The 46,433-nt window shown below is 66.7% G+C and carries 47 protein-coding genes and 2 pseudogenes (1 of these 49 only partly in view); 24 read left to right on the plus strand and 25 right to left on the minus strand.

What is annotated here, in order from left to right; genetic code table 11:
• The 4 genes in view from ACGFIF_RS17010 to ACGFIF_RS17025 are tightly spaced (at most 33 nt apart) and all read left to right on the plus strand, a layout consistent with a single transcriptional unit that may run on beyond the window.
• Positions 1-886: the 3' portion of a carbohydrate ABC transporter permease gene (locus tag ACGFIF_RS17010; protein WP_393155398.1), read on the plus strand. The gene continues 32 nt to the left of window position 1, outside the view; 886 of the gene's 918 nt are visible here — the last part of the coding sequence; its start codon lies beyond the left edge, outside the window; the stop codon is at positions 884-886.
• Positions 886-1,776, plus strand: coding sequence for a carbohydrate ABC transporter permease (locus tag ACGFIF_RS17015; protein WP_393155400.1), 891 nt, complete (start codon positions 886-888; stop codon positions 1,774-1,776). The genes ACGFIF_RS17010 and ACGFIF_RS17015 overlap by 1 nt, the downstream gene beginning before the upstream one ends.
• Before the next feature lie 33 nt (positions 1,777-1,809).
• The gene (locus tag ACGFIF_RS17020) at positions 1,810-2,862 is read left to right on the plus strand and encodes a zinc-binding dehydrogenase (RefSeq protein WP_393155401.1); all 1,053 of its coding nucleotides are present in this window, start codon (positions 1,810-1,812) and stop codon (positions 2,860-2,862) included.
• Complete coding sequence (locus tag ACGFIF_RS17025) at positions 2,859-3,653, plus strand: sugar phosphate isomerase/epimerase family protein (RefSeq protein WP_393155403.1); 795 nt, start codon at positions 2,859-2,861, stop codon at positions 3,651-3,653. Before ACGFIF_RS17020 ends, ACGFIF_RS17025 begins: the two co-directional genes overlap by 4 nt.
• A 15-nt stretch (positions 3,654-3,668) precedes the next feature.
• On the opposite strand, the gene ACGFIF_RS17030 is transcribed toward ACGFIF_RS17025, so the two are convergent.
• From ACGFIF_RS17030 to ACGFIF_RS17045, 4 genes are read right to left on the minus strand one after another with little or no spacing between them, the layout of a single operon-like run.
• On the minus strand, positions 3,669-5,015 hold the full coding sequence (locus ACGFIF_RS17030; protein WP_393155405.1) for a glycoside hydrolase family 32 protein: 1,347 nt from the start codon (positions 5,013-5,015) through the stop codon (positions 3,669-3,671).
• The gene (locus tag ACGFIF_RS17035; RefSeq protein ID WP_393155407.1) at positions 5,012-5,857 is read right to left on the minus strand and encodes a carbohydrate ABC transporter permease; all 846 of its coding nucleotides are present in this window, start codon (positions 5,855-5,857) and stop codon (positions 5,012-5,014) included. The genes ACGFIF_RS17030 and ACGFIF_RS17035 overlap by 4 nt, the downstream gene beginning before the upstream one ends.
• Positions 5,854-6,789 (minus strand): carbohydrate ABC transporter permease, encoded by a 936-nt coding sequence (locus ACGFIF_RS17040; RefSeq protein WP_393155409.1) that lies wholly within the window; start codon positions 6,787-6,789, stop codon positions 5,854-5,856. Before ACGFIF_RS17040 ends, ACGFIF_RS17035 begins: the two co-directional genes overlap by 4 nt.
• Positions 6,789-8,192 (minus strand): ABC transporter substrate-binding protein, encoded by a 1,404-nt coding sequence (locus ACGFIF_RS17045; RefSeq protein WP_393155410.1) that lies wholly within the window; start codon positions 8,190-8,192, stop codon positions 6,789-6,791. Before ACGFIF_RS17045 ends, ACGFIF_RS17040 begins: the two co-directional genes overlap by 1 nt.
• 162 nt (positions 8,193-8,354) lie before the next feature.
• Between ACGFIF_RS17045 and ACGFIF_RS17050 the strand changes: the two genes are divergently transcribed.
• Positions 8,355-9,434, plus strand: a complete 1,080-nt coding sequence (locus ACGFIF_RS17050; protein ID WP_393155411.1) for a LacI family DNA-binding transcriptional regulator — start codon at positions 8,355-8,357, stop codon at positions 9,432-9,434.
• A complete protein-coding gene (locus ACGFIF_RS17055) occupies positions 9,431-10,885 on the plus strand; it encodes a GH32 C-terminal domain-containing protein (RefSeq protein ID WP_393155413.1) in 1,455 nt (484 codons plus the stop codon). The genes ACGFIF_RS17050 and ACGFIF_RS17055 overlap by 4 nt, the downstream gene beginning before the upstream one ends.
• 243 nt (positions 10,886-11,128) lie before the next feature.
• Here the strand turns inward: ACGFIF_RS17055 and ACGFIF_RS17060 are convergent, their stop codons facing one another.
• Positions 11,129-12,586, minus strand: coding sequence for a dihydrolipoyl dehydrogenase family protein (locus ACGFIF_RS17060; protein ID WP_393155414.1), 1,458 nt, complete (start codon positions 12,584-12,586; stop codon positions 11,129-11,131).
• A 1-nt stretch (position 12,587) separates the two neighbouring features.
• Complete coding sequence (locus ACGFIF_RS17065; RefSeq protein WP_393155415.1) at positions 12,588-13,160, minus strand: hypothetical protein; 573 nt, start codon at positions 13,158-13,160, stop codon at positions 12,588-12,590.
• 249 nt (positions 13,161-13,409) lie between these two features.
• Between ACGFIF_RS17065 and ACGFIF_RS17070 the strand changes: the two genes are divergently transcribed.
• Positions 13,410-13,982, plus strand: a complete 573-nt coding sequence (locus tag ACGFIF_RS17070; RefSeq protein ID WP_393155417.1) for a TetR/AcrR family transcriptional regulator — start codon at positions 13,410-13,412, stop codon at positions 13,980-13,982.
• Positions 13,983-14,132: 150 nt separating this feature from the next.
• Complete coding sequence (locus ACGFIF_RS17075; RefSeq protein ID WP_393155418.1) at positions 14,133-15,128, plus strand: TolB family protein; 996 nt, start codon at positions 14,133-14,135, stop codon at positions 15,126-15,128.
• Between the two features lie 85 nt (positions 15,129-15,213).
• On the opposite strand, the gene ACGFIF_RS17080 is transcribed toward ACGFIF_RS17075, so the two are convergent.
• Positions 15,214-16,005: an alpha/beta fold hydrolase gene (locus tag ACGFIF_RS17080; protein ID WP_393155420.1), complete on the minus strand. Its 792-nt coding sequence runs from the start codon at positions 16,003-16,005 to the stop codon at positions 15,214-15,216.
• An 86-nt stretch (positions 16,006-16,091) separates the two neighbouring features.
• Here ACGFIF_RS17080 and ACGFIF_RS17085 point away from each other — a divergent pair, with 86 nt between their 5' ends.
• Positions 16,092-16,595 carry a hypothetical protein gene (locus ACGFIF_RS17085; protein WP_393155422.1) on the plus strand — a complete coding sequence of 168 codons (504 nt, stop codon included), beginning with the start codon at positions 16,092-16,094 and terminating at the stop codon, positions 16,593-16,595.
• 164 nt (positions 16,596-16,759) lie between these two features.
• Here ACGFIF_RS17085 and ACGFIF_RS17090 read toward each other — a convergent pair whose 3' ends face one another.
• Positions 16,760-17,911 carry a serine hydrolase domain-containing protein gene (locus tag ACGFIF_RS17090; RefSeq protein WP_393155423.1) on the minus strand — a complete coding sequence of 384 codons (1,152 nt, stop codon included), beginning with the start codon at positions 17,909-17,911 and terminating at the stop codon, positions 16,760-16,762.
• A gap of 459 nt (positions 17,912-18,370) precedes the next feature.
• Here ACGFIF_RS17090 and ppgK point away from each other — a divergent pair, with 459 nt between their 5' ends.
• Positions 18,371-19,123: a polyphosphate--glucose phosphotransferase gene (gene ppgK / locus ACGFIF_RS17095; RefSeq protein ID WP_393155425.1), complete on the plus strand. Its 753-nt coding sequence runs from the start codon at positions 18,371-18,373 to the stop codon at positions 19,121-19,123.
• A 244-nt stretch (positions 19,124-19,367) separates the two neighbouring features.
• Here the strand turns inward: ppgK and ACGFIF_RS17100 are convergent, their stop codons facing one another.
• On the minus strand, positions 19,368-20,072 hold the full coding sequence (locus ACGFIF_RS17100) for an SDR family NAD(P)-dependent oxidoreductase (protein ID WP_393155426.1): 705 nt from the start codon (positions 20,070-20,072) through the stop codon (positions 19,368-19,370).
• A gap of 79 nt (positions 20,073-20,151) precedes the next feature.
• On the opposite strand from ACGFIF_RS17100, the gene ACGFIF_RS17105 reads away from it, so the two are divergent.
• Positions 20,152-20,514, plus strand: coding sequence for a winged helix-turn-helix transcriptional regulator (locus tag ACGFIF_RS17105; protein ID WP_393155427.1), 363 nt, complete (start codon positions 20,152-20,154; stop codon positions 20,512-20,514).
• A 445-nt stretch (positions 20,515-20,959) separates the two neighbouring features.
• On the opposite strand, the gene ACGFIF_RS17110 is transcribed toward ACGFIF_RS17105, so the two are convergent.
• From ACGFIF_RS17110 to ACGFIF_RS17120, 3 genes are read right to left on the minus strand one after another with little or no spacing between them, the layout of a single operon-like run.
• The gene (locus tag ACGFIF_RS17110) at positions 20,960-24,043 is read right to left on the minus strand and encodes a CHAT domain-containing protein (protein ID WP_393155429.1); all 3,084 of its coding nucleotides are present in this window, start codon (positions 24,041-24,043) and stop codon (positions 20,960-20,962) included.
• A gap of 58 nt (positions 24,044-24,101) precedes the next feature.
• Positions 24,102-25,031 (minus strand): hypothetical protein, encoded by a 930-nt coding sequence (locus ACGFIF_RS17115; RefSeq protein ID WP_393155431.1) that lies wholly within the window; start codon positions 25,029-25,031, stop codon positions 24,102-24,104.
• A gap of 9 nt (positions 25,032-25,040) precedes the next feature.
• A complete protein-coding gene (locus tag ACGFIF_RS17120; protein ID WP_393155432.1) occupies positions 25,041-25,457 on the minus strand; it encodes a hypothetical protein in 417 nt (138 codons plus the stop codon).
• Between the two features lie 547 nt (positions 25,458-26,004).
• On the opposite strand from ACGFIF_RS17120, the pseudogene ACGFIF_RS17125 reads away from it, so the two are divergent.
• Positions 26,005-26,498 (plus strand): annotated as a pseudogene (locus tag ACGFIF_RS17125) (DUF6879 family protein).
• 180 nt (positions 26,499-26,678) lie between these two features.
• Here ACGFIF_RS17125 and ACGFIF_RS17130 read toward each other — a convergent pair.
• A complete protein-coding gene (locus tag ACGFIF_RS17130) occupies positions 26,679-27,434 on the minus strand; it encodes a GAF and ANTAR domain-containing protein (protein ID WP_393155434.1) in 756 nt (251 codons plus the stop codon).
• Positions 27,435-27,618: 184 nt separating this feature from the next.
• Between ACGFIF_RS17130 and ACGFIF_RS17135 the strand changes: the two genes are divergently transcribed.
• Together ACGFIF_RS17135 and ACGFIF_RS17140 are read left to right on the plus strand one after the other, a co-directional pair.
• Complete coding sequence (locus ACGFIF_RS17135; protein WP_393155435.1) at positions 27,619-28,200, plus strand: TetR/AcrR family transcriptional regulator; 582 nt, start codon at positions 27,619-27,621, stop codon at positions 28,198-28,200.
• 670 nt (positions 28,201-28,870) lie between these two features.
• Positions 28,871-29,067 (plus strand): annotated as a pseudogene (locus ACGFIF_RS17140) (DUF4383 domain-containing protein).
• Between the two features lie 109 nt (positions 29,068-29,176).
• On the opposite strand, the gene ACGFIF_RS17145 reads toward ACGFIF_RS17140, so the two are convergent.
• Positions 29,177-29,530, minus strand: a complete 354-nt coding sequence (locus ACGFIF_RS17145) for a hypothetical protein (protein ID WP_393155436.1) — start codon at positions 29,528-29,530, stop codon at positions 29,177-29,179.
• A 125-nt stretch (positions 29,531-29,655) separates the two neighbouring features.
• Between ACGFIF_RS17145 and ACGFIF_RS17150 the strand changes: the two genes are divergently transcribed.
• From ACGFIF_RS17150 to ACGFIF_RS17160, 3 genes are all read left to right on the plus strand, one after another.
• Positions 29,656-30,354, plus strand: coding sequence for a GAF and ANTAR domain-containing protein (locus ACGFIF_RS17150; RefSeq protein WP_393155438.1), 699 nt, complete (start codon positions 29,656-29,658; stop codon positions 30,352-30,354).
• Positions 30,355-30,936: 582 nt separating this feature from the next.
• Complete coding sequence (locus ACGFIF_RS17155) at positions 30,937-31,383, plus strand: ANTAR domain-containing protein (RefSeq protein WP_393155439.1); 447 nt, start codon at positions 30,937-30,939, stop codon at positions 31,381-31,383.
• Positions 31,384-31,598: 215 nt separating this feature from the next.
• Complete coding sequence (locus ACGFIF_RS17160) at positions 31,599-32,375, plus strand: sigma-70 family RNA polymerase sigma factor (RefSeq protein WP_393155440.1); 777 nt, start codon at positions 31,599-31,601, stop codon at positions 32,373-32,375.
• Between the two features lie 133 nt (positions 32,376-32,508).
• On the opposite strand, the gene ACGFIF_RS17165 is transcribed toward ACGFIF_RS17160, so the two are convergent.
• The 5 genes from ACGFIF_RS17165 to ACGFIF_RS17185 all read right to left on the minus strand — a co-directional run bounded on the left by ACGFIF_RS17165 (position 32,509) and on the right by ACGFIF_RS17185 (position 36,443).
• A complete protein-coding gene (locus ACGFIF_RS17165) occupies positions 32,509-33,390 on the minus strand; it encodes an SDR family oxidoreductase (RefSeq protein ID WP_393155442.1) in 882 nt (293 codons plus the stop codon).
• A 236-nt stretch (positions 33,391-33,626) separates the two neighbouring features.
• The gene (locus ACGFIF_RS17170; protein WP_393155444.1) at positions 33,627-34,535 is read right to left on the minus strand and encodes a manganese catalase family protein; all 909 of its coding nucleotides are present in this window, start codon (positions 34,533-34,535) and stop codon (positions 33,627-33,629) included.
• A gap of 107 nt (positions 34,536-34,642) precedes the next feature.
• The gene (locus ACGFIF_RS17175; protein ID WP_393155446.1) at positions 34,643-34,978 is read right to left on the minus strand and encodes a hypothetical protein; all 336 of its coding nucleotides are present in this window, start codon (positions 34,976-34,978) and stop codon (positions 34,643-34,645) included.
• A 247-nt stretch (positions 34,979-35,225) separates the two neighbouring features.
• Positions 35,226-35,936 carry an ANTAR domain-containing protein gene (locus ACGFIF_RS17180; RefSeq protein WP_393155447.1) on the minus strand — a complete coding sequence of 237 codons (711 nt, stop codon included), beginning with the start codon at positions 35,934-35,936 and terminating at the stop codon, positions 35,226-35,228.
• 192 nt (positions 35,937-36,128) lie between these two features.
• Positions 36,129-36,443: a hypothetical protein gene (locus tag ACGFIF_RS17185; protein ID WP_393155448.1), complete on the minus strand. Its 315-nt coding sequence runs from the start codon at positions 36,441-36,443 to the stop codon at positions 36,129-36,131.
• A gap of 263 nt (positions 36,444-36,706) precedes the next feature.
• On the opposite strand from ACGFIF_RS17185, the gene ACGFIF_RS17190 reads away from it, so the two are divergent.
• On the plus strand, positions 36,707-36,880 hold the full coding sequence (locus ACGFIF_RS17190) for a CsbD family protein (RefSeq protein ID WP_393155449.1): 174 nt from the start codon (positions 36,707-36,709) through the stop codon (positions 36,878-36,880).
• 619 nt (positions 36,881-37,499) lie between these two features.
• Here the strand turns inward: ACGFIF_RS17190 and ACGFIF_RS17195 are convergent.
• Complete coding sequence (locus tag ACGFIF_RS17195; RefSeq protein ID WP_393155450.1) at positions 37,500-39,290, minus strand: protein kinase; 1,791 nt, start codon at positions 39,288-39,290, stop codon at positions 37,500-37,502.
• Between the two features lie 389 nt (positions 39,291-39,679).
• Entirely contained in the window at positions 39,680-40,060 is a 381-nt protein-coding gene (locus ACGFIF_RS17200) for a DoxX family protein (protein ID WP_393155451.1), read from the minus strand.
• Positions 40,061-40,139: 79 nt separating this feature from the next.
• On the opposite strand from ACGFIF_RS17200, the gene ACGFIF_RS17205 reads away from it, so the two are divergent.
• Positions 40,140-41,021 carry a sigma-70 family RNA polymerase sigma factor gene (locus tag ACGFIF_RS17205; protein ID WP_393155452.1) on the plus strand — a complete coding sequence of 294 codons (882 nt, stop codon included), beginning with the start codon at positions 40,140-40,142 and terminating at the stop codon, positions 41,019-41,021.
• Positions 41,022-41,124: 103 nt separating this feature from the next.
• Here ACGFIF_RS17205 and ACGFIF_RS17210 read toward each other — a convergent pair whose 3' ends face one another.
• Entirely contained in the window at positions 41,125-41,727 is a 603-nt protein-coding gene (locus ACGFIF_RS17210; protein WP_380101341.1) for a TetR/AcrR family transcriptional regulator, read from the minus strand.
• Positions 41,728-41,792: 65 nt separating this feature from the next.
• Here ACGFIF_RS17210 and ACGFIF_RS17215 point away from each other — a divergent pair, with 65 nt between their 5' ends.
• The 4 genes from ACGFIF_RS17215 to ACGFIF_RS17230 all read left to right on the plus strand — a co-directional run bounded on the left by ACGFIF_RS17215 (position 41,793) and on the right by ACGFIF_RS17230 (position 44,397).
• Complete coding sequence (locus tag ACGFIF_RS17215; protein ID WP_393155454.1) at positions 41,793-42,473, plus strand: molybdopterin-dependent oxidoreductase; 681 nt, start codon at positions 41,793-41,795, stop codon at positions 42,471-42,473.
• On the plus strand, positions 42,470-43,078 hold the full coding sequence (locus ACGFIF_RS17220; RefSeq protein ID WP_393155456.1) for a DUF2867 domain-containing protein: 609 nt from the start codon (positions 42,470-42,472) through the stop codon (positions 43,076-43,078). The genes ACGFIF_RS17215 and ACGFIF_RS17220 overlap by 4 nt, the downstream gene beginning before the upstream one ends.
• A 254-nt stretch (positions 43,079-43,332) precedes the next feature.
• Positions 43,333-43,905, plus strand: coding sequence for a dihydrofolate reductase family protein (locus tag ACGFIF_RS17225; protein ID WP_393155458.1), 573 nt, complete (start codon positions 43,333-43,335; stop codon positions 43,903-43,905).
• A 342-nt stretch (positions 43,906-44,247) separates the two neighbouring features.
• The gene (locus tag ACGFIF_RS17230; protein WP_393155459.1) at positions 44,248-44,397 is read left to right on the plus strand and encodes a hypothetical protein; all 150 of its coding nucleotides are present in this window, start codon (positions 44,248-44,250) and stop codon (positions 44,395-44,397) included.
• A gap of 72 nt (positions 44,398-44,469) precedes the next feature.
• Here ACGFIF_RS17230 and ACGFIF_RS17235 read toward each other — a convergent pair whose 3' ends face one another.
• The gene (locus ACGFIF_RS17235) at positions 44,470-44,940 is read right to left on the minus strand and encodes an ANTAR domain-containing protein (RefSeq protein ID WP_393155486.1); all 471 of its coding nucleotides are present in this window, start codon (positions 44,938-44,940) and stop codon (positions 44,470-44,472) included.
• Between ACGFIF_RS17235 and ACGFIF_RS17240 the strand changes: the two genes are divergently transcribed.
• On the plus strand, positions 44,857-45,231 hold the full coding sequence (locus ACGFIF_RS17240) for a hypothetical protein (RefSeq protein ID WP_393155493.1): 375 nt from the start codon (positions 44,857-44,859) through the stop codon (positions 45,229-45,231). The two genes, ACGFIF_RS17235 and ACGFIF_RS17240, sit on opposite strands and share 84 nt — an antisense overlap.
• Here the strand turns inward: ACGFIF_RS17240 and ACGFIF_RS17245 are convergent.
• A complete protein-coding gene (locus ACGFIF_RS17245) occupies positions 45,228-45,410 on the minus strand; it encodes a hypothetical protein (protein ID WP_393155460.1) in 183 nt (60 codons plus the stop codon). The genes ACGFIF_RS17240 and ACGFIF_RS17245 overlap by 4 nt on opposite strands.
• Before the next feature lie 181 nt (positions 45,411-45,591).
• Positions 45,592-45,993 carry a hypothetical protein gene (locus tag ACGFIF_RS17250; RefSeq protein WP_393155462.1) on the minus strand — a complete coding sequence of 134 codons (402 nt, stop codon included), beginning with the start codon at positions 45,991-45,993 and terminating at the stop codon, positions 45,592-45,594.
• Between the last annotated feature and the right edge of the window lie 440 nt (positions 45,994-46,433).

The raw sequence follows: 46,433 nt of genomic DNA on the forward strand, positions 1-46,433 counted from the left end.
CCGCAGGGCCCAGGCGCGGCTCGGCATCCTGCTCGCGCTCCCGGTGGCGCTGGTCACCGCGGTGTTCTTCGTCTTCCCGATGGTCAACGCGCTGTACTACGCGGTGGTCGACTTCGACGGCCTCGATCCGACCCCACCGTTCGTCGGACTGCAGAACTTCACCGAGATGTTCACCGACTCCGCGACCTGGCACGCATTGGGCAACAACGCGATCTGGATCGCGATCGGCACGGCCTCGCCGATGATCATCGGGCTGCTCGTCGCCGTCCTGATCTGGTCCGGCCGTGGCGGGGGAGCGGTCTACCGACTGCTGTTCTTCCTGCCCTTCATGCTCCCCGGAGTGGCGATCGGCATCGTCTGGGGCTGGATCTACGATCCCGTCAACGGCTGGATCAACCGAGTGCTCGGGGCGGTCGGTCTCGACGGCGTGAGCCGCGGCTGGCTCGGGGATCCCAAGACCGCGATCTTCGCCGTACTCGCCACCGCGATCTGGGCGACCTGCGGCTTCGTCACCATGATCATCCTGTCCGCGCTCCGCAACGTGGACGTGGAACTGGTCGACGCCGCCCGGATCGACGGAGCGAACGCCGGCCAGCGGTTGTGGCACATCCTGCTGCCACAGATCATGCCGGTCTTCCTGATGGTGCTGACCCTCACCCTGGTCGGCGGGTTCAGCGTGTTCGACATCATCTTCATCATGACCGGCGGGGGACCGGCGGACGCCACCGAAGTGCTCGGGACGTACGCCTACTCGAGCGCTTTCGAGCTCAACAGGATCAGTTACGGCACCGTGCTGGCGCTGCTGATCACGGTCCTGGCGGTGCCGTTCACGATCATGCTGAACCGTCTCCAGCGACGGCTCTCCCTGCAAGGGCTGGGGGCTTGATGGTCGAGTTGCCTGTCGCCGTCTCGAGCCGCACCCGGACCGAGGTGGAAACCCGCCGCCCTGCGGTACGCCGTTCTGCTGGACTTGCCGTCCGCCACCTGGTGCTGGTGATGATGGCAGCGGTGACACTGTTCCCGGTGCTGCTGATCATCTCCACGGCGGTCAAGACACCTCAGGACGTCCGGAGTGACCCGTTCGGACTGTTCTCGTCGTTCTCACTGGAGAACCTGCGCTCGGCCTGGACAGTAGGCCGGTTCAGCAGCTACCTGCTGGACAGTGTCCTGCTGTCGGTGCCCAGCACGGTCGTGGTGATCGTGATCTCGACGATGGCCGGCTATGCGTTCGCTCGGTTGCCTTTCCCGGGACGGACGTTCGTCTTCTACCTTGTCGTACTGGGCCTGCTGGTGCCGTTCTTCACCTACATGATTCCGCTGTACTTCCAGCTCCGGTCGATGGGACTGCTGGACAGCCTGGTCGGGGCCAACCTGGTACTGATCTCGACCAACCTGTCGTTCGGGACGTTCTTCATGCGGGCGTTCTTCTCCGATCTCCCCGACGAACTGGAACAGGCCGCGCGGATCGACGGCGCCTCCGAGAGCCGCATCTTCGCGCAGGTGATGGTGCCGATGGTGAGCTCGGGCGCCGCTGCCCTGGCCGTCTTCACGTTCCTGAGCAACTGGAACAACTTCCTGGTCCCGTTGCTCTACCTGCCGAGCGGAAAGTACCGGCCACTCACCGCCGGTCTCTACAACTTCACCGGCGGCCGGTCGATGGACATCGGGCCGCTGGCCGCCGGCACCTTGATCACCATCGTCCCGGTGATCGTGATCTTCGTCGTCCTGCAACGGCAGGTCACGCAGGGCTTCATGTCCGGCGCCGTCAAGGGCTGACGCACACCACTCCGCACTCTTCCAAGGAGACCTATGCCATCCCTGGTCAGATTCAGCTCACCTCGCGTCGCGGAGGTCGTGCCCGACACCGAGCGCACCCCGCAACCGGACGAGGTCCTGATCCGCACGCGGTACTCCGGTATCTCCGCGGGCACCGAACTGACGGCGTACCGCGGTAGCAACCCCTACCTGAACAAGCGATGGGACGACGACTCCCGGCTCTTCGTCGACGGTGACACCTCGATCAGCTATCCCGTCGACGGTTGGGGATACGAGGAGGTCGGCGAGGTCGTCTCGCTCGGTGCCGAGGCTGAGGGCGTCGAGGTGGGAGATGTGGTCTGGGGTACGTGGGGACATCGCAGTCACACCGTCAAGAAGGCGAGTTGGGCCGCGCAGCGGATCCTGGACGCCACCGTCGATCCACGGATCGGCATCTTCAGCCAGATCGGTGGGATCGCGCTGAACCTCGTGCTGGACGCGGACATCCACGTCGGCGAGACGGTTGCCGTCTTCGGCCTCGGCGTACCCGGGCAGTTGGCCGCACAGCTGGCGCGGCTGAACGGCGGCCGCGTGATCGCCGTCGACAATCTTCCGGCCCGCCGTCAACTGGCGCTGGACCTCGGTGCCGACCATGCGCTCGACCCTGCTGACGGTGGGGTGGCGGAACGGATCCGCGATCTCACCGACGGCCGCGGTGCCGATGTGTGCCTCGAGGTGTCGGGCAACTATCGCGCCCTGCACGAGGCGGTTCGGTCGGTCGCGTACAGCTCGCGGGTCTGCGTCGCCGGGTTCATGCAAGGCGACGGCGCCGGCCTGCGGCTGGGAGAGGAGTTCCACCACAACCGGGTGGCGCTGATCTGCTCGCAGATCTCAGGCGTCGCGCCGGCTGTGCAGCATCGGTGGAACTACGAGCGACTGGCGAGGACAGCGATCCAGCTCGCGTCGGAGAAGCGGCTGAACGTGACCGACCTGATCACCCACACCGTGCCGATGGTTCAGGCCGCGGACGCCTTCCGGATGCTCGACGAGCGTCCCGAAGAGGCTCTGCAGGTCGTGCTCAGCTTCGACGAGGAGGTCACCGCATGAGCTTCCGACTGGCGGCCGCGGAGCTGACTCTGCCCGGCGAGACCTTGGAGGAGAAGTTCGCCTTCGTTCAGACGGTGGGCTTCGACGGGATCGAACTGTCCGCCCGCGGTGACGGGATCTTCGGATCGCGGGTCGACGAACTGCGACGGGCCCGCGACGCCGGCGTACAGATGCCGACCGCGGTCGTGCACATGGACCACTTCATCGGCGACTTCGACGCCGGTCGTCGCCGCGACGCCATCGAGCAGCTCAAGATCCACTTGAGCACGATCGCGGCAGCGGGCGGCACCGGCATCGTCTCGCCGCACGCCTTCGGCCTGTTCTCCCGACGGTTGCCACCGTTCGAACCGCCCCGTTCGGTCGCCGACTCCCGGGCGGCTTTGGTCGAGGCTCTCCGTGAGGTGGGCGAGCACGCCGAGTCCGTGGGTGCGAAGGTCTACCTGGAACCGCTGAATCGGTTCGAAGACTTCGTGATCAACCAGTTGGCTGATGCGGTCTCGGTGGTCGAGGAGGTCGGATCTCCCGGAGTCATGATCACTGCGGATACCTTTCACATGTCAATCGAGGAAGCCCGGATCGGCGAGTCGATCAGGCGGGCCGGTACCTTGATCGGCCACGTCCAGCTGGGGGACAGCAACCGGCTGGAGCCCGGTGCCGGTCACTACGACTGGGTCGAGACCTTGGAGGCACTGGACGCGATCGGCTATGACGGCTGGCTGGCAATGGAATGCGGTCTGAGCGGCCCGGTCGACCAGATCCTGCCCAAGGTGGCCAAGCTGCTGTCGCGCTGACCGGCCGCGTGGCCGTCAAGGGGCCAATGACCAGTGGCGGGCGGTTGAGGGTGCTTCAATTCTCCAGGGCGGTGGGGTGGTCGGGTAGACCCGGGTACTGAGGACGCGACCGGAGCTGGTGAAGACCTCGACGACCGAGCCGTCGAGGAAGATCCGGGCGGCTGGGCGGTCTGACGTTGGGTCGAATGCGTCCGTCACCTGCATTCGTCCCTGGTGGGCGTGGGGGGCGAGGCTGGCCGAACTGCGGTCGACCGTGAGTGTGTTCGTCGCCGCGTCGAGCTCGATCTCGAGTCGCTCCTGGTCGCCGAACTGTACGACGACTCGTCCAGATCCGCCCGGGATCTCGATCTCGCACTGCGGGCTGGTCGAGGCGCCGTCAGCGGGTGATGCGGCGCCTGTGCGGAGGGTTTGGATAGTTGGGACTGGTGCACTCCGTAGTGAAGAGTCCGCACCAACCCAGACGACCCGGGGGAGTGAGATTGCCCCGGCCCATCCGTCGGTCCAGCCTGGCCTGTCGCGTCCTTCGGTCAGCCAGCCGAAGAGCAGAGGCCCGAATCGGCTGTCGCGCAGTGCCGAGGCCGCGTAGAAGTTGGTGCCGTGGTCGACACGGTGCGGGTTCGCCGGGGCGCTCACGTCGAACGACAGAACCTGGCCAGGACCTCCCTCTGGCGACCATGACGACACAACGGCCATTCGGCGTCCGTCGATGGTGAGCACCTGAGGGCATTCCCAGGCCGCCCCGGTGTCTTCGCCGGCTGCCTGGCTTCGAGGCAGCTCTGCGAATGCCCCTTCAGCGGTCCAGTCCTGCAGGTCGGTCGATCGGTACAGTGCGATGCCCGCGCCCCGACCGGCGTACCCGACACCGACAGCCATCCACCACGCGTTGTCCTCATGCCAGACGAACGGGTCCCGGAACATGATCGCCTGTTCGGACGGCAGCGGGTCGGGAATCGCCTGGTGGGGGCGTCCGAAGGTGTTGCCGCCATCGTCGGAGACAGCCGTGAGCACCGATTGGTAGGGAAGGCCTTCGACCCTTCCTGAGTAGAAGGCGCGGATTCGGTCGCCGTCTCGCACCGTGTTGCCGGACCAGCAGCCGTCACGATCCGGCCCGTCGGGCAGCGGAGCGATCGCCGGCCTGTGCAGGGCCCACCGCACGTAGTCGGAGGAGGTGGCGTGCCCCCATTCGACCGGTACGTCGAGGTCGAGCGTCGGGCGAGACTGAAAGTACAGGTGTACGTCGCTGCCCGACTCGATCGGGCCGTTCGGGTCGTTGATGAATCCGCGGGGTAGCCGGACGTGGAAGCGGGGGCGGAGGTGCGCCACAGCCGCGGCTGACCGGGGGGCGGACTGCGTTCGGGTCACCGTGATGCTCCTGTCGTGATGCCTGCGATGAAGTACCGCTGGGCGAAGATGAACAGCACTACGCTCGGCAGGATGGCGAGTACGACGCCGGCCAGCACCACCGAGATCGATCCGGTGCCGAGGTTTCCTTGCAGGCCGACCAGGCCGAGCGGCAGGGTGAAGTTGTCCTGGGTCTGCAGAAAGATCAGCGGCCGGTAGAACTCGGCCCAGAAGGCGGAGAAGTTCAGGATCGCGAGGGTGGCGATCGCCGGACCGGCCATCTTGGCGTACACCAGCAGGAACGTGTGGAAGTGGCCGGCGCCGTCGATCCGGGCCGCCTCCCCGAGCTCCTTGGGCATCTGCATGAAGTACTGCCGCATCAGGAACGTGCCGAACGCGCTGCCCAGCGCCGACACCACCAAGGACATCGGGCTGTCCGACAGGCCGAGGTACCGGATGATCACGAACACCGGGATGATGATCGTCTGCAGCGGCACCATCAGCGTCGCCAGGAAGATGCCGAAGATCACCGAGCGGCCGGGGAAGCTGACCATGGCGAACGCATAGCCGGACAGCGTGCACGTGATCGTCTGGCCGACCACGATCAGCCCGGTCACGATCACGCTGTTGAGGAAGAACCGGCCGATCGGGATCTGGTCGAAGACCGCGCTGTAGTTGGAGAAGTCCGGGTTCAACGGGATCCACTGCGGAGGGTTGCTGAACGCCTCGGCCGGCGTCCGGAGCGACGTGGTCACCGTCCAGAGCAACGGGCCGAGCGCGATCATCGCCGCGAGGATCAGCACCACGATGCCGGCGATCCGCCCGATCCGGCCGATCGTCGAAGTACTGTGCGTCGTGCTCATTGGTAGAACACCAACTTCCGTGCCGCGAGGAACTGCAACCCGGTGATGATCAGGATCGCCGCGAGCAGGACGATGGCGATCGCCGAGCCGTACCCGAACTGCAGGTCCTGGAACCCCTTCTGGTACATCGAGATCGTCACCGTCGTGGTCGACGACCCTGGCCCGCCCTTGGTCATGATGTACGGCTGGTCGAACAGCTGCATCGCGTTGATCAGGGCAACGACCGCGGCGAACAGAATCGTCGGGCTGATCAGCGGGATCTTGATCCGGAACAGGGTGCGCAAGGCTCCGGCGCCATCGATCTGTGCGGCTTCGAGGACGTCCGTGGGTACCGACATCAAGGCGGCGACGAAGAGGACGAAGGTAAACCCCGCCTGCTGCCACACCGTGATGAGCACGATGGTGGTGGCCGCGCCGAATCCACTGGTCAGCCAGGGGATGTTCGAGATCCCGATCAGCCCGAGATAGTAGTTGACGACACCGAACTTGTAGTCGAACAGGTAGCCCATGAAGATCGACACCGCGGCGGTCGACGCCAGCAACGGCAGGTAGAACGCGGTCCGGAAGAGGGTCCGGACCCCGACGAGCTTGCGCTGGTTCACCAGGACCGCCAGGCCGAGGCCGATGGTCAACTGGAGTACGACGATGGCGAGCGACATCCCGAGTGTCACGCCGAAGGACTTGAGCACCGGGCCGTCGTCGAACAACCGCTGGTAGTTCTTCAGTCCGACGAACTCCGGTGCCGAGATGACATCCCAGGAGAAGAACGACAAGGCCAGCGAAGCGACGATCGGGATGGCGGTGAACACCGCGACGAACAGGACGGACAGTCCGATCATCGCGAAGCCGAAGGGAGCTTCCCGGTGGGACAACGGATGTCCTCGAGGTTTCGTGATGGTGGCCTGCTGCACTTCTGCGGTGGCGGCGGACATCAGCTGGCTCCCGCGGCCTTCTCGAGGTCGGCCTGCAGGCCGTCGAGGGCCGCCCTGGCGTTGCCGGAGGAGATCGCCTGGGTGGTGCGTTGGTTGAGCGCGGTCGCGAGGGCGTTGTAGTACGGCGGAGCCGGGATCGGCGCGGTCTCGGGGTGCTTGGTCAGCGTGTCGTAGAACACCGACCAGTGCTGTGGGCCGGTCTTCGCGTACCGCTCGGCCGTCACCAGGGACTTGCGGCCGGGGGTCGTCACGTTTCCGGGGAAGACCAGGTCGAACGACTCGGGCTTCACCAGCAACTTCAGGACCTCCCAGGCGAGGTCCTTCTTCTTCGAGGACTTGAAGATCGCGTACCCGCCCGCACCGAACAGGTGCCGCTGGCTCTTCCACTTCGGGAACATCGTGACGTCGAAGCTGCCGTTCTTCATCCCCGCATTGGTCAGGCCGCCGGCCCAGAACCCGCCGCCGATCGACATGCCGATCCGGTTCGAGGCGAACAAGCCCTGCAGCGTGCCGCCGCCACCGACGTCGGGCGACGGCGAGAGGCTCTTCTTGGTCAGCTCGATCATGTACTCGAGAGCCTCGACGGTGCCCGCGGAGTTGGCGGTCGGGGCGCCCCACTTCCAGCCGCCCTGACGACCTGCCGCGGCCGGGTTACCGGCGTACGCCTTGCTCCACAGCCAGTCGCCGCCGTCGTACTTGCCCTCCTCGAGGAGGTTGGCGTCGTTGGCGTACATGAACGACGTCCAACTGCCCCAGAGGCGCACGACCCAGCCGAAGGCGTTGATGCCCTTGAACTTGGCGATCTTGGTCGCCGCCGCCTCGAAGTCGTCGAGCGTCCAGTCTTCGCTGGGCGGAGCGACGCCGGCACGCTGGAACAGCCCGGTGCTGTAGAACATGTTTCCGGCGTTGAAGCTGTCGGGCAGCTCCCACAGGTGGCCTTGGTACATCATCGACTCGACCAGCGCCGGGTGGATGTCGCTGAAGTAGCCCTTCAGAGCGTCCAGGTCCTTGGTGACGTAGTCGTCGAGCGGGACCGCGAGCTCCTTGGACGCCATCAGCTGAAGACCCTCGGTGGCGACGCTGATGATGTCCGGCGGGGTGCCGGCCGCGATCTGGGTCAGCACCTTGGCGAGGAAGTCGTTCCAGTCGGTGCCGTTGATGGCCGCGATCTCGAACGAGATGCCCGGGTCCAGCTTGCTGATCTGCGGTTGCAACCGTTTCTGCAGCTCGGTGGCCTGTGCCTGGTCGCCGAAGAACAGCATCTTCAGCTTCTTCGACGACGAGCCGTCGCTGCTGCTGCAGGCGGCCAGATCGGCCAGCCCCGCCAGCCCGAGGCCACCGGCCCCAGCCTTCAGCAAGGTACGGCGAGCGATCGAGCGACCGGGGGAATTGCTGCCTGTCATGGGTCTGCCTCCTTGACCGCTGAGTGGGCCGACGCTCCACCCAATACGTATTGACTGGGGAACGTAGCAGCGGTGTAGCGTGGGGTCAATACGTATTGGCCCGTCTTGTGATATTCAGTGGTGCGACCGCGGCGACGACGCCGCTCTCCGTGAAGGGGGATCATGGCGAAGCAGCCGGCCGGTCGGCCGAGGCGCATCACGATGACCGACGTCGCGCGCCGCGCGGGCGTGTCCCAGCCCACCGTCTCGTTCGTCCTGAACGACCGCCGCGACGTCTCGGTCGCCGAGGAGACCAGGCGCCGGGTGCTCGAGGCCGCTGCCGAACTGGACTTCGTGCCCAACCGGGCCGCCCAGTTGCTGCGGTCGAACCGGTCGTTCACCGTCGGCGTGGTGACGAACGGGATCGTCTCGCAGCCGTACGCCGGTCTGATCGTGCTCGGCCTCCAGCAGGTCGTTCAGCCCGCCGGTTATGTGTGCATGGTCGTCGACACGACGGGAGACCCGGACCAGGGTGACGGGGCAGTCGCGAGTCTGGTGGCGCAGGGCGTCGCGGCGATCATGTACGCCTCGCTGTCGCCCGAGCCGCTGCACCGGAGCCCGCGCCTCGACGGGACCCGGACGATCTTCGTCAACTGCTGGCCGGAGGAGGGCTCGGCCGACACTGTCCTGCTCGCCGACGAGTACGGCGGCGGTCGAGCGGCGGCGGCATCGGTGTTCACCCGGGGACATCGCGAGGTGGCCTTCCTGGGCGGTCCGCGGAACGACTACGCCTGCAAGGAACGCCGACGTGGTTTCGCCGACGCTGCCCGGGAGGCCGGTCTGCGTCCGGCCGACCTGGTGCATCGGTTCGGCGACTACTCGATCGGGTCGGGCTACGATCTCGCGTCCGAGGTGGTGATCGAGCACGGCCCGACCGCCCTGGTCTGCGGAAACGACCGGATGGCGATCGGAGCGCTGATGGCGCTGCACTCCTTGGGGCTGGACTGCCCGCGGGACGTCAGCGTCGTCGGCTTCGACGATCAGCCCGATGTCGCGGACCAGGTCCGCCCGCGGCTGACCACCGCCGCGTTGCCCCACCTGATGCTCGGCCGCCGGGCAGGGGAACTGCTGCTCGCAGATCCCGATGGCGCGCCCGACCGGGTCGTCGTCGACTGTGAACTGATCGAACGGGAGTCGGTGGGCGACCCGCCACGGCGTCGCCGCCGGCCGCGCCCAGGTCCGGAGGCAGGGCGCCGCCCATGAGTGACAACGCCCTCCATTGGCGTCCTGCGAGTGGTTATGTCGGTGACGTCATCCCCTTCAGCCATGCCGGTCGAATCTGGCTGTTCTACCTGTTGGACGAGCGTCCGGACGACCCGACAGCGGGCCCGAGCGGGATGCCGTGGGCCCTGGTGTCGACTACCGACTTCGTGCACTACACCGACCATGGCGTCGTACTGCCGGGCGGAGACAGGGACGCCGTCGACTTCGACTGCTACACCGGGAGCGTGATCGCCGACGGCGACCAGTTGCACCTGTTCTACACGGGCCACAACCCACGCCGCGGTACGCCGGATGGCGCCTTCCAGGTTGTGTGCCACGCGACCAGTGACGGTGATCCGACGCAGTGGAAGAAGCAGCCCGAACACACCTTTGGTGCGCCGCCGGGATACCTGCCTCAGGACTGGCGAGATCCCTTCGTGTTCCGGTCGGCCCCCAATGAGCCGTGGCAGATGGTGCTGGCGGCGCGGCACGCCAATGGTCTGGATCGGCGTTCCGGTGTCGTCGCCCGGCTGACCTCGCGGGACCTGGAGCGCTGGACGCTCGCGGAGCCGCTGTGGGAGCCACACCGCTTCATCACCCAGGAATGTCCTGACGTCTTCGAGTGGGGAGGCTGGTGGTACCTGGTGTACTCCGAGTTCAGCGATGCGTTCCAGACGCGCTACCGCGTAGCCCGCCGGCCGGACGGCCCGTGGCAGGCTCGGAGTCGCGACACCGTCGACGGGCGTGCGTTCTATGCGACCAAGTCGGTCGCCCATCAGGGGCGGCGCTTCTTCGTCGGCTGGATCCCCACGAAACAAGGGGAATCCGACGCGGGCGCGTGGCAATGGGCCGGAGGGCTCGCGGTCCTGGAGGCGCGTCAGGAGGACGACGGCAGCCTCGCCTTCGCGCTGCCGGCGGAGATCGTCGAGGCACACCCCGACAAGCGTCCGGTGTCTCTGAAACCGCTCGACGGCGCGGCTTCCGAACCCGGCCAGGGGGCGGCCGATCGGTATGCTGCGTGGATCGGCGACAGGTTGCCCGATCGATGCCTGGTCGAGCTCACTGTCGACGTCGCCGCGGACACGCAGGCGTTCGGACTCCTCCTGCATTCCAGCGCAGACGGAGAGGAGGCCGCCGTGATCAGGATCGAACCTCAACGAGAGCGGATCGTGTTCGACCGCTGGCCACGCGGGCGCACCGGCCCGGCGCAGTGGCAGGCCGACGGCGATGTCCCCCACGCGGTCGAACTGGAGCGCCCCTGCCCACTCCCACCCGGCCGCCACACCGTCCAAGTCCTCCTCGACGGAACGACCGGCCAAGTCGTCGTCGACCACCGAGTCGCCATGAGCTTCCGCCTGTACGACCACAGACACGGCCACCTGGCCCTGTTCGTCACCGACGGCGCCATCGCCCCCCTCAACCTAACCGCAGCCCCGCGCCACCCGAGCTGACCCCAGAAGCCTGCCCAGTCCAAGGACTCCTGGCCGTACGTCGACGACCAGGCCCTCATCGACGACCGACGAAACCTGAAGCTGCTCGAGGCCACCGCCTTCGACGACGGCGTGGTCCTACTGCGGCTACGAGTTCTGACGAGGCGAGAAGTCCACACCTACAAGGGGTCGGTGGACGTCGAGGCTGCTGGGTCGGCCAACCTCCGCTCCTCTGACTGCTGTCCGCCGGCTACCACTGTGCGGCTAGCGGTCGCGGCCGTCGGCCTCGAGGAGACGGAGCCAGATTTCGCTGATGGTCGGATAGGCGGGGACCGCATGCCAGAGGCGGTTCAGCGGGACCTCGCCGGTGATGGCGATCGTGGCAGCGTGCAGCAGTTCGGCGACATCGGGCCCGACCGCGGTGAAGCCGATCAGGATGTTGCGGTCCTCGTCGATGATCATGCGGGCCTGGCCGCGGTAGCCGTCCGCATGCAGCGCTGCGCCGGCGACCGCCCCGAGGTCGTGGTCAACGACCCGGATGCCAATGCCGGCCGCCGATGCGGCCTCTGCGGACAGACCGACGGCGGCGACTTCGGGATCGGTGAAGATCACCTGCGTGATGGCGCGTTCGTCGGCGGTGACCGCATGGCGTCCCCACGCACTCAGGTCGAGCGTCTCGCCGTGGGCTCGCGCGGCGATCGCGTCGCCCAGGGCGCGGGCTTGGTACTTGCCGTGATGGGTGAGCAGGGCTCGCTTGTTCACATCCCCCGCGGCGTACAGCCAGCCTCCGTCGACCGGCTTGCCGTCGTCGTCGACGACAGCGAGGGCGTCGTCGACGTCCAGCCAGTCTCCGGGGGTGAGACCGAGATGGTCCAGGCCGAGGTCCTTGGTGTTCGGTGTGCGTCCGGTGGCGACGAGGACTTCGTCGGCGGCCACGGTCGTGCCGTCGGAGATGGTGAGGTGCACGGTGCCGGAGTTGTCCCGTCGGGCCTCGGTGGCGTCGACGTCCAGGTGGACTACGACACCGGCCGTCCGGAGAGCAGCGGCTACATGGTCACTGGCGAAGCGCTCCACCCCGGGAAGGAGCCTGGTCTGGGAGATGAGTGTCACCTGCGAGCCGAGAGCGTTGAACGCGGTGGCCATTTCGGATCCGACGACCCCGCCGCCGATGATCGCCAATCGATCGGGAATGGTCCGAGCGGACGAGGCTTCCCGGCTGGTCCACGGTGCCACGTCATCCAGTCCTCGAATGGGCGGCATCCGGGCGCTGCTGCCAGTGGCGATCACGACCGCATGGCGCGCCTGCAGCACCGTGGTCGTGCCATCAGGGTCGGTGATCGTGACGGTCCGGGTGCCGGTGATGCGTCCGTGCCCGCGGACCAGGGTGATCCCTGCGTGGTTCAGCCACTCGACCTGGCCGGTGTCGCTCCAGTCCGACGCGAATCGGTCACGCCGGCCCAGCACCGCGGCCACATCCAGGTCGCCGCTCACTGCCTGGCCGGCGGCCGGCAGCGCGCGAGCAGCGCGTACCGCGGCTGCGTCGCGGAGCAGTGCTTTGGTCGGCATGCAGGCCCAGTAGGAGCATTCCCCGCCGACGAGTTCGCGCTCCACGATCGCCGCACTCAGGCCGCCCTGCACCGCCCGATCGGCAACATTCTCACCGACCGGGCCGGCGCCGATGATCACCACATCGACGGTGACCTCTTGGCTCGTGTTCGTCATGTCAATTCGCCTTGGCTGCGCGGCGCTGCAGACGGATCGCCGAGATCAGGAAGAAGACGCCGCCCAGCGTCGCGTACCCGGCGATGGCGGTGACCGACGCGTTCTCCCCGCCGGCCTGCAGGATGAAGCTGGTCCCGGCGAGGGTGGAGATTCCGCCGCTGAGGATCATCGCCCACTGGCCACCGAGCCGGTAGCGCAAGATCGCGACGATCAATTGGACGACGCCCGCGGTGATCGCCCAAACGCCCCACACCCGCAGGACATCGGGAATGCCGGAGGTGACGGCGACGGCCAACCCAATGGCGGCGACCAGACTCAGCGCCATGTTGATGTACAGCGGCACTCTCGGACGTGCGGCACCCGAGGAGCGGAGGTCGATCACGGCCGCGGCGACGTCGAACAGCGGGTAGATCACCAACAGGACGATGCTCGCCGGATTGAGCGTTGAAGCGGTCAGGGCAAGCAGACCCGCCCAGATGACGGCGAATCCGAAGCGGACGTAGTACAGCTTCCGCAGCCCTTCGGTGGTGCTGGTGGCATCAGGCACAGTGCCGGTGTCGATGGAGCTGGACATCAGGTCCCTTTCTCGATGAATGAAGCGGTGGATGATCCCGCCCGGTGTCACCTGGCTGCCGGCCCTCCCAGCACGCACGGGACGATGCCTGGCGCGGCTTCGGAGGAGTCGAACTCGACGGGACGGCGAGACCGAATTGGTAGACAGAACGATCGGTACACCTGATCGTGCAGGAGGCCGATGGCGATGTCAAGACCGACCGTTCTGTCTGCTAGTCTCGACGCAGTACTTCGAGAGATGGGGAGGCGGATGTCGGAAGCACGATCCCGGCTGCTCAACACGGCTAGTGAACTCTTCTACGCCGAAGGCCTGCACGCCGTCGGCATCGACCGCGTCATCGCTGCCGCACCGGTGACGCGCGCCACGCTGTACCGGCATTTCCCGAGCAAGGACGACCTCGTCGTCGCCTACCTGACCCAAGCCGACGAGGCAATCCGCGCACGCGTGGATGCCGCGCGGACTCAGGACGCATCCCCCGACGACATCGTTCGAACTGTCGGTCGGTCCATCGCCAACGACATTCAGAGCCCAGGCTTCCGGGGCTGCGCGTTCCTCAACGCCGCCGCCGAGTACCCCGACCCGACCCATCCGGTCCACCAGGCGGTCCTCAGGCACCGACAGTGGTTTCTGGCCACGATCACCGAGCTCTTCTCAGACACCGGAAAACCCGACCCAGAACCCGCCGCGCGGCACTTCATCATGCTGCGAGACGGCGCCATGGCCGCCGGCTGCCTGACCGATCCGAAACCCGTCAGCGAGACATTCCTCCGCGGGATCGAAGGACTCCTCAAGTACCGCAGCCGTCTGCAACCAGACTTCTAGAATCCCGCCGGACTCGGCGTTACCTGATCCTGTCTCGGACGCGCTGGCAGTATCGCCCGCGAACCTTGCAGCCGGTCCGACCGCAACGGTTCGGACACGGAAGCGCGCCGCTTCTTGGCGGGCCGTAGCGTCGACCGCGACGCTCAGGTCGTGCGGACAGTCCACGGGCAGCGGCTGCTCAGCGGCGCGCTGTTGGTTGGGACCCTCGGGTGCACGGCGCTCGGGTGCACGACGTCGACGCCCGAACCCCAGGCGTCGCAGCCGGGGCCACCGCAGCAAGCGTCGCCGCAGCCGGGTTCACCGCAGTCGCCGACCACGCACGCAGGCGGGGTCATTGCCTTCGTCTCCGATCGTGAGGGCACCGACGCGCTCTACCTGATGCAGGCAGACGGCTCGAATGTGCGGCGGCTGACCAAGGAACTGCCGCCGGTCTCGCACCCGGCCTGGTCGGCGGACGGGCGACGCCTGGCGTTCAACGCGGGGTCGCCCAGCGCGAGCGACATCTACCTGATCTCCCCAGACGGTACGGGATTGACCCAGATCACCCGCGACGCGGCCGCGAACTTCTACCCGAGTTGGTCGCCGGACGGACGACGACTGGCCTTCAGCTCCAACAGGGACGGCGACTGGGACATCTTCGTACTGGACGTCGACGGCTCGAACGTCCGGCAGTTGGTGAACTCGCCCGGGCTGGACGACAAGCCGCAATGGTCGCCGGACGGATCGCGGATCGGCTTCGCAACCACGCGCAGCGGCGCGCCCGAGCTCCGCGCGGTCGACCCGGACACCGGCGTCGAACAGCCGCTCCTCCCGCAGCCGGTCCGCGGCATCAACCCGGCCTGGACCGTCGACGGCTCGCAGTTGGCGTACAACGTCGTGACGCCGGCCGGCTTCGACATCGCGGTCATGGCCGCGGACGGGACCGGACAGCGCTCTGTCGTCGCCGAGTCGGCGTCAGAGGAACGGCCAAGATGGTCGCCGAACGGCCGATCGCTCGCGTACTACTCCGACGCAGCGGGCTCGTGGGACGTCTACGTCGTTGATGTCGAGACCGGTGCAAGCCGGGCTCTGACCCGAGCACCCGGCTTCGACGGCCAGCCAGCCTGGCAACCAACCGGCAACCCGGCGACCCCCAGTTCGTCATAGCCGGCATGCAACCGTGAACTCGTCGAGACACCCAGCGACTCCGCCGGCAACCTCTCTCACGCGCTCGGCGCCGGTGCGCCGATGCTCAGCGGTACCGGTCGAGGAACGTGGTGAGTTCCGCGAGGTACTGCGGGCGGTTGTCGCGGCGCACCGAATGGCCGGCACCGGCGATGTGTACCGCCCGGAACTCGCCGGCCGCCGCTCGGGCGCAGCGCTCGGCGTACTCGGTGGAGATCAGAGAGCCGCGTTCAGTGTCCCCGTGGATCAGCACGACCGGGCACGTTATCGCGGCCAGCAGGTCGGTCAGCGGGTCCGCTTCGTGGAACGGCAGATCGAACAGATGCGGGTTGAGTTGCGCCTTCGACACGGCCCAGGGCTCGAGCTCGTCATCGGGCCAGTCGGGGTCCTCGGATCGGCCCCGCGCGATCCGTGCCGGCAGATCGAGTACTCGGAGGTCCGCGAGCCAACTCGGCACGGACCACGAATGGTCCTGTTGGCCGGCAGGCGGCTGTCCGGTCGGCGGGTCCTCCAGCACAACCGCGCGGACCAGGTCCGGCCTCGACGCGGCCAGGTAGGCGGCCGACATCGCGCCCATCGAGTGGCCGACCACGACCACCCCGCCGTCACGGGGCTGGCTCGACTGCACGAGGGCGGCATCGTCGCGGTGTGCGGCATAGCGGAGAGGTTCCTCTGGCAGCCCGGACTCGCCGTGCCCGCGCGCATCGATCGCGAGAGCCCGAATCCCAGGCATCGCGCCGATCAGTGGCTCCCAGCACTGCGCAGAGTCTGAGAAGCCGTGCAGGAAGGCGACCTCGGCCGCCGCCTCATCGGTCCGGTACCACGCCAGATGGGCCGTCCTGCCTCGCACGCCGAACATGGTTGCGGACAATAGCGCAAACACGCGCGCACCCAGGCTGTGGGTCACTACTGGTTCCTGCTGTAGATCCTGCCTAGCATCCAGTTGTGGCGGCTGTTGATGACCCCAAGGGGACCGGCGCGCAGGAGTGGCTGCCGTTGGACGTGACGGGCGACGCCAGGTACTCGGAGGAGCGGGATCGGGTTCGCGCCACGCTGAAGCATTTGCAGGCATACGACGGGGGCATGCTGTGGGATGCGTCGACGTCGACGCTGACGATCCAGATGACGACGGAGGACGCCCTTCAGCAAGCGCGGCTCCTGCTGCTGGTCACGAGCCCAACGTGGTTGCGCGTGATGTTCGTGCAGGTTCAGTACTCCGCTCTGGAGTTGGGGGAACTCGCCGCCCGAATCCTCGAGCATCAGACCGCCTGGGCCGGCGCCTCGGGCATCGGCGGCGGCGTCGACTACCGCGCGAACCGGCTGCAGTTGCTGGTCGACCGCAACCACGAACACGCCAACACTCTGATCCAAGCCATCAACCACTTGAACGATCCGAGAATCACCCTCGACCTCTACACGTCCACCGGACCCGAGCCCCGATCCCGCTGAATGAGTGGTCCGAGGTCCCCATTCCCTGTCCGAGGTCATCGCGCGTCGTACGAACTGGTGCGGGTTGAACTCCGGCCGCGGCGTTGGGCCGGGGTCACCCGGGGCGCGCGACCCAGCTCACCTCGGCCGCGGCGAACCCAGTGCCCGGGTACGCCGCTGCCGAGTCACTTGAGCATGGGCTCAAGGGCGATCGTCAGGCCGATCATGGGCTTGCCGATATCTCTGCCGCCATCGGCAAAGATCATCGCGGCCGCGAGCTTCTTCGCCGGGACCACGACCAGCAGGCTGGTGTGGTCGGGATTGTCACCGAAATGACCGTACGCCGCGCCGATCGCGAGCTCATCCGGGTACAACTCCGTGCCCAGCCCGTAGGGCGCGTCACCCTTGGTCGTCATCTGGCTGACCAGGTCAGGCGGGAGCACGCGGCCGCCGTACAGTTGGTACCCCCAGCGCGCGATCGTTGGCGCGTCGGCTGCGAGCCCACCCGCCGCCGCCATCGCGCTCGCCAACGCGCGGCACGGTAGGTAGCCGTCCGGCGCGCCGCAGGAGTCGTTGTCGTCCACAGCCACCGGCGGCTGCGGCTTCTCCCCGTCCTGGAACGCGGCGTGTTCGAGCCCAGCCGGTGTGGCCAGATCGCGACGGAGTACGCCGGCGAGCGGCTGACTGGTCACCTTCTCTATCAGCAGGCCCAGCAGCTCATAGCTGGCGTTGCTGTAACCGGAGTCTTTGCCTGGCGCTCCGATCTTCGCGGTGTGGTACGACAGCGCCTGTTCGCGCGTCCAATGCTTGCCCGGCGCCGCTGCGACCGCCTTGTCCAGCTCGCGGTAGTCGTCGTCCCCGAAGTCGGGAACACCCGACGTCATCGACAGATGCTGACGGACGGTCGCGTTGTTCGCGGTCAGCTTGTGCTGCACGTACGTCGAGATCGGCTTGTCCAGGGCGACCTTGCCGGCCTTGCCGAGCAGCATCGCCTCGGCCGCGACGAACGTTTTCATGATGCTCGCGGCAGCCATACTCGTGTCCGGACGCAACGCCGTACCCTTGACGTCCGTTCCGGCCGCTCCTGACCACGTCCAGCGATCGGTGACCACCGCAGCTGTCACACCCCGCGAACCTGTTGGGACGTCGGGGGACGCGGCCGCCACGTCGACAACTGCCTGCAAAACCTTGGCTTTTTCCGGGTCGAGTGTCGCCGTCCCCGGCTCCGGGAATGCCTGCATCGTGGCAGGCGTGCTCGGTGCGGCTGCCGGTTTCTCTCCCCCACCAGAACATCCCACCAGCGCAATCACCAGGAGGGCGGCTGCGCTCCACCTCATCCTTCGATGATGCCACCAAAACCCATCCGGCCGCAGTGCCAGATCGGGCAGGTCAGGGTCAACCGACCCCTTCACACGGCACGCCATCAGCCGAGCACAGCTCGGCGGCGGTACCTGGGCGGGTGTCGGTTGCAGCAGGGTCGCGGTCGCAGTGGCAGCTGGAACAGGGCCCGGATCACTGTTGGACCGCGTTCGGCCAACGGTCGTTTCCGGAACGGCTGACCCCGTACGACAGCAGAGGGATGACGTGCGAATCGCTGCTTGTTGTGCCAGGGCGCGGAGGCGCCGGACGGGAGTGATTCCGCCGGCATCGCTGACGGCGTCCGGGGCGCGTGGCAGGCTGGCGAGTATGTGTGGACGATACGCGTCGGTGGCCGGCCGTGCTGATCTGCTCGACGCCGGCGAGGACGCTGACTCGGTGCGGCAACTGCGGGCGAGGGGAGAGATCAGGTGCCCAGGATGAGGACGTCGACCGCTTTCGGGGTCGATATCGGCGGCAGCGGGATCAAGGGCGCCATCGTCGACCTGGAGACGGGCGACCTGGCCGCGGAGCGGGTGAAGTACCTGACGCCCAACCCGTCCACGCCGGAGCCCGTCGCCGCGGTCGTGGCCCGGCTGGTCGAGCAGGCCGGGTGGATCGGTGAGCTGGGTGCGACGTTCCCGGCCGTGATCAAGAACGGGGTGGCCAGGAGCGCCGCGAACGTCGACAAGAGCTGGATCGGGACCGATGTCGAGAAGGTCTTCACCGACATCACCCACTGCGACGTGACCGTGCTCAACGATGCCGACGCGGCCGGCATCGCCGAGGCCCGGTTCGGCGCGGCCAAAGGCGTCGACGGCGTGGTCATCCTGCTCACCTTCGGCACCGGTATCGGCAGCGCGCTGCTGCTCGACGGCCAGCTTGTGCCCAACACCGAGCTCGGTCACCTCGAGCTGGACGGGTACGACGCGGAGATGAAGGCCTCCTCGGCGGCGAAGGACAACGAGGGCCTGTCGTACAAGCAGTGGGCCAAGCGGGTGCAGCGATACCTTCGGCACGTGGAGAACCTGTTCACCCCCGACCTGTTCGTGGTCGGCGGCGGGGTCAGCAAGCACGCCGACAAGTGGGTGCCGCTGCTCGAGATCTCCACCCCGGTGAAGCCGGCTCAGCTGCTCAACAACGCCGGCATCGTCGGCGCGGCGATGGCCGCGCACGAGAAGTTCGCCGAGTAGGCCGACTACAACCCGGCGCCTGGCATCGGTGGCGGCTCGCCCGCCGTACCGTCGTCGGAAGGTCGCACCGTGATCCGCCCAAGCATGACGTCAGATTCACGATAGTCGACGTACGTATGTTCCCTTGAACCTTCGTAACAATGCCTTCCATGTAGCCGACTATCGGGTGGGGGTGACGTCGTCATGCAGTGCTTTGCGTGCCTGCGGAAGCGGCGACAGGCGTTCTCCACACCGCGACTGGACATCAGGCGGATTTGTGGCGGGCGCCGCCCTCGATGTGGATCGTCTCGCCGGAGATAAAGCCCGCACGGAGGAGCCACATCACTGTGTCGACGACGTCCTCGGTCTCGCCGTAGCGTCCGACGAAGGTGCCGGCCGCGCTCTTGCTCAGCAACCCGGCCTTGTTGTCACCAAGGCGATCCCATGCGCCCGAGTCCACAACACCCGGCGAGATGGCATTGACCCGCACCGGAGCGAGATCCGCCGCCAGGTGGCGCGCGGCGTACTCGACCGCGCCGTTCGTGATCCCCTTGACCAGTGAGCCCGGCCCAGGCCGCCAGCCGACGACGCCGGAGAACATCACCATCGATCCAGTCGGCCGCAATACCGAGGCGAAGTGCTTCGCGACCAGCATGGGCCCGACCACCTTCGCCGTGAACGCAGCCAGCAGTTTGTCGCGATCCAGCTCGGTCGCACGAACGTCGTGCGGCGCCGAACCGCTCGTCACGAGGTGATCGATTCCATGCTTCAGCCGATCCGCCGCGGCCGCGATCGTCGACTCGTCCTGCAGATCAATCCGTACCGCGGTGGCGCCGATCTCGCGGGCCAGCACGTCGGCCGCGGCCAGATCACGCGCACCGACAACTACCTCGTACCCGTCCTTCACCGCACGCCTTGCCACGGCCGCGCCGAGCGCCCGTGCACCGCCGATGACCAGGATCCGCTCCATGTGTCTCACTCCCTCTCGTAGGATCGGGTGCAACGGTATGGATTTGATACCGGTATCTTCAACGGAACTGGGAGCACCCGTGGGCAAGGCGTACAACGTGATGGCAGCGACCTGCCCGAGCCGCACCGTGCTGCATCGCATCGGAGCCCGCTGGACCGTGTTCGTCGTCAACGCCCTGGACGACGGACCTCGCCGCTTCACCGACCTGAAGGCGCACGTCCAGGGCATCACCCCGAAGGTCCTGACCGAAACCCTGCGTTCCCTGGAAGCCGACGGCCTGATCAGCCGGCACGAGTACGACGAGAACCCGCCTCGGGTCGAATACGCCCTGACCCCGCTGGGCCGCTCCCTGCTCGTCCCGCTCCGCGCCGTGCGGCTCTGGGCCGAACAGCACGTCCCCGACATCGAGGCAGCCCGAGCCCGTCGGCATGGTCACCAGTAGCGCAACTCAAGGAGGCCGCGCATGAATTCGGACCGTCTCGTCCCACGGTGGCGGATTGAGCCGATGACGTCCTCCCGGAACCAGGCGCCCGAAGGCCGCGCTCCACGAGGCTCAGGGCTCAAGGGTCCCGGTGCGGCCGAGCCTGCCATCGTTTGTCGCCGCCGACGATTCGCCGACCGAGGTACGCATCGATCTCGATCGGTGGGTTGCGGATCATCTGGTCGTCATCTCCAGTGTCAATCCGGCGATCGCGGACGCCTTCTGCCGCGGCTCGTGACCATGGCCGGAAGGATCGACCAGCCATGGCCCGTCCAATCCACCGGATCGTTGGCGCTGGGACAACGCCTCGGCTGGGACTTCCCGTGACAACGGGACATTCCGCCCTGCTGCGGAATGGATTCAGAAGCGCAGAACCGACAAGTCCAGCTGACGATTGCACATCGTCTCACGCGCCTGTGTGTATGTGAGCGGCCCACGTGGAGGGGAGGTCAGGATTCAGGTTGCGGCGGCGACGGATGCTTCGGTGAAGGGCCATGGGCGCCGCGTCAACGCCACCGTCGGCGATTGCGGAGTAGACGTCCTTGGCGACACGGACCGCGGTCCGGTCGGCGATGGGCCAGAGGGTGGCGATGACATGGCGATACCCAGCCAACTGCAGGGCGGCCGCCAACTGGATTGATTCGTCGGCGAGATGGGGTCCGGTGCTCGCAGTCGCACAGGCGGACAGGTAGGCCAGGTCCGCATTATCAAGGTGCAGCCCAGTCAGGTCGAGCACGGTCAGGGGATGGGTTTGGTAGTCGGCAAGCAGCAGGTGACTAGCTGATGGGTTCCTGATGTCAGAGACGGCGTGGCAAGCGAAGTGAGCCCAGGCGCTTCCCGACAACGCGGCAAGAACCCGTTCGTGTGTTGCGTCCGGCTGCAGGCCACTGGTGGGCTCCAGCCCGAGATGCGCAGCCTCCTCCGGACGCAGCACGCCGTGTAGAACTGAGAACGCGTCTGGGAACCAACCGCGCAGCAGGTTGGCCTCGTCCACTGTCCCAGGCAGGTCCGGTTTGCCCGGCGTGTGCGGCATTGCCACTAACACGTAGCGCATCGGAGTCTCTGCAGTGCGGTCGGATCGGTTCCGGGTCGATCGCCTGCTTTGCGACAGTGCTCGCAGGGTCGGCGTATAGGAAGACACGACGCGATCCAAGACTGTCGCCGGAGCATCGTCGAAACGCGTGGTGTGGTGGCCTGCAGCATGCAACGGAAGAAGTGTCAGCAACCCTGATGGGCACCACCACAACCTCCACAAAGCCTCTGCCTCCGCGACAGCTGCCGAGGCTGCGACAGTTGGCGAGGCTGTGCCACCTGGCGAGGCAGCGATCCCTAATCGCTCAAGCACTGGGCTTGCGATGGTGTCCCATAGCCATCCGAGGATGCGAGAGAACTCTGCCTCGGCCCAGTTCCTCAGTTCGGGACCACTAAGGGCGTCCTGCGCGACTTCCAGCATCGAGAGAGCTTGTACAGCATGATGCTCGACCGCCCCGGGCGTCACCTCTGCAAGTGGCACCACCTGCACCCCATCCGAGGTCAGGAGCAGCGCATCGGAGCGGATATCCGTCACATTCAGGAGCGCGAAGGTCTCATGCCTCGCAACAGGCAAGAGTTCCCTAATAGGTACAGGCAACAGAAACGCTGCGAAGCCAGGCTTGGATCGGATCTCAGCCACCACCTGGTCAAACTGCTCGGCCGCCCGTCGTCGCAGGTCAATCATGGCACTCTCGACGGTCTGCGATGCCAAGTCTGAGTCGCCCTCGCTGATCGTATCCAAAGTGTGCGACTTTCGCACATCTGGCACATTCAAGCGGTTGAGCTCGTCACGCAGACGAACGAACTCAGTGGCGAGTTGTGGATGATGCTCAGTCAATTGGGTCAGCTCGGTGCGCGTGTCCAGCGCCTGCCCCAGGAGTACCCCGCGCCCCTGCTCCAACAACTCGACCGCCCTTTCGACCCGGCCGGCTTGCAGGCAGCAAGCTGCCGCCTCTGCACCAAGCCCCGCGAAGCCCGTTAACCAGTACTCCTGATCCGATCGTTGCATGCTGCGTGGCGCCACCCGAGCCAAAAGTCCAATTGCTGCCTCGAAGCCTTCAATTGCTGAGGGCCAATCCTGTACAACGGCCGCGAATCGACCCCATTCGCGAGCGGCTTGCGCTCGTATTGTCGCCGGTGCCGTTGACTGACCTGCCGACTCTTTCCACGCCGCAATCGCGATTTGCACATCCGACGCAGTTTTTGTGAGTTTGGCCCGGGAAGTTAGGGCCAAACCTAGGTTGGACACGACCCCAGCGCGATGAGGAGAGTCCGACGGGGTAGCGGCCACCGCTGCCTCGTCGATCTCGATTGCTAGATTCAGATCGGCCAGCCCGTGCAGGCGCGTATAGCGGCGCCAAATTGCCATGCCGAGGTTGGTCATAAACTGGGCCCTGCTAGCGGAATCAGGTGGAGTAGCGGCGACGGCTTGCTGCAGCAGGTCGACAGACCGGTTCAAGTCGGCCAGAGCACCCAACCGGTCATACCTCACCCGAAGCCTTGTCCCGAGGTTGGCAAGGACGCCCGCGCGGCCGGCGGAGTCCGATGGGGCGGCGTCGAGCGCAGCCTCGCTCATTTCAACTGCACGATTCAGGTCGTCCAGTCCACCGACGCGGTCATAGCGGTGCGACAGTGCGGTCGCAAGGTTGTCCAGGACGCCCATGCGCTCGGAAGAGCCGGACGGAAGAGCTGCCAGCGCGGCCTTGCTCATTTCAACGGCACGGTTCAGGTCGCTCAACCGACCCGTAAGCTCGTGGCGCGCCTGTAGCAACGTCCCGAGGTTTGAAAGGATTGAGCACAGGTCGGGATGGCCGGGTGGCGAGGCGACCAGCGCGGCCTCGCCGACCTCGATTGCTCGATCTAGATCGACCCGGCCGCCCAGAATCTCGTAGCGGCTCAGGAGCGCGGCCCCGAGGTTGGCCAGGTAGCCGGCATGATCGGGATTGTCTCGGGGAATTGCGATCAGAGCGTTCTCTAGGCGGTCAATGGCAGCCGTTAGCAGGATGGGGTCTGCGCTGCTTAGGGCCATCGATACAAAGTTGGCTCCCCGGGAGGCCGACGTCTTGGGTCCACGGCCGGCCGTGAGGGAGTCACCGAAGAAGCGCGCGGCCTGGGACGCCCGTACCCAAGGAGTATCCCCAGCCTGTGGCGGGATGCCATCGAAGAACTCGCGCACAGGTTCTGGAACTGACTCGGGCTGCGATTGGTATACCTGGAAGAGCCAGACGAGAGCGAACGCAAGGTCCGCATGATCAGACTCAGGCGATCCCGCAAGGTAGCGGTACCAGCACAGCCACCCCACAGTAGAACAGACCTCAGGTTCAACAGAGAGATCAGGCACCGGTCCCACCAGGGCCACCATTTCATCGACGGCACCCTGAGTGAGCACAGCATTCACGTCGCCGGACTCGAATCTCGTCAGCCGCGCGCGCAGCGCCGCGATCTGCTCATTGATCATGCCGGTCCCCCCTCGGGCGCAAACCTGGCGGGCAACCTGTCGACGTCCGCCTCTTGGTTCACGATGGAGTGAATGGGGGCTCGGCGTCGTCGGAGCCGCGCCACAGGTAGCTGGTCAGTCGTTCACCCTGGATGCGTTCTTGTCTCGGATCCGTGGGAAGTGGCCAGCGCAGTTGCCGGTAAAGCTCGGTGCGGTGCAGGTCGAAGGCGGCTTCGAGCAGATCGCCGAAGATCTTGGCGCGGGCGGGTATCCAGAACCAAGCGGCGGCGACGGCAATGGTCAAGCCAACAGGGATAACCAAGGGTGTCCAGACGGTGAAGGCACATAACAACAGGCCCCAAATGGTGGCGGCGACGCCAGCGTCGAGAGAAGCGCGGGCGGCCTGCACTTCCTTTCGGGGAGTGTCGGGCAGCAGGAGCCATAGCCGCGGCCAGACTACGACGGCATCCAAGCCATACTTGTCGCCTGGCAATGACTCCGCGGCGCGGAGGATGTTGCCAATCCGGGTAGGCAGGTACCGATTTGGGTTGCTAGGTTGGCGGCGGCGCTCCGAGTCGAGGCGCACGAAGGCGGCCAACTGCTCTGGTGTCGCAATTTCCGGCTGCCCCATTACGACTGCCGCGAGCTGCTGCCATTCGGCGTTCTCGGCCTTGGAGCGATCCTGCCTGCGTCTGATCAGCCAGCCTCGAACCCCTGAAAGCCAGCCCGGCCAGTAGCCCTCAAGCAGCCGCAGCGCCGGAAAGGTCAATCGGTCCACGATGACCCCGGAGGCCAACACGCCCACCAGCACACACAGGAGGACGGCCAACTGCGCGACGGTGGACTGACGGTCAAGCCAAGTGGTCAATTCGCTGAGCCGATACAGGCCGCCACCGTGGTAGGCCCAAGTAAGCAACCCTCCTAGCCAGTACGCCAGCGCGGGCCCGGCCACCGCCGCCCAGCGGTCGGCGAACTTGCCATTGACCCCTTCCCAGAAGGCGGACAGCACGTCTCCACCTCAGTTCCGGACCAAGGCCGACGCGTGGGTCGGACAGGCAGGGATTCGCGTGCCGACAGCCGGTCGGTACCAGACGTAGTCGCCGCTTACGCAGATGTACTTGCCGACGTGCAGCACCGGCTCTGTGTCGCCGGCCAGCGCCCGGTAGTCGGCCCCTCCTCGGAGCAATTCAGCCGGCTGGAGTGAGGGTGGACGGTAATCGGGGGCGTCGGCGAGCACCTCGGTCAAGAAGTCCTCTGTCGTCTCGTTGGACCGCATCAGCGAGACCAGCGCGCGCGCTCTTTCGTCTTCCTTGACGTCAGAGTTGAGCAGAATCGCAATCTGTCGGTCGAGGTCGCGGCCGAGGGTTGGACCCACCAATTGAGTCATGTACGGTCGCATCGCCCGGGCCGCCTCCAACACGCCAACTTCATCCATGCGATCCCCCTTCGGCCTATCAGTATTGGCGATGCATCCTTTCGGCAAGGAACGACCAAGACTGAATCGAGCCCCGACCCTCGGTCGCGGCTCGGCCAGGCTCTCCCGGGTGGTCGCCGAGTTGTATGGCGGACCCGAAATCAAGCGTCGATGAGGCCACAATTCCTTCCCCCAAGCACCACCGTGCTCGCGCGATCGGGCCTTGTCGAGACTTCGGCAACAGGTGCGCTGAGAGCGTCTGCTGCTGGAAGCTCTCACCAGGAGCACCCGTCCAGCAGATTTGGCCGCCGTCAGATGGCGCCAAGGCGCTCGAACCCTCCTTCGTCGCCTGGCCGTTCAGCGCCCTGAACTGCGTGAGACCGACGAGTACCTCCAGCGCAACTAGCCCATCCAGTCGGTGGCACGGCGAAGATCGTCGGCTGGCCGGATCACGCCGTGGCTCACGGTCGGCGACCGAGAGTGCAGCACACCCCTGCCGGGCTATCGCCGGCGACCTGCGGGCTTACCGCCCGCGCCTTGCGCGCTGCCGCGCGTCCGACCACCCGTGGTGACGGCCAGCGGGATCTGCGAGCCCTTCCAACTGTTCTGTGCGGATCAGCGCAGCGCGCTGCGCCTCGAGTCCCGCGATCTGTGCGAACCGGAGGATCCGGACTGGAACGAGCGGAAGGCGGGCAATCATTTCGATCCGGCCGAGCGCTGGAAGGCTTTCCATGAGGTCGTGCGCGACACGACCAGCAGAGGCGCAGAGGTCCGGCGCGCTTGCATCGTGTCGGAGCCGATCAGTGAGTACGTGCAGTTCGAGTACGACGTCACCGAGCCGCGCAACATCGCCGCACTCGAGCAGGTGCGTTGGCTGCAGCGGACGGCCAGTCCGCTGGTCCCGCCGAACGATCTCTGGTGTTCGACGAGCAAGTTGTGCTCTGGAATTTCCGCGACGGCATTGGGACATGGGTGGGTGAAGAGCTCGCCGACGATCCCGAGCTGGCCAAGTTGTGCGTAGCATCGTTCGACGCTGTGTGGGGTCGAGCGGTCCCGCACTAGGAGTACCAACCGAGCTGACAAGAGGTCGTTGCCGACACCTCCCGCGTTTCGAATGCCCAGAAGGCCAAGAGTGACTTGGCGCCTGTATCGGTGAGATCCGGAAGGCCGCCGGCCTCACCGGACGGGCACTCGCGTCATCGTGTGGCTGGCACGAACCGAAGGTCTCAGATGTGGTGCTGTTCAGTCGGGGAGGTGGCCGGTGTCGAGGAGATGCTGGGCGACGTTGCGCAGCTTGGTGTTGTTGTCTTGGGAGTAGCGCCTCAGGATCTCGAAGGCACGGACCTCGTCGATGGTGAATCGTTCCCTGAGAATGCCGACGGCCTGACCTGTCCGTTTCCCTGCTTCGACTGCTTGAAGCAGGGACTCGTGCTGTTGTGCCGAGGCGATCGCCACCGCGCCGTAGGTCGCCAGGCGGGCTGCTCTGATGTCGTCAGCGTCGAAGGTGTGCGGGTGTTCACCGGTCAGGTTCAAGGCGCCCAAGGTCGAGCCGGCCACGGTGAGAGGAATGCTGAAGGTCGAGCGGCCGCGTGCGGTGACCCGGCGGGTCCACTCCGGCCAGCGAGTCTCGGCGGCGGTATCGGGGACGAGAACGCTCAAGCCGGTCCGGATCGCGGTAACGCAGGGGCCCTCACCGAGCTGGAGTTGTGCGGCCAGTGCGACGTGGGAGGCATCGTCGGTTGCCGCTGCCGGCCTGATGTCGGTACGGCGTTTCAGCGCGACGGTCGCATGGTCACAGGCCAGGAAGTCGACGGCGAACGACAAGAAGCGATCGACGGTCTGTTGGGTGTCCGGGGCCTCGTGCAACTGCACGACCAGGTCTTCCAACCGGTCCTCGTCAGGGACGAACGCTGAGCTGGTACTCGGAGGCATCGCAGAGCCGGGCTCTGAAGCAACACCTTCCGGGTGATCCTCGGGGATGGCTTCTGGGAAGGTCACTGGTTTCTCCAAGCCGGAACCGGTAGCTCCATTGCGCTCGATGCCGATTCGCACACACCGGTGGCTTGATGTGCCCGGGTCAGACGAGGCCGGGAGGCTCCGACTGCGATCCACTCAGGTAGATAGGAAGACAGCTCTTTCTACTTTCTATCGGGGCCGAAGTCGAGAGCGTAGGGTGCGTCGTATGACGTCCAGCGGGATTGCGGTACGCAGAGAGTCACCTCGGCAACGCATTCTCGACACCGCCTACCAGTTGATCTCGCGCCGCGGTGTACGCGATGTCGGCGTCGAAGAGGTCATCGCCAAGGCCGGCATCGCCAAGGCAACGCTGTACCGGCACTTCCCGTCCAAGACCGATCTCGTCCTCGCCGTACTCGAGCAACGCGAGCAGCTCTGGACGCTCGGGCTGGTCGAAGCCGAGGCGCGGCGGCGCGGTGCCACCCCGGAAGCACAGCTGTTGGCCGTGTTCGATGTGTTCGACGAGTGGTTTCGCAGCGACGGGTTCGACACCTGCACGTTCGTCAACGTGTTACTGGAGATGCGCCCGAGCCACGTGCTCGGAGCGGCCAGCATCCGGCACCTGGAAAACATCCGCACTGTCATCGCTCGGCTGGCCACTGAAGCCGGCCTGCGAGAACCCGAGGAGTTCGCCCGGTCCTGGCACATTCTCATGAAGGGCTCGATCGTGTCCGCCGCCGAGGGCGACACCGAGGCCGCGCACCGCGCCCAGTCCATGGCAGCAAGCCTGATCGACCAGCACCGCTGAACCGCAGTCACGATCGGCTAGCGCAGCGGGTGGGCAGCCGCGCAGGCTGCCGGTGATCCGAGGTGCCAAGGATACGACTGAGACGCCGGGATCACGTTGGTCGGCGTACATGGGTTGCTGTGGTGCGGGTACCGAGCTGCGGTGAGGCAAGCAGGCGCGGGACTGGTCGCTTGCCGTTACCGGCTTGGTGAGGTCCTCGGTCGTGGTGGGATGGGGGAGGTTCATCGCGCGACGGACGAGGTGCTGGGCGAGGGGTCGCGGTCAAGGTATGTTGCCTGTTCCGCGGACACTCGCCAGCGTCGGAGCGATTCCGCCGGGAGGCGCGGGCGACGGCAAGGATTCGTAGACCTCATGTGGTCGCCGCCTACGAGGCCTCGTGACCAGGCTCCTGTCAGGCCGTTGGTGTGCGCCTGTCGAGACCAAGCGGGGCCCAACTGTTGGCTGGTGTTGTTGCTCGAGGTTGCCTGTGACTCCGAAGTGGTCGGTGCCGAAGCGGCCCTTGGTGAATGACGTGTATTCGTCCCCGAACAGTTCCAGCGTCTGGTCCGACTCTCGGTCTGCAAGCCCCGCCAGTGGGCTCGATGATGTTTGCCGGCCATGATTCCGGTGCGATGTTGCGGGGGGCTTCCAGGTGTCGGTGCTGCACAACATCGTGCACCTCCTGTTCGGCGTGGTCGGGCTCGCGTTGGCTCGTACCGCATCGGGGGCCGTGCATTTCTGATCGGCGGTGGAGCCGTCTACCTGGTGCTATGGATCTACGGTCTCGTTGTCGACCAGACCAGTTCGGCCAACTTCGTTCCGATGAACACCGCAGACGACTGGCTCCACGGAGACGTTCCGTTGTGTCCGCGGCGGCTGCCCTGGTAGGCCATCTCCCGGATCGTCCGAAGCCACGCGGGCGCCAATTGCCAGCCGGGCGGGGAGTTGAGCATCGGGTCGAAGCGGTCGCGTATGTCGGTGAGCGGGGTCAGCAGGGTCAGTCGGCCGACAGTGCGCCAGCTCCTGTTCGGCCGGCGATGGCGACGGTGAACTTCTTGGGTGCGTCGTGGACGAGCTTCGACACCGATGAGTGGCCGACCTTTGGACCGCGGGGTGTAGCCATGAGCCAGAACCACTGGTGGTGGAACTCGGACGGCGCCAGCGTGCTGTACTGCGCGGTGCTCCAGTCACCGGCGGGGACGGGCAACCACCGGGTCAGGCGGCCTTGTCCTGCGCTGGACAGCAGTAGGTCCCAGGGCCCGCTGTCGGCTGCTGATTGCACGCGGATCGCCAGTCCGAGGACGTCGACCTGGTCGCCGGGGGTGCCTGCGCCTTTGGAGAGCCGTGCCACGGCGTCGTACCGACCCTCCGGGAGCGGGGCAATGCGGACAGCAGCTCCGGGCTCGGCTGGGGCATGATGTCGGCATGGAAGCTGCTGACACGGTTCCAGTGGGCGGGGACGCTGGTGATGGCCAAGTGAACTTCAGGCCTGGCCGAGCGCACTCGGCTGCGTCGGCTGACCTGTTCGCGAAGCTCGCGGTCGAGTTGCATGACTCGGATGGCGTTGGCGAGACGGTGGATGCGGTCGCGCAGTTCGCGTTGCAGGCACTGAACTGCTCACACGCAGGTGTCGCACTCGTCGTACGAGGCCGCCCGGAGGTCCCGGCAGCGACGGATCCAATGGTCGCCGAGATCTATCAGTGGCAGATGGCCTGCGGCGTCGGACCGCTGGTCGAGGCGATGCGCGGCGACGCGACCCTGCTGGTCCGTGATACGGCGACGGAGCGGCGCTGGCCGGAATGGGCGGCCAAGGTGCTCTCGCTCGGTGTACGGAGCGTGCTCGACGTTCCGCTGAGTACGGCGGCCGGCACCGTCGGCATCCTTGGGTTGTACAACGTCGAGCCGGATGCGTTCAGCGCGGATGACGAGGCGATCGCGCACATCCTGGCCCGGCATGCCTCGGTCGCGGTCGCAACGGCTCGCAACGAGGAGTCCATGGCTCAGGCGGTCGACGCGCGCAAGCTGGTCGGGCAGGCAATGGGCATCCTGATGGAGCGGCACGGCCTGGACGGAGACCGCGCGTTCGCGATCCTCAAGCGCTACTCCCAGGACACCAACACGAAACTCCGCGACGTAGCGCAAGAGTTGATCGACACCCGCCGCCTTCCGCGCTGATCCAGCCAACAGATGGTGATGTTGTCGCCGCGGGTCGATGAGACCTGGCCGGATGGGCGGCTGCGCGCTGGTGCGTCGTTGCAAGGCGATTGGCCGGCTGTCTACTGGGCACAGAGAGGGGAGGGCGATGCTGGACTCTCGAGGGTCGGACTCGTCCGAGGTTCCTGGTGTTGAAACTTGCGCAGCACCCGGGGCCGCTCAAGGAATTCGGAGCGCCACAGTTGCCGACCTGGTGCTGGACATGGCGCGGTTGGGCTCGGCGGGTGTTGAGCGGCGCTGCATCTCGCTTTCGAACGACTGTCCGGGGTACAGGCTGTGCTGTGGCCGACGACAGACTCCTGGATGTGGCCCTGGGGCTGGCCAAGACGCTTGCTCCCGGCGACCTTGACCACACGTTGAGCCAGATCACGGCGGCCGCGGTCGAATCATTGCCCGACACCGACTACGCGAGCATCACGATCCTGCACAAGGACGGCCGGCTGGAGACCGCCGCTCCGACCGGCGGCTTCATCCTGGGTCTCGATGCCGCACAGTGCGAACTGCGCGAAGGTCCTTGTTACGAGGCCGCGGCGGACGAAGTTCATGTCGCGGCTCCTGATCTGGCCCACGACGCGCGGTTCCCGCGGTACGTTCCTGGCGATGTACTCGCCGACCGCCCGGATCGCCGCCGTGAGCGCGGTGACCGCCGGCATCCACGCCCAGGCCGGGATCCGGCTTTTCGACGCTCCCAAGTCCCGTGGCGCCCTGAACCTGTACGCGCGGCAGGTCGGCGCCTTCGGCGATCTCGGCGCGCTCGGCGAACTGTTCCGGCACCAGGCAGCCACGGCGATCGACTATGCCCGGGAGATCCACAATCTGCAGGAAGCGATGCGCACCCGCGGCCGGATCGGCATGGTGGTCGGCATCGTGATGGAGCGCTACGGACTGCGTGACGACCGTGCGTTCGCCTTCCTGACCCGGCTCTCCCAGGAGAGAAACGTGAAGCTGAGAGACGTGGCCGAGCGTCTCATCGCGGCCATAGACCGATAGGGGACCGCGGCCGGGTGCTCGTGACCGACAACGTGGAATCCCGGTCGACGCCGTACCCGATCCGGCCGTGAGACTGATCGGCTGCGGAGAGCCACCGGGGTGCGAATGGCCCCGCAGGGGCCCGGGTACCGCAGATCACAGAGGAGCCTGGGACAAACTCGCTATGGTCAAGACGGTGCCATTTTCTGGGCGATTGACGCCTCCAGGTCGATCTGATGACCACTACCTCTGCGTCGAATCTGTCGTGGGAACAACAATGCACACTCACCGAAACTCTGCTCCGGCAAGCGTCCGACGCCGTCGGCGCTGGCCGCGCGGACCTGCTCTGCCAAGCGATCGTGCAGAGTACTCCGATGGCGCGGTCGCTCGCGTTACGGTACGACGGACGCGGGGTGGAACGTGAGGAATTGTTCCAGGTCGCGTACGTCGGACTCGTCAAGGCGGTGCAGAGATATCGGCCGGGGCCGGACACGGACTTCCGGTCGTATGCCTTCCCGACCATTCGAGGTGAGCTCAAGCGGCATTTCCGCGACAACGCGTGGACTGTTCGGCCACCGCGGCGAATCCAGAACCTGCAGGCGTCCATCAATGCCGTCGAGGGCGAACTGGTTGCGCTGTTGCATCGCTGGCCGACCGAGCAGGAGTTGGCTGACCGCATCGGCGTACCGCTCGTGGAGGTCAGGGATGCGCAACGCGCCTTCGGCTGCTTCAGTCCAGTCTCGCTGGACACTCCGGTGGCCGCCGGTTCCGCGACGTCGCTCGGCAGCCTTTTGCCGGACCGGGCGAACACGTTCGAGCTGGTCAACCAGCTCGAGACGCTCCGTCCGGCGGTCGAGAACCTGGCCGCTCGGGACAAGCTGATCCTCCGCCGGCGGATGATCGATCATTGGAGTCAAGCCGAGATCGCCGCAGAGATCGGCGTGACCCAGATGCAGGTCTCGCGACTGCTCAGCCGCATCATGAGCGTCCTCCAGCATGCACTGGCTGCCTGATGGCGCAGTGGGGGTGCGGAATGTCCCCTGCCGCGTGCGCCCTCGGAGCTGAGCGTTTCAGGGGTGCGGCACAGCTACCAGACCGGATGGTCGCGTTGAGCTCCTCGCCGGTACCGGTGGTGGTCGGCGCGGATCAGGGCAGTGGTCGGCCACCGGTGGCGCCGATGCGTTCGCCGGTGATGTAGGTGGAGTCGTCGGAGGCGAGGAAGACGTAGGCCGGTGCGAGTTCGGCGGGTTGCCCGGCGCGGCCGAGTGGGGTGTCGGCGCCGAATTCGCCGACCTTCTCCGCCGGCATGGTGGCCGGGATGAGAGGTGTCCAGATCGGGCCGGGTGCGACGGCGTTGACGCGGATGCCCTTGGGTGCGAGCTCCTGTGCCAGTCCCTTCGTGAAGTTGAGGATGGCGGCTTTGCTGGTCGCGTAGTCGAGCAGATTCGGCGAGGGCTCGTAGGCCTGGATGGAGGTGGTGTTGATGATCGCCGATCCCTCCGACAGGTGGGGAAGAGCAGCCTTGCTGAGCCAGAACATCGCGTAGACGTTGGTTTTCATGACCTGGTCGAACTGTTCGGTCGAGATGTCGGCGATGCCTCCGCGCGACATCTGGTAAGCGGCGTTGTTGACCAGGATGTCGAGCCCACCGAGCTGTTCGACGCATTGGTCGACCAGTCGTCGGCAGTGTGCCTCGTCCTGGATGTCTCCGGCGAGTGAGGCCGCCGTACTCCCGGCATCTCTGACCAGGCGGCAGGTCTCGCGGGCGTCGGTCTCCTCGGCGGCAAGGTGGGAGATCATCACGTCGGCGCCTTCCCGGGCGAAGGCGAGAGCGACCGCGCGTCCGATGCCGGAGTCGCCTCCGGTGATGAGGGCTCGTCGCCCGGTGAGCTTGCCGCTGCCTCGGTAGGTCTGTTCGCCGTAGTCGGGCTCGGGATCCATCGCGCCGCCGTGCCCGGGGTGCTCCTGTTGATCGGGCTCCTGCTGCTCGGGTCCGGGGTACCGGGTGCGTGGATCTGTGCTCATCATCTGCCTTCCTCGTCCGGCACGGCGGTGGAGACCCGGCCCGCCGTTCTGGCCGCACTCCACCGACCGTGCCGTCTACAAGCTGTGGGTGCTCCCGACAGGAGTCCGCCAGGACGGGAGCCACCCAGCACGGACTCGGTCCGTGCGCGTTTGGGTACCCGCGCCGCCACCATCCATGCGTTCATTCGTCGACGATTGTGCGAGCGAGCACCGGGTCGCCGGGACGACTTCTTCGCCGTCTACTTGGTGGCCTTCTTCGCCTTCTTGGCCCTCTTGGCCTTCTTTGTGACCTTCTGGGCCGTCGACCTCGCCTGCGATTTCACCGTGCCCTTCAGATCCTGCAGAGGCGCGTAGGTGCCGAAGAGTGCCGGGTCCGGTGCCGGGGCCGAAGCTGGGCCGCCGAGTGGTTCGGGATCGGTCAGGTACGCCAGCGGGTCATCCCCCTCGGTCCAGCCGCCGGTGGCTCCGTCGGTCCCGTCGGACAGTCGCCAGATCGTGTGGTTGTGTTCCTGATCCTCCTCGTCGAAGAACGCCTTCGGCACGATCGATACCTCGAGCCCGTCGGACTCCAGCTCCTCGATCGCCTTCAACCACTGCTTCTGGTGCACGGTGTCGCGGGCGAGGTTGAACTGCAGCATCGCCCTGACCCCCGGATCGTCAGTCATGTTGTAAAGACGTGCCGTCTGCAGCCGGCCGTGGGCCTCTGCGGCGGCGTTGGCCCGGAAGTCCGCGAGCAGGTTGCCACTGGCCACGATGTAGCCGCCGTTCCAGGGCACCCCTTGGGAGTTGGCCGGTAGCGCACCGCCGCCGGCGATGATCGCCTGTTGCGGATCCATACCGCCGATGACCGCTGCCATCACCGGATCCTGGACAGCCTCGGCCGTCACTGTCGCGGGGGCGCCCTCGAGAAGTCGCGCGACCATGGTCGCCAGCATCTCGACGTGGCCGATCTCCTCGGTGGCGGTGTCCATCAGCAAGTCCTTGTACTTGCCCTCCATCCGGCAGTTCCAGCCCTGGAACAGGTACTGCATCGTCACGCTCATCTCGCCGTACGCACCGCCGATGAGTTCCTGCAGTTTGCGCGCATACACCGGATCGGGACGCTCGGGCTTGGCCTCGAACTGCAACCGCTTCGTATGACGGAACATCGCGACTCCTTTGTCGACGTCAGAACACCCGGACCACCGCAGTTCCTGGTCGGGCCCACGCCTGGCCGGTCGGCCTTGGTACCCACCAAGCACGCCAGAATGCGTTGTCATGCACGATTTCCTTGGCGTAGAGCGAGCAAGGGCATCTGGCCGTGCGTGGGATCGGGAGCTTCAGGTCCGGTGTTCAGAGCAGCAGCACCGGGACCGTCCACGAGGTTTGTCGTCCAATTCGTGGTCGGGCCGGATCGGACCACAAGGTTGGCGATCGCCTCGTCGTCGCGGTTCCCGGCGCGGCTGCTTGCGTTAGGCAACTGACGTAGGCTCTGCTCGAGATAGCGGAGAATTTCTGCGTTGCAACCGCTGGGTATGCCGTGGAAGATGTCCGAGGTCAAGGCCTCTGCCACCTCGGGCGACGCGCCCGCCTTGAGATGTCCAGCATCCATCGAAGCGAGCATCGTCTACCGGAAGGGTGGCGGCTGCTATCTAACCGTGGGCCGTCAAAACGCTCCTCGGGCCGAGTGTCAGGTACCCAAGGGTGTGGATCGGCAATCCTGCGGTCACTGCATCTCAGGCCGCATGGGCGCCGGACTAGGGACGGCTACCGCGAGATCGATGCCGGCATGGTCAACGAGCGGTTCCACGGCCACGCCACAAAACCGAGTAGAACTGGAGCCTCTGTGCTGTCGGCGCTCACGCGGTGAGCCGCTGACCGGCTGATGGTCGTTCGTTCAGCAGCTCGGCCGCCACTGTTCGCAGGCGGACATGGTGAATCTGCGAGTCCCGACGCAACCTGGCGAAAGCCTCGCCGGCGCTGATGCCGAACCGCTCCATCAAGACCCCGACGGCCCGGCCGACCTCGGCGCGGGCATCGATCGCTCGTTCGAGAGATCTGGCGGTCACCACTGCCGTGACCGCGACCGCGACATGTGCAGCCAATGCTTTGGCCAGGGCCTGATCCGAAGTCGTGAACGCATCAGGACGGGTCGCGTACATCGTGAGCGCGCCGCGCAGGTGGAGCTGCCCAGGGAGGCCGACGCTCACTGCGCTTCGGAGGCCGAGCTGCGCCGCGACCCGCGGAGCCCACTGCGGCCAGCGTGTCTCGGACTCGGTATCGCGAATCACCTCGGTGGGCAGAGGCGTGTCGTCCGGGCCTTCCCCGAGGACCTGCCGCAGGCGGTCAGCCTCCACGATCCGGTCGTCCGACCCCGTGATTCGGCGCTGATCGATGCCGTGCCCCGCCAACACCACGATGCCGGCGCAGTCACAGGTGAGAGTGCTGCGCGTGCACTCCACGGCCCGCTCCAGCAGCGGGTCGAGATCGGCTATGGCGTGCAGCTCGCGGGCCAGGTCGGCCAAGGCTGCCGCTGTCGCGTGGACGCCTCCCGAATCGGTCCTGATCATGGCCACCACCCCGAATTTCCAGAGGGGTCACCGGGGTCCGGGGCAACCTGACAACTAGGACGAGATCAGGCTCCTCCGGTGCGGCGTCAGTGGTAGCTGCTAGCGCAACCGCACCGCACTGAATCGTGTGTTTGAAACGATCCGGCTACGCCGCACAACGAGGCACGTGACCTGTGGAGGACGCTCCGGTGCTCACGTCGACGAAGCAGTTGCTCCCACGAGCGGGCCGCGGAGCGGGTTGTGGCCATCGGCTCGTGAGCTGACCGGCATGTAGAGATAGTTGCCGAGGTGATCCCTGGCGGGCAGGTGGGTTCGGGGGTGGTGGATCAGCCGGTAGGTGCAGCCGCCGGAGACGCTCTCGAGCGCTTCCGGTGGGTTGTCATCGTCGACCGGCCAGGTCTGGCCGTGCGCTGGGCCGCCGTACGCACGTCCCACCGTGGTGAGTCCGGGCTGCGTGTGTGATGTTGCGACCGAGGCCAATGTGATCACCCCTGGGGCCGTGTTCACGTGGGGACGGTTGCCGGGGTCCGGGGCAACCTTGGCGCCGACGACGATGCTGCGGTCGAGTGCGCTGAGATGCAGGTACCCCGCGACCCGGGCCGTTATTACCGTGACACGCGCGCGATCGACGGCCGTTCATTCCTGCCCGTCGTACCGGTCCTGTGCGGCGCGATCAGATGGGTCGGTCTCGGCGCGACGCTGCATGCATGAAGCCTGGAACGGCGGGGCACCCGGGGGCCTCGTGCAATGGGACTAGGCAGGAGAGATCGATGGGTACAGACGACAAACTGAGGAACGCGGCCGAGGAAGCCAAGGGCAAGGCAAAGGAGAAGGCCGGTGAGGCGGCCGACGATCGCGACCTGCAAGCCGAGGGCGAAGCGGATCAGACCAAAGCGGACGTCAAGCAGGCCGGCGAGAAGGTCAAGGACGCCTTCAAGGACTGAGACCGAGCCCTGGCGTCGCGCAGCTATCGGCGTCTGCGGCCGACGACGTTGTGTCGGTCAGCAACTGCTGCGTGCGTTCGACTCCACCCGGAGCACGTCGCATGCTCTGTGACGGCTCCGAGGTGGAGACCCCGGACAGTCAGTTGCATCGCCCGAGCCATCTCGCGGGATGCGCATCAAGCAGTGATCGCGGGGCGGGTCGGCTCGGGTGAGGGTTGGAGAGGTGCCGTCCCCTACCCTGATCAGTGACGCATTGAGTCTCGGGGCAGAAGAGTTCAACCGCCTGAGCGGACGCCGCTGATCCCACTCGGAGTTCGGGCCGCAAAGCAACGCCGCGCCCCTCGGCGTCGACCACAACCTCGCCCGGTACGACGTCACAGAACACGGCCTCGGCGAGCGCACCTACCCAGAGCAGCGCCACGTCCAGCGCTCCGACTCAGGGAACGTCCACCACAGGAACCTCACCCTCTGGAGCACCGCCAACCTCCACCCCGACGACGTCGACTCCATCACCGAACGCGCAAGGCACAGCCAGACCGCCGCCGGCATCCGGCTAGTGCTGCCGACCGTCGCGACGCACGTTGTTGTTGTCGGCAATGAACAGCTGCCGGCGTGGGGGTCATGAGGCTGGTTGGAAGGTTTGCGTGAATGTTCTGTAGAGGGAGAGGCTTTCGGCCCATTGGGTGTCTGGGGTGGACCAGTAGATGCCGTAGGCCTGGTTGTCGCTGGTGACCACGCCGCGGTTGAGGACGTGGCGGCGGCCGGAGGGAGTGGCGTAGGTGAACTCCCAGTCGGCGGCCTTCTCGAAGTAGTCGACCGGCTCGATCCGGATGCGCCGGTAGTCGGCATAGCCGTCTTGGCGGGCTGCTTCTTGCTGACGCCAGTCCGCGACCGGATCCGGCTTGGGTTGGTTGGTCTGGTCGATGAGCAGGAAGCGTCCGCTGCCCGGCTCGCGGAAGTAGACGCGCTGGCCTTGCCGTTCGACGGTCCAGTTGGCTGGTAGTGCCAGTGAGAATCCGGTCGGGTCCGTGTGCCGCTCGAAGCCGGCGGGCACCGAACCAGGCTGGGTGGCGGGAGACTCCGGCGAGGTGGGGCGGCTGCTGGGAGAGGCAGGCCTGCTGCTAGCGGGCTGCGAGGGCCGACGTGTGGTTGGTGGCGGCGTACTCGAAGGCGCTGCGGTACTGCGTGGCGCCGTGCTGACTCCTCCACTGGCCTGCGGGGCGGCGGGAGACTGCGACTGACTTCCCTGGTTGTCGTCGTCCGCTCGGAACAGCGTCCAACCGATCAAGGCGACCGCGACGAGTACACAGGCGAGCATCGCACCGACGACCTTCGGAAGGTTTCCGTTGGACGACTCCCTCTCATCCGACGGGGTCGGATCGGGTTCGGCGGCCGGACCGCCGGCCGATGAGGTGGCACCGGCAGGTGTTGGCACCGGCGTACCGTCTCCGGCTGGCTGAGACTCGGCGTACGTCACCGGCCGCGGAACGACCGGCGGGACCGGCAGCACCCGCGTCCGCTGACCACTGTCGACCTGCGAGGTGTCGACAGCCTCAGATCCCGGCGTACCGACAGAAGCCTCCGCCGCCGTCTCGGCCTGGTGCAGGAGACGTCTCGCCTCCCAGACGTCGATGCGCTCCGCCGCGTCCTTGCGCAACAAACCTTCGAGCGCCGGCCAGAGCGGCCCCGCCAACCGCGCCGGGTCGGGCTCCTCGGTGACAGCGGCCGCCAGCGTCGGAAGCGTGGTTCCCCGGTCGTACGGCGGCCGCCCTTCTACCGCGGTGTACAGCGTGGCGCCCAACGACCACAGGTCCGAGTCCGTGCCGGCGCCCCGTCCCTGAATCCGTTCCGGAGCGATGAACGCCGGCGAACCGACCAGCATGCCTGATGTCGTCAACGACGGATCGCCCTCCAACGTGGCGATGCCGAAGTCCGTCAGTACGACCCGGCCGTCTCCGGTGAGCAGCACGTTGCTGGGTTTGACGTCACGATGCAGTACGCCGGCGCGGTGTGCGGCGTGGAGCGCGGCCAGCACCTGCAGGCCGATCCGAGCCACCTCTCCCGGCGGCAACGGTCCGTACTCGCGGATCGCCTGCGCCAGCGTGGTGGAACGGACCAGCTCCATCACAATCCACGGACGGCCGTCTTCTTCGACGACGTCGTACACGGTGACGACATTCGGATGACTGAGCCGGCCGGCCGAGCGGGCCTCACGCAGGGTGCGCCGCCGCAGGACCTCGCGTTCCTCGTCGGGCAGCTCCGGCGGCAGAAGGACCTCCTTGACCGCCACCGACCGGCCAAGGAGCTCGTCGCGGGCCTGCCAGACCACGCCCATGCCCCCGCGCCCCAACGCCGACACCAACCGGTACCGCCTGGCCAGGAGGCGGCCAGCCATCGTCGAGTCGGTCATCGTACGGCGCCCTCCGAAACTCCGGCCAAGACAAACGAAGGGCCCAGCGACCCTCACCGGACCTACAGGTGCCCAGTCCACCCGCTCACGACACGACGATCTTCAGCCGTCACAGCGAGATACTGGCTGGGTCCTGCTGGGTTTGCTTCGGAAGATCAGCGCAGCCCGATGAGCTGGAGCCAGTCGGTGACTTGTGGTCGGGCTTGCTGGGCTTGTTCGCCGCGGACGGCCAGGCCTTCGGCGATGGTGGCGCCGGCGCAGGTTCGGCGTGGTCGCGCTGCGGGCGTGCTGACGGCTCCGATCGGCCGCGGAGCCTGACGACCACACTCGACCGCTCCGCACCCGTCTTCGTGACATCGGGCCGGGCGGCCTGCAGCTCGTACGTGCGATCAACTGAAGGACTCGGGGCCGAAGCGGCCGATCGCCACGAAGACCGCGAGGGCGAGGTACGCGAGGTTCAGCACCGCGTGCACGCGCTCGTGACGGCGGGAGGTGACGATCGCCGCGCCCACCATGATCGTCGCCAGTCCGACGGCGGCCAGCGGTGCGAGGACCGGAACGATGTCGAGGGCGGCCGGTACGATCAGGCCGATGGCGCCCAGGATCTCGACGGTTCCAAGTGCCTTGACGAAGCCGGGACTGAAGTGGTTGACCCAGCCTCCACCGGGAGCCTTGGCCAGCTTCTCGTACGGGATGAACAGCTTGTTGGCACCCGCGAAGACAAAGACGGCGGCCAGCAGGCCGGCGACGATCCACAGAGCGAGATTCATGAGTTTCTCCTTGTCGGTTACCTCGGCCCTTCCGGGCCCGTCATCACCCATGACGGAACTTGTCGGTGGGAGGTAACAGATGACCGGATCGGACCGGGAGAACGCCGTCGCGGAAGCGTTCATGGACGAGCGCGAGCGGCTGGTGGCGATGGCCTACCGGATGCTCGGCTCGCGGGCGGACGCCGAGGACGCCGTACAGGAGGCCTGGCTGCGGCTCGCGCGCCAGGACGCGGCTTCGATCGACAACCTGTCCGGCTGGCTGACCACCGTGGTCGGCCGGGTGTGCATCGACATGCTGCGCACACGCAAGGCCCGGCCGGTGGCGTCACACGACGACGGGCTGCCCGAGTTCGTCGTGACCGAGGACAACGTCTCGGCACCTGAGGACGACGCGCTGCTTGCTGATTCGGTCGGGCTGGCACTGCTGGTGGTACTCGACAGCCTCGGTCCCGCCGAGCGGCTCGCCCTCGTGCTGCACGACATGTTCGCGGTGCCGTTCGACGAGGTCGGTCAGATCATCGGCAAGTCCACCGACGCCACCAAGATGCTTGCCAGCCGCGCTCGCCGGAAGGTTCAGGGCACACCTCGCCCGGACGGCGAACGGCAGCAGCGGCGGGCGGTGCTGGATGCGTTTCTCGCGGCGGCCCGTGACGGAGACTTCGAAGGGCTGCTGCGGGTACTCGACCCGCAGGTGAAGTGGCGCACCCATACCGCGCACGGCGTGGTCGTCAAGCTCGGAGCGACCGAGGTGGCGACGAAGGCCCGGCGCGGGGGGTACGCCAAGGCAACTGTGCAACCCGTCCTCGTCAACGGCGAGCCGGGAATCGTCGCCTGGGCCGCGAACGGCAAACCCCTGGGCGTGCTGACGTGTACGGTCGTCGATGGTCGGATCGTCGAGATCACCTCACTCCGCGACCCACGCCAGCTTGCTGCGATGAACCTTCCCGGACGCCCTGACTAGGTCGTGTCGCGAAGTCAGCTTCCCTACCGCCGGGCCAACGGCCGGGCCCGGCTGCGCAGACAGGTTCCCTGCAGCACCCCGAGGTGCTGAGGGTCGGCGTGGGTTAGGTGGTCGCCGCCCGCACGCCGCGCAGGACGACGTCCAGCACCACGTCAGCCTCGACACGGGCGGCCTCGGGGTCGGCGGCACGGGCAATGTAGAGGGCTGAGCCGTAGAGACCGCCCAGTGCGAGGTGCGCCAGCGCGTCGAGTGTGACGCCGGGCAACGCGCCGCTGTCCACCAGCGGCGTCAGCACGGTCCGCAGCATTGGCAGCTCGACGCCTTCCGTGCCGCTTTCCCACGCGCGGGCGGCCAGCACGGTCACACTGTCGATGATCACGATCCGCCGGAACGCCGGGCGCAGGCAGGCGTCGAGGAACGCGGACAGGCCCGCTCGTACCGCGGCCCACGGATCCTCCTCGGCCAGGGCCGCGGCCATCACCGCCCCAGCGGTCTCGTCCAGCACCACGTCGTAGACCGCCGTGAACAGCGCGTCCTTGCCGCTGAAGTGGTGATAGAGAGCGCCCTTCGCGAGACCCGCGCGCTGGACGATGTCGTCCATCGCGGTTGCCGCGTAGCCCTGCTCGACGAACCGCTCGCGCGCGATCCCGACCAGGAGCTCCCGGGTTGCCTCCGCCTGCCGTTCCCGCAGCCTCTTGACAGTCACCCGGCAAGCATAAAAGACTGACTGCAAGTCGGTGACCGACCGTCGGTCGGTAAAGGAGGTCCGTGATGTTGCCACTTCCGCCCGGACAACGCCGCGTCGAGGGGTTCCCGCGATTTGGCACCCATCTGCACCGGCCGCCGCCCGCGGTGCCAGACGCTCCGGTGATCGCGATCAGCGGCGTCGTGCGCAAGCCGTTGGAGGTGCGGCTGCCGGAGCTCGCCACGCTGCCGCGGCGCGAGATCGTCGCCGACTTCCACTGCGTCTCCGGCTGGACGGCGACCGACCTGCGGTGGGAAGGGGTGCGGTTCGCCGATTTCTTTCGCGCCTTCGTCGAGCCGGCGCTCGACGCGGAGGTCTGCGTCAGCCACCTGGCGTTCGTGGGTCTGGACGGGATCAGCTCCGTGGTCGAGCTGCAGGACGCCCTGGCAGACGACGTCCTGCTCGCGGACCGGGTGAACGGGCGCCCACTCGGCGGCGACCATGGCGCGCCGATCCGGTTGGTCAGCCCGGCCCAGTACGGCTACATGAGCATCAAGCACCTGTGCCTGGTCGAGGTGTGTTCCACGCTCCCGGCACATCGCCTCGATCGAGGCGTCATCGGCCGGCTGATCGAGGGCCATCCCCGGGCTCGGGTCTGGCACGAGGAGCGCCACGGCCGCATCCCGGGACGACTGATCCGGCCGTTCTACCGCCCGCTGATCCGCCCCATCCGCGCCCTCTGCGCGAAAGGAACGCAAGACCGATGAGGCTCCCGAACGACGTGCTGAAGACCCAGGACTGGATCATCGACGACATCGTGCCCGACTTCGACGTCGAGGACGTCTGGGCCCTTCCCATCGAGGGCGGCGCGCACGATTTTCCAGCCGTCATCAAAGCGCAGCAATCCCTCGACTTTCCGGCGTCTGCGCCGCTGCCGGTGCGCGTGCTGTGGGGCATTCGCGACCTGCTCGGACGCGCGTTCGGGCTCGGGCGCATTTCGACCTCCGCGGACGCCGCCGGCGCCTGGCCACCCGTTCCCGGCACGGGCGAACCATCGCTGCTCGCGCGGCTTCCGGACGACCTCCGCGACAAGTCCCCAGCATCGCAGGTCACCGACAAGCCGTTTCGGCCGCTGTACCGCACCGGCACCGAACTCGCCGAGGAAATCTCCAACCGAACCATGTACGGAGTGATGCACCTGGCGTGGGCCGACCAGGGAAGCGGCCGATACCGTGCGCAAATGACCGTCTACGTCAAACCCCGCGGCACCTTCGGCGAGGCGTACATGGCGTTCATCAAGCCATTCCGCTATGCGATCGTCTATCCGGCACTCATGCGACACTTCGAACGAACCTGGTCGCAGCAGCACTGACGAGCGAGTCTGTACCCCGTCAGCGCGTGTTGGGGTCACGGTGTGCAGTCCGGTGACTTGAGGACTGCCCGGCCTGGTCGGGAGACAGTTCGCGGTGGTTTGCTCGTGGACGACACCTGTCGTGCACGAAGAGCGCGGGGTGTCGATCGGACTCGCGGTCATGTGTACGCAGCTCCAGCGCGTATCGGCGAGCCGCCCGATGGCCGCGCTTCGGTGAGTTGTCGGAAACGGCACAACGACGGGTGAGGTGGAAGATGCGACAGCTTGTCTACTACGTCGGGCTCAGCGTCGACGGATACATCGCTGGTCCCGGTGGGGAGATCGACTTCTACCCGCTGGCAGACGACATGGCCGCCTGGCTGGAAGCGAACTATCCCGAGTCCGTGCCCACCCACATCCGTGCGCGGCTCGGTATGCCCGACGTCCCGAACCGGCACTTCGACACCCTGCTGATGGGCCGCGGAACGTATCAGCCGGCGCTCGATATCGGCGTCGCGAGCCCGTACGCGCACCTGAAACAGTACGTCGTGTCCACCACCATCGATCGTGTCGACGACCCGGCCGTCAAGCTGTACGCCGGAGACCCGATCGAACTGGTTCAACGGCTCAAGAAGGAGGACGGTAAGCACATTTGGCTGTGCGGTGGCGGCAAGCTCGCGGGCGCCGTGCTGCCGGAGATCGACGAACTGGTGGTTAAGTGCTACCCGGTCGTGGCCGGCGACGGCATTCCGGCCTTCACTGGGCGCTTCAACCCGACGCTGTTCACGCCGACAGACAGCCGGACCTTCAGCAACGGCGCGATCGTGACCTGGTACCACCGGGCCTGACCGGGCGCGAGGCGACCTCGAGGATCCGGTACTCAGCCAGCGGCGACCCCCGAGCGGATCTTGGCCGAGTTGACCGCTGCCGGTGGCACGAGGCGATCTGTCGCCTCCCGGACCCCGGCCCTCGATCACGCCGTGGCCGACCCGAGGTGCACTTCCCAGACACCATCAGCGACCTGGTCTATGGGCAAGGAGCATGTCGCGCGGTGCTCAGGAAAGCCGCCCACCGCCCGCGCGAAGCGAGACACGGCACATGGCTGTCGGCGCCTCAGGAACAGGCGTCATAAAGCGTCCGACCACCGCGGGATGTGACAGTCTGCGACACCAAAGCGACCCGAACGAAAGGTGAGGCACCGCGACACCGTTGACGCGATCGTCGGCGCTGTCACTGGCAGGCTGCGCGCGCCGGAGGTGCTGGTCGTGGGCCGACTGGTCCTCGAGGTCGCTGCCGACGCCGCTCCACAGCCGGCCGCTACCGGCACCCGGCTCGATTGATCCGGATACGCGAAGACATAGAGCCCGATGACGTTCCGATACTCGAAGCGAGTAGCGCTCGCCGACCCGACGTCAGCGGCGCTCGAAGTACGCCCTCGGGTGACGCCGGACCAGGAGCTGGTCGGCCGTCGCGTACGACCGCGTCCAGAGGAAGCTGAGCGGCCGGACGGGCTGCGCTTCTGAACCCGCCCAGCCTCGCGGAACTCTCCTCAAACTTCTGGGAGTCGCCGCGTACATCGCCGGTTCCCAGGGGTCGGCTACCTCACCCTTCGGAACGCGCCATGTAGGACGAAGGGCCTGGCCGGGCGGGGGAGGCCGGGCGGGGGTGGCCTCGGCAGGCCCTTCTGCTTGTGCGGCTGACCTGCCCTGAGTTGGAGTTGGCGTCGGCCACGATGCCGACCGCGACCTCGCGGAGTTTGATGTTGCCGGTCTGTGAGGTGCGGACAGGAAACCGAACGCGTGGTTGGAGTCGAGCCGGTATCGCTCCATGACGATGCCGATCGCCTGGCCGATCAGGCTGCGGGACTGCAGCGCCGCGTTCAGCGTCTGGTCTTGGCGACTCCAGCCGAACGCGGCCGCAGCCAGGTTCGCGAACAGCATGCCCAGCTGGCGAGAGACTCCGCGCTGATCTGGTTCGGCTGGCGGGAGTACATGTTGGATCCCGCCCCGCTCATGGGGTTCTTGCCGAACTGGAGTGCCAACTGGGAGCCGATACCGATGTCCTCTGCGGCGCGCGGCCCCGTAGACAGGGCACGGCTGATCGTGCGGATGTCGTCGACCTGGACGATCGGTTCTGCGAGCGCCGCGGCCAGCCACGGGCCCTCGCCGAGCTAATACTGCAGTTCGTCGGCCACCTCCGCGAGCTCATCGGTGGGAGCCAGGGTCTGGATCTTGCCGTCCCGGGTGGTGACCGAGATGCTGGCACAGGTGATCCCCGGCACCGCCCTCACGGCGGCGCCCTGGGTGATGTGCTCCAACGTTTCGTCGACGAAGATCAGGAACCGCCGCGACACCCCGACCGATCCATGACAGCAATAAGCTCGGGGAACTCCACGCCCCTTCGGTCCGATCCCAGCCCCCGGCCAACGGCGCGGACCCCGTAGTGACAGAACCGAAGCGGCCCAGGACCGCTGAAACGAGAGATCACCGGCAACACCATCATGACCCCGCACACCGACATACGCGACGACTTACTCAACCGAGCGACACTTCTTGCAGCTGGCGACTTGTTGGGCTTGCGCTGCGAGGCGGCGAGCAATGGACCAGGCTCAGCGTGGACGCGCTTTGGAGTGCGTGCCAGTCGCCCGGCCCGGGTGCTGCCGAACTGACCCCACGTGCTAGTTCTGTGAGGCTTCGCTTGCGCGCCAACTGCTCTGCGCGGTCCGCCTCCTCAATGAGTTCGGCGGCGAGGTCGCGAGCTACCTTGACCGGTAGACGGAGCCACAGCGACTCCTCGGCCGCGTCCGGGTGTGGCCGTCTCTCGAGTGCGATCAGCGGCACGGCGGCGCAACAGTTGCTACCCAACCCACCGCGGCGGATGCCGGCATGCACGTTGAACCTGGTCACGTGCAAGTCAGGCAAGCCTTCCTTGGCCATGCTGAAAGGCTAGTCCTCCGTCCGCTAGCGTCCTGCTGACATTGCCTGGCATGGCATCTTCTATCGCTGCCTTGCCGGCGTCGACGAACCGGTTGCGCCACCGGTTGATCGACTCGGCCGAGACTCCGTGTCGCCGGGCCACCCGGCGACGGTCATCTCGTGCGCCAGGACCGCGAGAACCAGCTGCAGCCGTGTCTCGACCGGAACCGGGTCATTGCCCCTGCTCAAGATCGAACTCCCTGTCACGGATCAGCCCCGCAACCCCTGCCAGAAAGTCTGACGCACACCAACCTCAGAGAGTCGAACCTATGTTCTAGTCGGAGTGCTGTGGCCGCGGTGACAGCCTGTGATGTCTCAGGACATAGGTGACAGTTCTGCATCAGGACATCGGTGACACTCGATGTGTCAGGACATCGGTGACGATTCAGGGGTCTTGGCGT

This window comes from Kribbella sp. NPDC049174 (assembly GCF_043197365.1).
Classification (GTDB): domain Bacteria; phylum Actinomycetota; class Actinomycetes; order Propionibacteriales; family Kribbellaceae; genus Kribbella.

Bases quoted from the DNA above. Each gene is read 5' to 3' on its own strand.
- ppgK (WP_393155425.1), top strand. From the start codon at position 18,371: ATGAGGACGTCGACCGCTTTCGGGGTCGATATCGGCGGCAGCGGGATC.
- ACGFIF_RS17080 (WP_393155420.1), bottom strand. From the start codon at position 16,005: ATGTTCGGCGTGCGAGGCAGGACGGCCCATCTGGCGTGGTACCGGACC.
- ACGFIF_RS17070 (WP_393155417.1), top strand. From the start codon at position 13,410: ATGTCGGAAGCACGATCCCGGCTGCTCAACACGGCTAGTGAACTCTTC.
- ACGFIF_RS17045 (WP_393155410.1), bottom strand. From the start codon at position 8,192: ATGACAGGCAGCAATTCCCCCGGTCGCTCGATCGCTCGCCGTACCTTG.
- ACGFIF_RS17020 (WP_393155401.1), top strand. From the start codon at position 1,810: ATGCCATCCCTGGTCAGATTCAGCTCACCTCGCGTCGCGGAGGTCGTG.
- ACGFIF_RS17220 (WP_393155456.1), top strand. From the start codon at position 42,470: ATGAGGCTCCCGAACGACGTGCTGAAGACCCAGGACTGGATCATCGAC.
- ACGFIF_RS17040 (WP_393155409.1), bottom strand. From the start codon at position 6,789: ATGTCCGCCGCCACCGCAGAAGTGCAGCAGGCCACCATCACGAAACCT.
- ACGFIF_RS17060 (WP_393155414.1), bottom strand. From the start codon at position 12,586: ATGACGAACACGAGCCAAGAGGTCACCGTCGATGTGGTGATCATCGGC.
- ACGFIF_RS17110 (WP_393155429.1), bottom strand. From the start codon at position 24,043: ATGATCAATGAGCAGATCGCGGCGCTGCGCGCGCGGCTGACGAGATTC.
- ACGFIF_RS17200 (WP_393155451.1), bottom strand. From the start codon at position 40,060: ATGAATCTCGCTCTGTGGATCGTCGCCGGCCTGCTGGCCGCCGTCTTT.
- ACGFIF_RS17015 (WP_393155400.1), top strand. From the start codon at position 886: ATGGTCGAGTTGCCTGTCGCCGTCTCGAGCCGCACCCGGACCGAGGTG.
- ACGFIF_RS17050 (WP_393155411.1), top strand. From the start codon at position 8,355: ATGGCGAAGCAGCCGGCCGGTCGGCCGAGGCGCATCACGATGACCGAC.
- ACGFIF_RS17250 (WP_393155462.1), bottom strand. From the start codon at position 45,993: ATGGCCAAGGAAGGCTTGCCTGACTTGCACGTGACCAGGTTCAACGTG.
- ACGFIF_RS17190 (WP_393155449.1), top strand. From the start codon at position 36,707: ATGGGTACAGACGACAAACTGAGGAACGCGGCCGAGGAAGCCAAGGGC.
- ACGFIF_RS17180 (WP_393155447.1), bottom strand. From the start codon at position 35,936: ATGATCAGGACCGATTCGGGAGGCGTCCACGCGACAGCGGCAGCCTTG.
- ACGFIF_RS17225 (WP_393155458.1), top strand. From the start codon at position 43,333: ATGCGACAGCTTGTCTACTACGTCGGGCTCAGCGTCGACGGATACATC.
- ACGFIF_RS17165 (WP_393155442.1), bottom strand. From the start codon at position 33,390: ATGATGAGCACAGATCCACGCACCCGGTACCCCGGACCCGAGCAGCAG.
- ACGFIF_RS17035 (WP_393155407.1), bottom strand. From the start codon at position 5,857: ATGAGCACGACGCACAGTACTTCGACGATCGGCCGGATCGGGCGGATC.
- ACGFIF_RS17135 (WP_393155435.1), top strand. From the start codon at position 27,619: ATGACGTCCAGCGGGATTGCGGTACGCAGAGAGTCACCTCGGCAACGC.
- ACGFIF_RS17090 (WP_393155423.1), bottom strand. From the start codon at position 17,911: ATGAGGTGGAGCGCAGCCGCCCTCCTGGTGATTGCGCTGGTGGGATGT.
- ACGFIF_RS17100 (WP_393155426.1), bottom strand. From the start codon at position 20,072: ATGGAGCGGATCCTGGTCATCGGCGGTGCACGGGCGCTCGGCGCGGCC.
- ACGFIF_RS17215 (WP_393155454.1), top strand. From the start codon at position 41,793: ATGTTGCCACTTCCGCCCGGACAACGCCGCGTCGAGGGGTTCCCGCGA.
- ACGFIF_RS17025 (WP_393155403.1), top strand. From the start codon at position 2,859: ATGAGCTTCCGACTGGCGGCCGCGGAGCTGACTCTGCCCGGCGAGACC.
- ACGFIF_RS17205 (WP_393155452.1), top strand. From the start codon at position 40,140: ATGACCGGATCGGACCGGGAGAACGCCGTCGCGGAAGCGTTCATGGAC.
- ACGFIF_RS17160 (WP_393155440.1), top strand. From the start codon at position 31,599: ATGACCACTACCTCTGCGTCGAATCTGTCGTGGGAACAACAATGCACA.
- ACGFIF_RS17120 (WP_393155432.1), bottom strand. From the start codon at position 25,457: ATGGATGAAGTTGGCGTGTTGGAGGCGGCCCGGGCGATGCGACCGTAC.
- ACGFIF_RS17155 (WP_393155439.1), top strand. From the start codon at position 30,937: ATGTCGCGGCTCCTGATCTGGCCCACGACGCGCGGTTCCCGCGGTACG.
- ACGFIF_RS17195 (WP_393155450.1), bottom strand. From the start codon at position 39,290: ATGACCGACTCGACGATGGCTGGCCGCCTCCTGGCCAGGCGGTACCGG.
- ACGFIF_RS17175 (WP_393155446.1), bottom strand. From the start codon at position 34,978: ATGGATGCTGGACATCTCAAGGCGGGCGCGTCGCCCGAGGTGGCAGAG.
- ACGFIF_RS17170 (WP_393155444.1), bottom strand. From the start codon at position 34,535: ATGTTCCGTCATACGAAGCGGTTGCAGTTCGAGGCCAAGCCCGAGCGT.
- ACGFIF_RS17055 (WP_393155413.1), top strand. From the start codon at position 9,431: ATGAGTGACAACGCCCTCCATTGGCGTCCTGCGAGTGGTTATGTCGGT.
- ACGFIF_RS17065 (WP_393155415.1), bottom strand. From the start codon at position 13,160: ATGTCCAGCTCCATCGACACCGGCACTGTGCCTGATGCCACCAGCACC.